This window comes from Caulobacter sp. P1_D6 (assembly GCF_056406095.1).
Genome location: NZ_JBFUAW010000023.1, coordinates 1 through 54,619, shown reverse-complemented (window position 1 = coordinate 54,619; position 54,619 = coordinate 1). Strand labels below are relative to the sequence as shown.

At 68.2% G+C, this 54,619-nt stretch carries 53 protein-coding genes and 2 tRNA genes; 32 read left to right on the top strand and 23 right to left on the bottom strand.

The annotated features are described in order from the left end of the window. The first annotated feature begins 186 nt into the window (after positions 1-186). The 18 genes from AC1DYP_RS14360 to AC1DYP_RS14275 all read left to right on the top strand — a co-directional run bounded on the left by AC1DYP_RS14360 (position 187) and on the right by AC1DYP_RS14275 (position 10,007). On the top strand, positions 187-420 hold the full coding sequence (locus AC1DYP_RS14360) for a hypothetical protein (protein ID WP_477046887.1): 234 nt from the start codon (positions 187-189) through the stop codon (positions 418-420). Further along, positions 417-611 carry a hypothetical protein gene (locus AC1DYP_RS14355; RefSeq protein WP_477046886.1) on the top strand — a complete coding sequence of 65 codons (195 nt, stop codon included), beginning with the start codon at positions 417-419 and terminating at the stop codon, positions 609-611. Before AC1DYP_RS14360 ends, AC1DYP_RS14355 begins: the two co-directional genes overlap by 4 nt. Further along, a complete protein-coding gene (locus AC1DYP_RS14350; RefSeq protein ID WP_477046885.1) occupies positions 608-889 on the top strand; it encodes a hypothetical protein in 282 nt (93 codons plus the stop codon). The genes AC1DYP_RS14355 and AC1DYP_RS14350 overlap by 4 nt, the downstream gene beginning before the upstream one ends. A 17-nt stretch (positions 890-906) precedes the next feature. Next, positions 907-1,077, top strand: coding sequence for a hypothetical protein (locus AC1DYP_RS14345; protein ID WP_477046884.1), 171 nt, complete (start codon positions 907-909; stop codon positions 1,075-1,077). Further along, complete coding sequence (locus AC1DYP_RS14340) at positions 1,074-1,292, top strand: hypothetical protein (RefSeq protein ID WP_477046883.1); 219 nt, start codon at positions 1,074-1,076, stop codon at positions 1,290-1,292. Before AC1DYP_RS14345 ends, AC1DYP_RS14340 begins: the two co-directional genes overlap by 4 nt. Further along, positions 1,289-2,038: a hypothetical protein gene (locus AC1DYP_RS14335; RefSeq protein ID WP_477046882.1), complete on the top strand. Its 750-nt coding sequence runs from the start codon at positions 1,289-1,291 to the stop codon at positions 2,036-2,038. Before AC1DYP_RS14340 ends, AC1DYP_RS14335 begins: the two co-directional genes overlap by 4 nt. After that, positions 2,035-2,847, top strand: a complete 813-nt coding sequence (locus AC1DYP_RS14330; RefSeq protein ID WP_477046881.1) for a hypothetical protein — start codon at positions 2,035-2,037, stop codon at positions 2,845-2,847. Before AC1DYP_RS14335 ends, AC1DYP_RS14330 begins: the two co-directional genes overlap by 4 nt. A gap of 2 nt (positions 2,848-2,849) precedes the next feature. After that, positions 2,850-3,179: a hypothetical protein gene (locus AC1DYP_RS14325; RefSeq protein WP_477046880.1), complete on the top strand. Its 330-nt coding sequence runs from the start codon at positions 2,850-2,852 to the stop codon at positions 3,177-3,179. Next, complete coding sequence (locus tag AC1DYP_RS14320; RefSeq protein ID WP_477046879.1) at positions 3,176-3,640, top strand: hypothetical protein; 465 nt, start codon at positions 3,176-3,178, stop codon at positions 3,638-3,640. Before AC1DYP_RS14325 ends, AC1DYP_RS14320 begins: the two co-directional genes overlap by 4 nt. Next, positions 3,640-3,915: a hypothetical protein gene (locus tag AC1DYP_RS14315; RefSeq protein ID WP_477046905.1), complete on the top strand. Its 276-nt coding sequence runs from the start codon at positions 3,640-3,642 to the stop codon at positions 3,913-3,915. Before AC1DYP_RS14320 ends, AC1DYP_RS14315 begins: the two co-directional genes overlap by 1 nt. Then, positions 3,861-5,015 carry a DNA cytosine methyltransferase gene (locus AC1DYP_RS14310; RefSeq protein WP_477046878.1) on the top strand — a complete coding sequence of 385 codons (1,155 nt, stop codon included), beginning with the start codon at positions 3,861-3,863 and terminating at the stop codon, positions 5,013-5,015. Before AC1DYP_RS14315 ends, AC1DYP_RS14310 begins: the two co-directional genes overlap by 55 nt. A gap of 80 nt (positions 5,016-5,095) precedes the next feature. Then, positions 5,096-5,782 carry a hypothetical protein gene (locus AC1DYP_RS14305; RefSeq protein WP_477046877.1) on the top strand — a complete coding sequence of 229 codons (687 nt, stop codon included), beginning with the start codon at positions 5,096-5,098 and terminating at the stop codon, positions 5,780-5,782. A gap of 356 nt (positions 5,783-6,138) precedes the next feature. Beyond that, positions 6,139-6,321 carry a hypothetical protein gene (locus tag AC1DYP_RS14300; protein ID WP_477046876.1) on the top strand — a complete coding sequence of 61 codons (183 nt, stop codon included), beginning with the start codon at positions 6,139-6,141 and terminating at the stop codon, positions 6,319-6,321. Further along, a complete protein-coding gene (locus AC1DYP_RS14295; RefSeq protein ID WP_477046875.1) occupies positions 6,308-7,372 on the top strand; it encodes a hypothetical protein in 1,065 nt (354 codons plus the stop codon). The genes AC1DYP_RS14300 and AC1DYP_RS14295 overlap by 14 nt, the downstream gene beginning before the upstream one ends. Then, positions 7,373-7,606: a hypothetical protein gene (locus AC1DYP_RS14290; RefSeq protein ID WP_477046874.1), complete on the top strand. Its 234-nt coding sequence runs from the start codon at positions 7,373-7,375 to the stop codon at positions 7,604-7,606. Positions 7,607-7,831: 225 nt separating this feature from the next. Then, positions 7,832-8,002: a hypothetical protein gene (locus AC1DYP_RS14285; RefSeq protein WP_477046873.1), complete on the top strand. Its 171-nt coding sequence runs from the start codon at positions 7,832-7,834 to the stop codon at positions 8,000-8,002. 4 nt (positions 8,003-8,006) lie between these two features. Next, positions 8,007-8,495 (top strand): hypothetical protein, encoded by a 489-nt coding sequence (locus AC1DYP_RS14280; protein WP_477046872.1) that lies wholly within the window; start codon positions 8,007-8,009, stop codon positions 8,493-8,495. 231 nt (positions 8,496-8,726) lie between these two features. Next, positions 8,727-10,007 (top strand): tyrosine-type recombinase/integrase, encoded by a 1,281-nt coding sequence (locus AC1DYP_RS14275; protein WP_477046871.1) that lies wholly within the window; start codon positions 8,727-8,729, stop codon positions 10,005-10,007. A gap of 65 nt (positions 10,008-10,072) precedes the next feature. Here the strand turns inward: AC1DYP_RS14275 and AC1DYP_RS14270 are convergent. The 4 genes from AC1DYP_RS14270 to clpX all read right to left on the bottom strand — a co-directional run bounded on the left by AC1DYP_RS14270 (position 10,073) and on the right by clpX (position 14,782). Then, positions 10,073-10,147: transfer RNA gene (locus AC1DYP_RS14270), tRNA-Val, on the bottom strand. A gap of 145 nt (positions 10,148-10,292) precedes the next feature. Then, positions 10,293-10,571 carry an HU family DNA-binding protein gene (locus AC1DYP_RS14265; RefSeq protein WP_028037652.1) on the bottom strand — a complete coding sequence of 93 codons (279 nt, stop codon included), beginning with the start codon at positions 10,569-10,571 and terminating at the stop codon, positions 10,293-10,295. Positions 10,572-10,718: 147 nt separating this feature from the next. Next, entirely contained in the window at positions 10,719-13,118 is a 2,400-nt protein-coding gene (lon, locus tag AC1DYP_RS14260; protein WP_477046870.1) for an endopeptidase La, read from the bottom strand. Positions 13,119-13,519: 401 nt separating this feature from the next. After that, positions 13,520-14,782 (bottom strand): ATP-dependent Clp protease ATP-binding subunit ClpX, encoded by a 1,263-nt coding sequence (gene clpX / locus AC1DYP_RS14255; protein ID WP_056750002.1) that lies wholly within the window; start codon positions 14,780-14,782, stop codon positions 13,520-13,522. Positions 14,783-15,163: 381 nt separating this feature from the next. Here clpX and AC1DYP_RS14250 point away from each other — a divergent pair, with 381 nt between their 5' ends. Continuing rightward, a complete protein-coding gene (locus AC1DYP_RS14250) occupies positions 15,164-15,835 on the top strand; it encodes an HAD-IB family hydrolase (RefSeq protein ID WP_477046869.1) in 672 nt (223 codons plus the stop codon). Here AC1DYP_RS14250 and AC1DYP_RS14245 read toward each other — a convergent pair whose 3' ends face one another. From AC1DYP_RS14245 to AC1DYP_RS14220, 6 genes are all read right to left on the bottom strand, one after another. Beyond that, the gene (locus AC1DYP_RS14245; RefSeq protein ID WP_477046868.1) at positions 15,836-16,837 is read right to left on the bottom strand and encodes an AAA family ATPase; all 1,002 of its coding nucleotides are present in this window, start codon (positions 16,835-16,837) and stop codon (positions 15,836-15,838) included. Beyond that, positions 16,834-17,415, bottom strand: a complete 582-nt coding sequence (gene pnuC, locus AC1DYP_RS14240; protein WP_477046867.1) for a nicotinamide riboside transporter PnuC — start codon at positions 17,413-17,415, stop codon at positions 16,834-16,836. The genes AC1DYP_RS14245 and pnuC overlap by 4 nt, the downstream gene beginning before the upstream one ends. A 70-nt stretch (positions 17,416-17,485) precedes the next feature. Next, positions 17,486-17,833, bottom strand: coding sequence for a hypothetical protein (locus AC1DYP_RS14235; protein WP_477046866.1), 348 nt, complete (start codon positions 17,831-17,833; stop codon positions 17,486-17,488). Positions 17,834-17,961: 128 nt separating this feature from the next. Continuing rightward, a complete protein-coding gene (locus tag AC1DYP_RS14230; protein ID WP_477034026.1) occupies positions 17,962-18,591 on the bottom strand; it encodes an ATP-dependent Clp protease proteolytic subunit in 630 nt (209 codons plus the stop codon). 177 nt (positions 18,592-18,768) lie between these two features. Further along, entirely contained in the window at positions 18,769-20,127 is a 1,359-nt protein-coding gene (gene tig, locus AC1DYP_RS14225) for a trigger factor (RefSeq protein ID WP_477046904.1), read from the bottom strand. A gap of 205 nt (positions 20,128-20,332) precedes the next feature. After that, positions 20,333-20,417: transfer RNA gene (locus AC1DYP_RS14220), tRNA-Leu, on the bottom strand. Positions 20,418-20,728: 311 nt separating this feature from the next. Here AC1DYP_RS14220 and AC1DYP_RS14215 point away from each other — a divergent pair. Beyond that, on the top strand, positions 20,729-20,905 hold the full coding sequence (locus AC1DYP_RS14215) for a hypothetical protein (RefSeq protein WP_477046865.1): 177 nt from the start codon (positions 20,729-20,731) through the stop codon (positions 20,903-20,905). Here the strand turns inward: AC1DYP_RS14215 and AC1DYP_RS14210 are convergent. From AC1DYP_RS14210 to AC1DYP_RS14200, 3 genes are all read right to left on the bottom strand, one after another. Beyond that, positions 20,902-22,353 carry an NAD(P)H-hydrate dehydratase gene (locus tag AC1DYP_RS14210; RefSeq protein WP_477046864.1) on the bottom strand — a complete coding sequence of 484 codons (1,452 nt, stop codon included), beginning with the start codon at positions 22,351-22,353 and terminating at the stop codon, positions 20,902-20,904. The genes AC1DYP_RS14215 and AC1DYP_RS14210 overlap by 4 nt on opposite strands. A gap of 15 nt (positions 22,354-22,368) precedes the next feature. Then, entirely contained in the window at positions 22,369-22,938 is a 570-nt protein-coding gene (locus tag AC1DYP_RS14205; protein ID WP_477046863.1) for a histidine phosphatase family protein, read from the bottom strand. 72 nt (positions 22,939-23,010) lie between these two features. Further along, a complete protein-coding gene (locus tag AC1DYP_RS14200; protein ID WP_477046862.1) occupies positions 23,011-23,232 on the bottom strand; it encodes a hypothetical protein in 222 nt (73 codons plus the stop codon). 211 nt (positions 23,233-23,443) lie between these two features. Between AC1DYP_RS14200 and AC1DYP_RS14195 the strand changes: the two genes are divergently transcribed. Then, positions 23,444-23,782 (top strand): P-II family nitrogen regulator, encoded by a 339-nt coding sequence (locus AC1DYP_RS14195; RefSeq protein WP_035089775.1) that lies wholly within the window; start codon positions 23,444-23,446, stop codon positions 23,780-23,782. A 39-nt stretch (positions 23,783-23,821) separates the two neighbouring features. Continuing rightward, the gene (gene glnA / locus AC1DYP_RS14190) at positions 23,822-25,231 is read left to right on the top strand and encodes a type I glutamate--ammonia ligase (RefSeq protein ID WP_477046861.1); all 1,410 of its coding nucleotides are present in this window, start codon (positions 23,822-23,824) and stop codon (positions 25,229-25,231) included. A gap of 57 nt (positions 25,232-25,288) precedes the next feature. Here glnA and AC1DYP_RS14185 read toward each other — a convergent pair whose 3' ends face one another. Both AC1DYP_RS14185 and AC1DYP_RS14180 read right to left on the bottom strand, forming a co-directional pair. After that, entirely contained in the window at positions 25,289-25,711 is a 423-nt protein-coding gene (locus AC1DYP_RS14185) for a putative quinol monooxygenase (protein WP_477034033.1), read from the bottom strand. Continuing rightward, a complete protein-coding gene (locus AC1DYP_RS14180; RefSeq protein WP_477046860.1) occupies positions 25,708-26,598 on the bottom strand; it encodes a LysR family transcriptional regulator in 891 nt (296 codons plus the stop codon). Before AC1DYP_RS14180 ends, AC1DYP_RS14185 begins: the two co-directional genes overlap by 4 nt. A 93-nt stretch (positions 26,599-26,691) precedes the next feature. Here AC1DYP_RS14180 and AC1DYP_RS14175 point away from each other — a divergent pair, with 93 nt between their 5' ends. Then, positions 26,692-27,426, top strand: a complete 735-nt coding sequence (locus tag AC1DYP_RS14175; protein WP_477046859.1) for a hypothetical protein — start codon at positions 26,692-26,694, stop codon at positions 27,424-27,426. On the opposite strand, the gene AC1DYP_RS14170 is transcribed toward AC1DYP_RS14175, so the two are convergent. Further along, positions 27,423-27,776: a Kazal-type serine protease inhibitor domain-containing protein gene (locus AC1DYP_RS14170; RefSeq protein WP_477046858.1), complete on the bottom strand. Its 354-nt coding sequence runs from the start codon at positions 27,774-27,776 to the stop codon at positions 27,423-27,425. The two genes, AC1DYP_RS14175 and AC1DYP_RS14170, sit on opposite strands and share 4 nt — an antisense overlap. 157 nt (positions 27,777-27,933) lie before the next feature. Here AC1DYP_RS14170 and parE point away from each other — a divergent pair, with 157 nt between their 5' ends. From parE to AC1DYP_RS14155, 3 genes are all read left to right on the top strand, one after another. Continuing rightward, on the top strand, positions 27,934-30,030 hold the full coding sequence (gene parE / locus AC1DYP_RS14165) for a DNA topoisomerase IV subunit B (RefSeq protein ID WP_477046857.1): 2,097 nt from the start codon (positions 27,934-27,936) through the stop codon (positions 30,028-30,030). A 327-nt stretch (positions 30,031-30,357) separates the two neighbouring features. Then, positions 30,358-30,795: a hypothetical protein gene (locus AC1DYP_RS14160; protein WP_477046856.1), complete on the top strand. Its 438-nt coding sequence runs from the start codon at positions 30,358-30,360 to the stop codon at positions 30,793-30,795. Between the two features lie 339 nt (positions 30,796-31,134). Further along, on the top strand, positions 31,135-33,459 hold the full coding sequence (locus tag AC1DYP_RS14155) for a DEAD/DEAH box helicase (RefSeq protein ID WP_477046855.1): 2,325 nt from the start codon (positions 31,135-31,137) through the stop codon (positions 33,457-33,459). Between the two features lie 149 nt (positions 33,460-33,608). On the opposite strand, the gene AC1DYP_RS14150 is transcribed toward AC1DYP_RS14155, so the two are convergent. The 3 genes from AC1DYP_RS14150 to AC1DYP_RS14140 all read right to left on the bottom strand — a co-directional run bounded on the left by AC1DYP_RS14150 (position 33,609) and on the right by AC1DYP_RS14140 (position 37,711). Further along, positions 33,609-34,799 (bottom strand): BaiN/RdsA family NAD(P)/FAD-dependent oxidoreductase, encoded by a 1,191-nt coding sequence (locus AC1DYP_RS14150; RefSeq protein WP_477046854.1) that lies wholly within the window; start codon positions 34,797-34,799, stop codon positions 33,609-33,611. Between the two features lie 184 nt (positions 34,800-34,983). Then, positions 34,984-36,813, bottom strand: a complete 1,830-nt coding sequence (locus AC1DYP_RS14145; RefSeq protein ID WP_477046853.1) for a methyl-accepting chemotaxis protein — start codon at positions 36,811-36,813, stop codon at positions 34,984-34,986. A 91-nt stretch (positions 36,814-36,904) separates the two neighbouring features. After that, complete coding sequence (locus AC1DYP_RS14140; RefSeq protein ID WP_477046852.1) at positions 36,905-37,711, bottom strand: alpha/beta hydrolase; 807 nt, start codon at positions 37,709-37,711, stop codon at positions 36,905-36,907. 121 nt (positions 37,712-37,832) lie between these two features. On the opposite strand from AC1DYP_RS14140, the gene AC1DYP_RS14135 reads away from it, so the two are divergent. Continuing rightward, on the top strand, positions 37,833-39,176 hold the full coding sequence (locus AC1DYP_RS14135; protein ID WP_477046851.1) for an Hsp70 family protein: 1,344 nt from the start codon (positions 37,833-37,835) through the stop codon (positions 39,174-39,176). 146 nt (positions 39,177-39,322) lie between these two features. Beyond that, on the top strand, positions 39,323-40,546 hold the full coding sequence (locus tag AC1DYP_RS14130; RefSeq protein ID WP_477046850.1) for a glycosyltransferase: 1,224 nt from the start codon (positions 39,323-39,325) through the stop codon (positions 40,544-40,546). On the opposite strand, the gene AC1DYP_RS14125 is transcribed toward AC1DYP_RS14130, so the two are convergent. The 4 genes from AC1DYP_RS14125 to AC1DYP_RS14110 all read right to left on the bottom strand — a co-directional run bounded on the left by AC1DYP_RS14125 (position 40,440) and on the right by AC1DYP_RS14110 (position 46,788). Further along, a complete protein-coding gene (locus tag AC1DYP_RS14125; RefSeq protein WP_477046849.1) occupies positions 40,440-41,348 on the bottom strand; it encodes a glucosamine inositolphosphorylceramide transferase family protein in 909 nt (302 codons plus the stop codon). The genes AC1DYP_RS14130 and AC1DYP_RS14125 overlap by 107 nt on opposite strands. 8 nt (positions 41,349-41,356) lie before the next feature. Next, a complete protein-coding gene (locus AC1DYP_RS14120) occupies positions 41,357-42,502 on the bottom strand; it encodes a heme-binding protein (protein ID WP_477046848.1) in 1,146 nt (381 codons plus the stop codon). Between the two features lie 110 nt (positions 42,503-42,612). Further along, positions 42,613-45,300 (bottom strand): pyruvate, phosphate dikinase, encoded by a 2,688-nt coding sequence (ppdK, locus tag AC1DYP_RS14115; protein ID WP_477046847.1) that lies wholly within the window; start codon positions 45,298-45,300, stop codon positions 42,613-42,615. Positions 45,301-45,600: 300 nt separating this feature from the next. Further along, positions 45,601-46,788 (bottom strand): carbohydrate porin, encoded by a 1,188-nt coding sequence (locus AC1DYP_RS14110; protein ID WP_477046846.1) that lies wholly within the window; start codon positions 46,786-46,788, stop codon positions 45,601-45,603. Positions 46,789-46,968: 180 nt separating this feature from the next. On the opposite strand from AC1DYP_RS14110, the gene AC1DYP_RS14105 reads away from it, so the two are divergent. The 4 genes from AC1DYP_RS14105 to AC1DYP_RS14090 all read left to right on the top strand — a co-directional run bounded on the left by AC1DYP_RS14105 (position 46,969) and on the right by AC1DYP_RS14090 (position 54,321). Next, positions 46,969-48,780: a methyl-accepting chemotaxis protein gene (locus AC1DYP_RS14105; protein ID WP_477046845.1), complete on the top strand. Its 1,812-nt coding sequence runs from the start codon at positions 46,969-46,971 to the stop codon at positions 48,778-48,780. A 65-nt stretch (positions 48,781-48,845) separates the two neighbouring features. Then, positions 48,846-50,513, top strand: coding sequence for a sensor histidine kinase (locus tag AC1DYP_RS14100; RefSeq protein ID WP_477034050.1), 1,668 nt, complete (start codon positions 48,846-48,848; stop codon positions 50,511-50,513). 88 nt (positions 50,514-50,601) lie between these two features. Continuing rightward, positions 50,602-52,260: a flavin-containing monooxygenase gene (locus AC1DYP_RS14095; RefSeq protein WP_477046844.1), complete on the top strand. Its 1,659-nt coding sequence runs from the start codon at positions 50,602-50,604 to the stop codon at positions 52,258-52,260. Positions 52,261-52,365: 105 nt separating this feature from the next. Continuing rightward, positions 52,366-54,321 carry an ATP-binding protein gene (locus tag AC1DYP_RS14090; RefSeq protein ID WP_477046843.1) on the top strand — a complete coding sequence of 652 codons (1,956 nt, stop codon included), beginning with the start codon at positions 52,366-52,368 and terminating at the stop codon, positions 54,319-54,321. Positions 54,322-54,619: the final 298 nt, after the last annotated feature.

Sequence of the window (54,619 nt, the reverse complement as noted above, 5' to 3'; positions counted from 1 at the left end):
TAGGCGCTCTCCGGTTGTGTCGGGAGCCGCCATCGGAAATGGCGGCCAGGGCGCGCACTACGTCTTGGCGAACGGGCTAGAGTTCACGCTGACCCGCGCGGAGTGCGAGCAAATCGGGATGCCCCGCTGGGCGACACCCCGCAAGCCCGCATCCAAGGCTCTTGGCCAAGATGGGGAGCGTGGGACGTGAGCACCGACGTCAAGAAGCGCGCAATCGCTCTGGTCGGTGTGATTGATGAGCGCGAACTGGCCCTACGGGTGATTGAGGCCATGGGCGGCTTCAAGCGTCCCGATGGCTACACCTACGAGCAGACCCGCGCGGTCACCCCGCCAGAGGTGCTGGAGGGTGCTCACCGGGTCGCGCGATCGGCCCTGGCCTACATCGCCGAATGCCTGGCGAACGGGGAGCGGCCTCAATGACCTCCGCCGAGATCGCCCGCGCCATCCGCCAGGCCTCGCTGGCCTTGCCGACCAATCACCCCGTGCAGGCCGCGCTCGACGCCGCACACGAGGTCCTTCTCTCAACGACTGCAGCCGTCCTCCAGATGGACGTCGTCAACAGCCTCGGCCCGCTCGCTGCAAGCGGCCCTGGCCGGGAGTCCGCCCGATGACCGACCTTCACACCGAACTTGCCGATCTGGCCCTCTCCCTCGCCAACGACGCCAAGGCCCTTCACGCCGCCAGCGCCAGTTTCGCGCCCCTCGCCAAGAAGGGTGACGCGGTCGAGATCGCCGCCGGTATGCCCGCCAAGCAACGCCGCTGGCGCGAGCTGATGCGTCAGGTGATCCGCCAGCAGGCCGACCAGAAGAAGGTCGAGGCCGCGCGCAACGCCCGCCTGGACGCCGAACGGCTGCGCCTGCTGCCGGCCGAAGACTTCATGGCCGCGTGAGCGAGGAAGATCAGACCGTGACCGCCCTCCTCTCCCTGGCAATCGACCTAGCCCCAACAGCAAAGGCTCTGACCGATTGGGGACGGGAGCACACGGCCCTGATCGACGCCCAGCCCGACGCCGTTTTCACCGCAATTCGCGCCCGCTTTGCCGATCGGCTGGCGGTGCTGAAGGAGACCAACCGATGAACGACCAAGTCACCCACTACCAAGGCTCGCGCGGCTCCATGGAGATCGCGACCATGCCGCACAGCTATCTGCTGAATGCCCACCGCAAGCTGGCCGACACCGACGACGGCTCGCGAGCCGCGGAAGTCGCCGCCATGGCCGCCCAGATCGCCATCAACAACGAGCAATACGCCGAAGCGGAAGCCGCCAAGGCCCAAGCGGAGCGCGTCGCATGAACGCCCTGGTCACCACGTCACCCAGCAACGCCGAGGTCTATCGCGCCTCGACGGACGCCGCCGGCCTTTGCCGCGAAATCGTCCTGAAGACCGCGCAACAGATCGGTGGACGCAAGTATGTCCGCGTCGAGGGCTGGCAGGCCATTGCCATCGCTCACGGCTGCACCGCGTCCGCCGACGAGGTCCACCGTGTCAACGACGAGGGCATGGGTGGGTTCAGCGCGGTCGGCATCATCCGCCGCATGTCGGACGGTGCGGAGATCGCCAGGGCCGAGGGCTTCATCGGCGACGACGAGGCTGTGTGGGCAAAGCGCCCCGTCTACGCTCGCCGCGCCATGGTGCAAACCCGAGCCATCAGCCGGGCTTGCCGATCTGCCTTCGCGCACGTGGTGGTGCTGATCGACGGCAACCTGTCCACAACGCCTGCCGAGGAGGTTCCGGAGGGCGGCTTCGACGACACGCCCAGCCAGCCCCGCAACATCACCCCCCGTCAGCCGCGCGAGCCTAAGCAGCCGGAGCGCCCGGCAATCCAGGTGACGGCAGAGTCCGCCATCATCATGTGCGAGACTGTCGAGGCTTGCGACGAATGGAAGGCCAAGAACACGGCTCTTCTCGACAGCATCCAGGAAGACGACGTCTACAACGCCATCGTCCGCTGCTGGAAGAACCGCCGGGCCTCACTTCTGCCGATGCACCCCAACGCCAAACCGGCCCGTGAAATGGCCGCCGAGGAGGCGTTCGCATGACCGCCCTCGCCCTGGACGAACGCCACGCGATCGGCGCCAACAATCCGCCGGAGGAGTCCAAGCCGGAGGTTTCGCCGTTCGACGCCCACAAGGCGAACATTGAGGACCTGTTCCTGGAGGCCAAGAACTGGATCGACGGCGCGGCCATCGAGACCCAGGAGCAGGCCGACAAGGTCCAAGAACTGCTGCGCAAGATGCAGGAGGCCGAGACCGCCGCCGACGCATCGCGCGCCCTGGAGAAGAAACCGCACGACGACGCCGCCAACGCTGTCCAGGCCAAGTACGCGCCCCTGATCGCCGACACCAAGGCGATGAAGGGCAAGACCAAGCTGGCCATTCCGGCGCTCAAGGCGGTGTCGGCCAAGTGGCTGGCCGCCCTTGAGACCAAGCGCCTAGCCGAGGTCGAGCGCCTTCGTGTCGAGGCCGAGGAAGCCGCCAACGCCGCCCGCGCGCTCGTCGAGGAGGCCCGCGAGACCGGCGACCTGGGCGCCGCGGAAGTTGCCGAGGACGCCATCCGTGAAGCCTCGCGCCTGGACCGTGTCGCCACGCGCACCGAGAACGCCCGCCCGCAATCCACCGGCTATGGCCGCGCGCTGAGCCTGCGCGACCGCTGGGTTATCAAGGGCTTCGTGCCGGTCGGCGAAGGTGATGACGCCATCAAGGGTGAAACCGCCCTGCTGCGCCACTACTACACGACCAACTTCCCGGCGATGGTTGAGGCGGCGCTAGTGCTGGCTCGCCAAGACATCCAAGCTGGCAAGCGCACTCTGCCCGGCCTCGTCATCGTCAACGAACCGACGGCGGCCTGACCATGATCCGCATCCCCGACGATCACGTCCAGCACTCCTTTGACCTTCTCAAGTCCGGCGCCCACGCCACGGCTCGCGCTGGGTACGAGTTCGCCGAGAAGCAACTGAAGGTCACGCTGGCGCGCGCCGAGTTGCGCGCCGAGGGCAAGACCGTCGGCGAGCGAGCCGCCGCCGCTCTCACCTCGCCCGAGTACGAGCGGGCCCTGGCCGACTACAAGCTGGTCGCCGAGAACTACTACCGCGAGCGCGACCGCCGTGAAGCCGCCGTGGCCGTCATCGACGCCTGGCGGACCCAGCAGAGTGATATGCGCGCGATGGGGAGGGTCGGATGACCTACCGCAACCCCGCCCTACTCAGCCTGGCCTCCAAGGCTCCCCACTGCATGCTCTGCGGCGCCCACAACGAGGGCCAGGTCGTCAGCGCCCACAGCAATCAGCAGCGCGACGGCAAGGGCGCAAGCCTCAAGGCCAGCGACGCCGCGATCGGTTTCGTCTGCTGGACCTGCCATGGCCGGATCGACCAGGGCAACGAGTCCCGCGAGATCCGCACCGAACTCTGGGAACGCGCGCACCGGGCGACCATGCGCTGGCTGATCGAAACCGGCCATCTGTTGGTTAGCGCGGTCCCGACGCCGCAGCCTGTCCTCGCCACCAAGCCCTCGCGGAAGATCGCCAAGGGCCGGCCGATCCACGGTCGCGACTTCGACAAGCCCGCTGTGCCGCGGAAGATCGCCCAGCGCGCCGACCCGTGGCCCAAGCGCTCGTTCTCCTCCCGTTCGAAGGTGGGTGTCTAATGGAAACCCTCCACCACTCCGGCCCCCTGACCATCACCATCCGCCTATCTGAATCCGACAAAGGCTGGAGGTATGGCCTGGACACCCGCACCAGAGACGGCTGCGGGATCAGCTCCGGGCGCGCAACGTCACGCCCGCACCTGACCAGGGCCTCGGCCATAGCGAGCGCGGTGAACTGGATCCGGATGGAGCACGGCCTGGTCATCCCCAGCGCCGACGCGTGGCTCGACGGGCTGGAGCCGGCGCAGGCGGACATGTTCGGGAGGGTGGCGTGAGCGCGCTCCGGGTCCTCGACCTGTTCAGCGGGATTGGCGGGTTCAGCCTCGGCCTGGAGGCCGCCGGCCTGGTCACGGTCGCCTTCTGCGAGGTCTCGACCGTCTGCCGCCACCTGCTCGCCCACCACTGGCCCGAGGTCCAACAGTATGACGACGTCCAAACCCTCACCGCCGAGCGACTGGCCTCAGATGGAATTGCTGTCGACGTCGTCTGCGGTGGCTTCCCCTGCCAAGACCTCAGCTATGCGGGCGCCGGGGCTGGGCTTGCGGGCGCTCGCTCGGGCCTCTTCTGGGAAATCGTCAGACTCGTTCGCGAGCTTATCGGAGCCGGCCGGCGACCCCGCTACCTCGTTCTGGAGAACGTCGCAGCGCTCCTTGGTCGAGGACTTGGAGAGGTTCTCGGGGCCCTGGCCTCGCTCGGGTATGATCTCTGGTGGGATTGCATTCCAGCTTTCGCCGTTGGCGCCCCTCACCGGCGCGACCGAGTGTGGATTGTTGCCTACCCCAGAGGCGAGCAACACCAAGGCTTCGGCGATGCGTTCCGGCGTGCGGTCGCCACGGAACTTTCTCGCGCCGCTGCCGAGCAAGGCGTTCCAGCTTGGAATGGTGGCGAAGCCGACGCATTCGATACCGACGCCGACGGCTTCGGACCACATCGAGCGGAAATCCACCTCGTCGGAAACACTGAACTTCGAGACGAACAAGAGCGTCTCGCTAGATCGCTGGGTCAAGATGTGGCCGACGCCGCACGGGTTCAGCGCGGACGGTCGAAGCAATGGACCAAGCGGCAACGAGTTGGGTCGGGCAGTAAACCGCTCACTTTGGCCGACACCGTCAGCGACGGACGGAAACAAGTGGTCGCAGCAATCTCTAGCCGAGCGGAAAGCCAAGAACCAACAGGTTCGGCTGCCGACCGCCGTATCTCCAGAGGGCGGTCAGGGTGGCTCGCTGAACCCGACGTGGGTCGAGTGGCTCATGGGGTTCCCGCTCGGGTGGACCGCCTGCATGGCCTCGGCAACGCGGTCGTCCCGCAAGTCCCGGAAGTCCTCGGCCGCGCCCTCGTGACGGCTGAGGCCGAGATGCTGCGAGCCGCCGCATGACCCCCTCGATCGAGGCTCCGCGCCTGGTGACCGGCTGTGCCGGCGAAAGGTCAGCGCGTGCTGCCCCCAAGGACCCCGCCATGACTGACCAACCCCTAGACCTCCCCACCCTGGAGAGCGCTGCGAAGGCGGCAATCGAGAAGTATCTCGAACAGCTCGACCTTTCGCGCGGTCTCGACAAGGAAGACATCCACGGCCTGCACATTGGCGACGAGCGCGAAGCCATGCTCAAGGCCAGCCACATCCGCGCCATCCTCTCCCGCCTCCAAGCGGCAGAGACCGAGGTGGACGACCTCAAGGGCGAGGTTCGCGACGACAACGCGGCGATCTCCATGCTGGCCAATGAGCGCCGGGATGCCCTGGCCCGCGCCACCACTGCCGAAGCCCTCGTTGGGGAGTTGGTGACGGCGTTGGAGCGTATCGAGCGCTGGTTCGGTGAGTTCCCAGCGACAGGGAAATACTGGCTCAACGACGAGGGCGCGGCCGGGATGGAGATGTCCTACGCCGCTTGCTACGGGTCCAACGGAGAGCGCGACTTCATGCGCGAACTCGCCCGCGTAGCCCTCTCCAAGGCTCGTCCTGATACCTCAAACCCCAAGGAAATCGTCATGAACACCGAACTCGCGGAAGCCTGCGTCCTGCTCAACGAACTGGGCGTTCCGTCCAACCGCGACGGCAGCGGCGACCCCGGCGATCTCGCCATGACGACCGCTGAACGCATCCGCTGGCTCGTCGCTCGTCCTGATACCGGGTCGAGGGAGGGCTGAGGGATGGCGACACCTTTCCCTTGCGCTGGAATGACCAGCTTCCGCGTCACTCGCGCCAACCACTGCGACGACGTCCTGACGGCTGTCGGAGCCTACGCGCACGTCGCGCGAGATGGATCGCTTCGGGTCCGCTCCGAAGACGGAACGCCCCTTGGTCGGTATCTGGCGGGCGACTGGACGTCTGTTTCGCCCTTAACCACCCTCTCGGTCGAGTTCGTCGCGCCAACCGAGGACAGGCCCTGCACCTGCCACCCAAGCGAGGCTCCTGTGCCGTGCGCCAAGCGATACGCTCTGAGCGAATGTCTCGCCGCCCCAACCCAACCCCCTACCGGGTCGGCTCTAGAGGGGGAAGGGTGATGGCTAATCACCTGCAATGCGACAACTGCGGCGGCGAGGTTGATTTCTTCGACCCGCAAGTTCGCGACCATCAAGACCAGACCGGCGAGCTGTTCTGCGAAAAATGCATCGAAGAAGGCGACGAGGCCGAGCGCGCTTACGAACGCCAAGACCACGAGGAGCCCTCTAATGGCCAAGCCTGAGAACGAACGGGAAGAGATCGCGCGGATTATCGATCACCGGTTGGCGGATAGCGCCTGGATCGACAGCTTTGGGGAACTCCCCGGCCTGGGTGACGAGACCTGCTTTGAGTATGTCAGGCGGATTGCCCTAGCCGAGGCCGACGCCATCCTTGCCAGGCAGACAGGAGAGCAAGACCAGGGTTCCTCTGGTGGGCTTGGCCGGTCGGGCAGCGGCTCGCGGGATGAACCTGCCGTGGATGCGACGGCTGCGCTCGCGACACGCCTGAAGCTGTGCGCCGACCGCATGAACCTCGTTTTGTCGGGGTCCTGGGACGAAGAGCAGGACTGCGATTGGGAGGCCAAGACCGGCAATCAGCGCCTTGACCGCCTGGACGATCTGTTGGGCGACTTGTTCGACATCGCTCGCGCGCCCGCATCGACAACGCCTGACACCGGCACTGAGAAAGTCGCCGCACAGGTAGAGGGTGAAGGTTCCCGGGAGGCCCCAACTTCCCGTTCGCAGACAGGAGAGCCTGAGCCTGTGGCGCTCCACGATCTGGCGGACGTGTTCGAGCGGCCGTTCACCGATCCCGATGACCCGCGTTTGCAATGCGCAAGGGTGCTGACCCACGCCGAAGCCGAGGCGATCCTTGAGTGTCGTGGCGACCTCGTTGCGGCACTATCCGTCCCGGCTGAAGCTCAGGCGCGGGTAGAGGAATGGACCTACCCGGAGCCGGAGCGCACGACGGCCGTGATCGCCGAGGCCTACGCCTACCTGAGTACGGTTCGCTCGGTAGACGGCGTCATGCCGGAGCCCGCGCTTCTGGTTCAGCGGCTCCAATCGCGGTTGGAGCGGATCGACAAATCCATCAAGCGCGCCGCCCTCCTATCCCCATCAACCCCCAAGCTCGCACGGGTGGAGTGGCTGGACTACACCGAGAGCCAAGTCATGGAATGGCTCGCCGACAAGTCGCGGCGGTACATGGGGCCGAACAACCGCTTCGGCCACGCGCTCACCGCCCTCACCGCCGCCCTTCACCCTACAGCCCCTGCCAAAGCTGGGAGCGAGTAGATGGTCGACGAGGAAAAGTGTGCCGAGTACGGCCTCGACCCGAAGGCCGTCGCGTCCATCGCGAACCGCATTTCCCGCGCGGCCAAGGAAGCCAAGCGTCTCGGCCTGACCATCTTCGGCGGCGCAGGTTCAGGGTCGTTGCGCTACGGCGGCACGGACCTTGGCGGCCACCATACCGAGGTCGCCACCCTGGACGGCTCGTTCGATGGAGGCGACGGTGGCGATAGCTGGTAGCGCGGGGAAGCTGACTAAGGCGACCATCCGCGACCTTCGCCAAGCGGCCGATAACCGTCTCGGGGTGCTGACGCCTCACCCATCTTGGGGAGGCCTTCAGCGCGCCTCGTGGCACGCCCGCATGAGCCGACATGTCGCCGATGGGATGTTCTCGTCCTACGTCCATGGCGGATACGAGATCACCGACGCAGGCCGCGCGGCCCTCGCCCAGCAGGAGGCGGAGACATGAGCGCCGAACAACTCGCCGACCTTCGCCACCTCGCGCAGATCTACCGCGCCCGCTCGGCCAGGCCGCTAACGCCGGATTGGTCGGCTGAACGCAAGCGGATGGACGCGCGCCACGCCGACACCCTTGAAGCGGCCATGGTCGCCCTCGCCCCCACCAAGGAGACCTGACCCCATGCTGAGCGAGAAGAACCGGGCCTTGGTCGAGCGTTTCGCCCAATCCTCCAGCACTACAGTAAGCGGCCTCTACGCGATCACCGACGCGGAGTTGGACATGCTGATGAACGCCGCCCGCCAGGACGAAGCCAAGGCCGCGAGCGTGGAGGTGATCCGAGACGGTGATGCTGTGTGCACGACGTGCCGCTGGAAGGGGGCGCATTCGCCACGCTGTCCGCTGAACGACGAAGCCTGGCCGATGATCGAAGTTCCGGCCCACCAAGACCCCAGAGAGCGGATAGCGGCGCTGGAGGCGAAGGCTGGTCTTTTCGACGCCATCATGGCCAACGTTCCTGACGCCTACAAAATCGACGGCCACCGCGTTTTGACAGGGCCAGAGGCCACGAAAAGGCCGATCGATGACGGGGCCGGTCACGACGCCGCGTGGACGATTACGTCAGCCCGAGACGCCTATCGAGCCCTCACCAAGTCCCAGCAGGAGGCGTGAGATGGGGGCTAGCATCCTCACGCGCGTCGGTGCTCGACCTCGTCCGGAGGACTGGGCCGACGACGATCCCATGCGGCTGGAAGAGGCCGCGGCGATCCTCGGCCAGGTGCTCCCGGTCACGCTGCCCATGCTACGCACGGAAATCCGCAAGGGCCGCCTGACGCCCGCCCAGGTCGCCGGCAAGTTCTTCGTCACCCCTGCCCAGGTTCGGGCGCTGTTTAGGCCCGCCACATGTCCCGCAAAGCCAAGGGCGCCCGCCTTTATCTCCGACAGGGCCGAGCCGACAGCCGCAGCGGCAAACAGCTCCCCGACGTCTGGGTCATCCGCGACGGCTCTACCGAGCGATCCACCGGTTTCCCTGGAGACCGCCTGCAGGACGCTGAGCGAGCGCTCGCGGACTACATCAACGCCAAGGCCGCGCAGGACCGGGCGATTGCCGCTTCGAACCCTTCCGACCCTGCGTGCGTAGACCTGGAGGACGTGCTGCGGGTCTACGCCATGGAGCGGGCGCCGGAGCTGTTCAGCGAGGCCAAGACCATGGCTGGGTTCATCCGCAAGCTGGGTGAGTGGTGGACCGGCAAGAAGATCGCCGATGTGCGCCGATCGACCTGCAAGGAATACATCGCCTGGCGCACGGCGCAACGGATCGGATCCGCTCGACTCGACGACAACCAGCGCATGGTCTCGGACCAGACCGCGCGGCGCGAGCTGGAGGTTCTATCGGCGGCTATTGGCTACTGGCACGGCGAGCATACCCTGACGGCGCGGCCGGAGGTGTGGCTGCCGCCGAAGCCCGAGAGCCAGCGAGACGCCCTCACGCGCCACCAGGCCGCCCGACTCCTCAAGGCCGCCATGGGTTTCAAGCGTCAGGCTGACGGCCCATGGCTGGCGCCGCACAAGACTACGCGCACCAATCGCCTACACCTTCGCCGGTTCCTGCTGATCGGCTTCTACACCGGGACGCGGTCGAAGGTGATCACGTCGCTGCTCTGGACCGAGTCGGCGGACCAGGCCTGGGTCGATCTCGACAAGGGGATGATCTACCGCAAGGGAAAGGCCGAAAAGGAGCGCGCCAACAAGCGCCGCCCTGTGGTCCGCATCCCTGCCCGGCTGCTGGCCCATATGCGCCGCTGGCGGGCCCTGGACCTGCGGCTCGAAAAGGCCATCCAGGACGCTGAGCGCGAGGACCGCGCCCGCCGTGGTGACAAGGCACCCTACGAGGAATTCCGAATCACGACCGTGATGCACTTCGCCGGCAATCCGATCGCAGGGCGGCCTAGGACTGGCTTTGCCGGGTGCGTGGCGGACGCTGGCTTGCCTGGCGTGATCACGCCTCACTGGCTGCGCCACACCGCCGCGACGTGGCTGATGGAGGGCGGGGCCGATAGTTGGGAAGCCGCCGCCTATCTTGGCATGAGCCCGAAGATGCTGGAGGACAACTATGGCCACCATCGGCCGGACTACCAAGCCAACGCACGCCGGGCTTCTGGCGGCCGGAGGCGAGAGGAATAACTGGGTTTCTGGGTAGCAATCTGGGTAGTAACAGTTGCCAGATTCCAGAAAACCCTTATGGTATATGGTGGGCGGTGAGGGGATCGAACCCCCGACCCTCTCGGTGTAAACGAGACGCTCTACCGCTGAGCTAACCGCCCCCAGGCCCTTTCGGGCAAGTCTGTTCGAGGCGGACGAAGCCAAGACGGACGAGGATGTGGGAGATACCCCGTCCGCCCGGAAAAGTCCTGCATAGAAAAGGCGGGACGCCTCGTGGCGGCCCGCCCTCGAAATCCGTTTACTGGATCAGCCGTTCAGCGTGGTCTTCAGACCTTCGCCGACCTGGAACCGGGCGGTCTTGGACGCCGGACGGTTCACGGTCTCGCCGGTGCGCGGGTTGCGCGCGGTGCCCGCGGCGCGAGCGACGGCCTTGAAGGTGCCAAAGCCGACCAGACGTACGTCCTCGCCCGATTTCAGCGAGCTGGTGACGGCGTCGATGAAAGCCTCGAGAGCGTCCTTAGCCTGGTTCTTGTTGATGCCCGCCTTTTCGGCGATCGCCGTGACGAGTTCGGCCTTTGTGGTCATGTTCTTCTCCCAGCATGAAAGCGGCGGCGCTGGCTACAGCTCACGCCGCTTCGCTCGACCGGGAGTATGCGGGGTTAAGACGGCTCGTCAAACGAAGGCGGCGCGGAAAATCTCCGCGCCGCCTAAGTTATCCACGATAAGTTACTGCTAGTGGGTCAGAACAGCGTCGCTGTCGCCGTCTTCAACCTTCGCAGTTGCAGCAATCGGCTCATCCTCTTCACTCCACTCGACGGGCGTCAGCGGGCCCGTGAGGGCGTGCTTGAGCACTTCGTCGACCGTCGAGACGGGGATGATTTCCAGACCGTCCTTCACGCTTTGCGGGACGTCGGCCAGATCCTTCTCGTTCTCCTGAGGGATCAGAACCGTCTTCACGCCGGAGCGCAGGGCGGCTAGCAACTTCTCCTTCAGGCCGCCGATCGCGGTGACCCGGCCACGCAGGGTGATCTCGCCGGTCATGGCGATTTCCTTGCGGATCGGGATGCCGGTCAGCACCGAGACCATAGCCACGGCCATGGCGGCGCCGGCCGACGGGCCGTCCTTGGGGGTCGCGCCGTCCGGCACGTGGATGTGCACGTCGGTCTTCTCGAACACCGGCGGCTTGACGCCGAAGTGCAGGGCCCGCGAGCGGACGTAGGACTGGGCCGCCGAGATCGACTCCTTCATCACTTCCTTGAGGTTGCCGGTGACCGTCATGCGGCCCTTGCCCGGCATCTTCACGGCTTCGATGGTCAGGATGTCGCCGCCGAACTCGGTCCAGGCCAGACCGGTGACGATGCCGACCTGGTCGATCTCGTCGGTCTCGCCGTAGCGGTACTTCTGGACGCCCGCGTACTTGGCCAGGCGCTCGTCGTCGATCGTGATCGAGGCGACTTTTTCACGGGCCAGATCGCGGACGGTCTTGCGGGCCAGGGCGCCCAGTTCCCGCTCCAGCGACCGCACGCCGGCTTCCCGGGTGTAGTAGCGGATCAGGTCGCGGATCGCCTTTTCGGGCACCACGAACTCGGTCGTCTTCAGGCCGTGGTCCTTCATCAGCTTGGGCAGCACGTGGCGCTTGGCGATCTCCAGCTTCTCGTCCTCGGTGTAGCCGGGGATGCGGATGATCTCCATGCGGTCCAGCAGCGGCTGGGGCATGTTGAGGCTGTTGGCCGTGGTGACGAACATCACCTGGCTCAGGTCGTAGTCGACTTCCAGATAGTGGTCGCCGAAGGTCGAGTTCTGGGCCGGGTCCAGCACTTCCAGCAGGGCCGAGGACGGGTCGCCGCGATAGTCGCTGCCCATCTTGTCGATCTCGTCCAGCAGGACGAAGGCGTTGGTGGTCTTCGCCTTCTTCATGGTCTGGATGATCTTGCCGGGCATCGAGCCGATATAGGTCCGACGGTGACCGCGGATCTCGGCCTCGTCGCGCACGCCGCCCAGCGAGATGCGGGCGAATTCGCGACCGGTCGCCTTGGCCAGCGAGCGGCCCAGCGAAGTCTTGCCGACGCCCGGAGGGCCGACCAGGCACAGGATCGGGCCCTTCAGGGAGCCGGTGCGCGCCTGCACGGCCAGGTACTCAAGGATGCGCTCCTTGACCTTCTCCAGGCCGTAGTGGTCCTCCTCGAGGATGCCTTCAGCCTCGACCAGGTCGATCTTCTTGGTCTTGGCCTTGCCCCACGGGATCGACAGCATCCAGTCCAGATAGTTCCGGACCACGGTGCTCTCGGCCGACATCGGGCTCATGTTGCGCAGCTTCTTCAGTTCGCCCTCGGCCTTGGCCCGGGCTTCCTTGGAAAGCTTGGTCTTCTTGATGCGCTTTTCGAGCTCGATCAGTTCGTCGCGCTGATCGTCGGGGTCGCCCAGCTCGCGCTGGATCGCCTTCATCTGCTCGTTCAGATAGTACTCGCGCTGGGTCTTCTCCATCTGGCGCTTCACGCGCGAGCGGATCTTCTTCTCGACCTGCAGCACCGAGATCTCGCCCTCCATCAGGGCGAAGACCTTCTCCAGGCGCTTCACGACGTCGAAGATTTCCAGCAGGTGCTGCTTGTCGCCGATCTTGACCGACAGGTGGGCCGAGATGCTGTCGGCCAGCTTGCCGGGCTCGGCGATCTGCGGGATCGAGGCCAGGGCCTCGGGCGGCACCTTCTTGTTCAGTTTGACGTAGTTCTCGAACTGCTCGACGACGGCGCGCGACAGCGCCTCGGCCTCGGGGCCGACGCCCTGGTCCTCGTTCACCTCGCCGACCTGGGCCTCGTAATAGGCCTCCTGGTCGGTGAAGCGCACGACGGCCGCGCGGCCCTTGCCCTCGACCAGCACCTTCACGGTGCCGTCGGGCAGCTTCAGCAGTTGCAGGACGGTGGCCAGCACGCCGACATCGTAGATGTCGGTCGGCGCCGGATCGTCGTCGGCCGAGTTCTTCTGGGTGACCAGAAGGATCTCCTTGCCGCCGCGCATCACCTCTTCGAGGGCGCGAACGGACTTGTCACGCCCGACGAACAACGGGACCACCATATGCGGGAACACAACGATATCCCGCAGGGGCAGCACAGGAAGCGTACGAATCTCAGACATGATGCTTTCTACTCCTGGCCGGCGCGTTGCACTCGCGCTCGGCCACGCGGGCCGCCGTCACCCAGACGATGCGCCTGAGTCGTGCGACCCGTCCGCTCGGGACTGAGCGGATGTTCGTTATTTATGTGGACCTTTTGCAACACGGTTCAAGCGCACTCGCCTGGTAGCGGCGACGGGTCGCGGCCGAGTGGCCAAGGTGCAATGTCCATGCCCCCTGCCCGGCTCCACCATGCACGATCCTTGCTGGCGCGCGGTCGGCGACGCCTAAGTCCTGCCGCGACCGAGGTTTCCACGGGCGGCGTTCGCGCCCAGCGTCACAACAGGATCCGGGCCGGTGTGATGAAAAGGGCGCGCCCGGCCAAGCCGGACGCGCCCAATTTCACAAGCCTAGCCGAAGAGGTTTAGGCCGAAGCGGCCCCGCCCTTCTTCTCGGCGTAGATCAGCAGCGGCTGGGCCCGGCCTTCGACGACCTCGGCGTTGACCACCACTTCCTCGACGCCCTCGTAGTTGGGCAGTTCGAACATGGTCTCCAGCAGGATGCCTTCCATGATCGAACGCAGGCCGCGCGCGCCGGTCTTGCGGGCGATGGCCTTCTTGGCGACGCCGTGCAGGGCGTCGTCGGTGAAGGTCAGGCCGATGTTCTCCATCTCGAACAGGCGCTGGTACTGTTTGACGAAGGCGTTCTTCGGCTCGGTCAGGATCTTCACCAGGGCGGCCTCGTCGAGGTCCTCCAGGGTGGCGATCACCGGCAGGCGGCCGATGAATTCCGGGATCAGGCCGAAGCGCTGCAGGTCGTCGGGCTCGACGCCGCGCAGGATCTCGCCCGTGCGACGCTCTTCCGGATCCGCCACCTTGGCGCCGAAGCCGATCGACTTGCCCTGGCCGCGCGCCGAGATGATGCGCTCCAGGCCCGCGAAGGCCCCGCCGCAGATGAACAGGATGTTCGTGGTGTCGACCTGCAGGAACTCCTGCTGCGGATGCTTGCGCCCGCCTTGCGGCGGCACGGAGGCGACGGTGCCTTCCATGATCTTCAGCAGGGCCTGCTGCACGCCTTCGCCCGACACGTCGCGGGTGATCGACGGGTTGTCGGACTTGCGGCTGATCTTGTCGATTTCGTCGATATAGACGATGCCGCGCTGGGCGCGCTCGACGTTGTAGTCGGCGGCTTGCAGCAGCTTGAGCACGATGTTCTCGACGTCTTCGCCCACATAACCGGCTTCGGTCAGGGTGGTGGCGTCGGCCATCGTGAACGGCACGTCGATGATTCGGGCCAGCGTCTGGGCCAGCAGGGTCTTACCCGTGCCGGTCGGACCGACCAGCAGGATGTTCGACTTGGCCAGCTCGACGTCGTTGTTCTTCGAGGCGTGGTTCAGGCGCTTGTAGTGATTGTGCACCGCGACCGCGAGCACCTTCTTGGCGTGATTTTGCCCAATCACGTAATCGTCCAGGACTTCGCAGATCTCGCGCGGCGTGGGCACGCCGTCCTTGGACTTCACGAAGGCGATCTTGTGCTCTTCACGGATGATATCCATGCAGAGTTCGACGCATTCATCGCAGATGAACACCGTCGGGCCGGCGATGAGCTTGCGCACCTCATGCTGGCTCTTTCCGCAGAAAGAACAGTAGAGGGTGCTCTTGGTGTCGCCGCTCGCGGCTTTCGTCATGGTCGCTTCTCACGCTAGGGCGGTCCAGGCCGAAGCCGAAACCACCGACTCCTTAGCGCCTATCCCGCCACCGAGGCAGCAGGATATCCGCCGGGAGTTGTCTAATCCTTGACATTCCCCGATCCGGACGCACGGCACAAGCCTTGGAGCCGATTTACAGCCCCCAAGTTCGTGGATGATGCGTACGGTTTCATGGAATTCTTCTCTAAGATGGCGTTCCAGACCCTCAACGCAAGCCGATGGTCGTTCGCTCCGTCGGGCGGCCCGGCGCGGGCGCCTCGAAATCCGCGAAGAGCTTAGCGGTAAAAGCGGAATCGTGATGCAAGACGGGCTCGGTTGCGGGGCGCGCGAGCGCGGAGACGAATGGCGAAACGTTCACTGATGGCCCGTTCCTCCCTGATGGCCAAGGGCCTGTCGGCTTCGACGCCGATGACGGGAGACCTGCACGAGGGCCCGCCCCTGGTCGCCTTCGATTTCGACGGCACCCTGACGGTTCGCGACAGCTTCACGGCCTTCCTGAAATGGCGGGTCAGCCCCGCGCGGCATTTCATGGGCATGGTGCGCCTGTTCCCCGCCGCCGTGGCCTATGTGTTCGATCGCAACCGCGGCAAGATCAAGGCGGCGGCCGTCCGCGAATTCCTGCGCGGCGTGCCCCTGGAGCAGCTGGAGCGCGAGGCCCGCGCCTTCGCCCAGTCCGAAGCCCCCAAGCTCTTCCGCCCCGACGCCCTGGCCGTCTGGCGGCGCTGGCGGGCCAAGGGCGCCAAGCTGGTGATCGTCACCGCCTCGCCCGACGTGGTGGTCGCGCCGTTCGCCCGCGGCCTGGGCGCCGACCTGTTGATCGGCTCGAAGCTGATGATCAGCGCCGACGACAAGGTGCTGGGCCCCCTGCTGGGCGCCAACTGCCGGGGCGCCGAGAAGGTGACCCGCCTGAAGGAAGTCTTCGGCGACGATTTGTCGCTGGCCGCCGCCTACGGCGACACCTCCGGCGACCGCGAGATGCTGGCCATCGCCCAGGAGAAGGGCTACCGCATCTTCCGGGGCAAGCCGGGCTGATCAGGCCGATGGCTCGAGACCCGGATAGGCCTGGGTGATCGCCCGCACGGCCTGAGCCTCGCGGTCCGCCCAATCGGCCCCCGAAACCGTCACGTAGCGAACGCCGCGCTTGCGCAGTTCGGCCTCGCAGGCCTCGAAGAAGCGACGGCGGTCGGCCTCTCGCGGAAAGTATCGCGAGCCGTCGTCGGCCCAAGGAACGCTCACGTCGCACAGCAGATAGAGGTCGGCATGGTCGTCGAAGGTTTCGAACCATGGGTCCAGACCGGTTTCCAGCATCGTGGCCCAAACGGCTGACAAGACCGGATCGGTGTCCTCGATCAGGATCCGCCGGGTCTGGCGCTTGGCCGCCGCCACGGCCGCCAGGTGCCCCTGGACGATCCGCTGGATGTCGAGCGCCTGGACGCTGGCGCCGAACGCCTCGGTGTAGATGCGGCCGTATTCTGGGACCACCACCGCGCCGAAGCGCTCGCCGAGCCGCCTCGCCAGGGTGCTCTTGCCGGTCGATTCCGGACCGAACAGACAGACCCGCCTGACGAAATAGGGCCGCACGGGCTGGGGCAGGAAGTCCCATTGGGCGAACGGATCGGCGCGCACCGCCGTGCCCGACACCGGTCTTGCCAGGCGGGCGCCGTCCACCGGCACGAAGCGCGCGCCAACCTCGGCGGCGAGGCGATGACCGTAGTCCTCCGACGCGAAAACCACGTCGACCTCGCCGGCGTAGCGCCGCACCACGTCGCGCCAGATGTCCCAGAACTCGGGATGGTCGGCCGGCTCCTGCGGCAGGTCCTCCTCGCACCACAGCACCCGGCAATCCGGAAACAGCTCCTTCATCCAGGTCCAGCGCAACGCGCCCGGGATGGGGTCGTCCGGCAGCGAGCAGACGAGGATGGTCAGCCGCTCGCAATAGGCGCGGGCGAAATCCGCCAGGAACACATGCCCCTGGTGCGGCGGCATGAACTTGCCCAGCAGGAAGCCCCGGGCGGGCTTGGCCAGGAAGCTCATCCGGCGCTCGCCGCGACGAGCGCCTGGCCCGATCTCGCGCGTCGCCAGGTCCAGGCGCCGTAGAAGACATTGACGAACAGCAGGCCGTAGAGCGCGGTCGTCCACCACAGCGCCTGGCCGGCATAGACGTAGATCGACAGCAGGTTGACCGCGCCCCACACCGCCCAGTGCTTGATCTGCTTCCGGTCCAGCAGGAACTGGGCCAGGACGCTGAGCGTGAAGATCGCCATGTCCAGATAGGGCGAGCTGGCGTTGGTCAGCCGCGCCAGCAGCCAGGAGATCGAGACGCTGGGGACGGCGGCGGCCAGCAGGACCAGCCCTACCCGCCCCCAGGACCAATCGCCGATCGGCGGCTCCCGGCCGCGATCTCCCCGCGTCCAGAACCACCAGCCATAGACCTGGATGGCGGTGAAATAGATCTGCAGTCCGGCGCTGGCGTAGAGCTTGGCGCTCCAGAACACCCAGAAGAACAGCGCTGTGGCGACCAGGCCGACCGGATAGAGCGCCTTCTTCAGGTGCACGGTAAGGAACACGCTCACCAAGGTCAGTATCGTCGCGCCGATCTCGAGCCAGCTCACCGGCGCCCCCGCTTCGGAAAGCCTGGAACCTACTCAAGCCAAAGCCTCGCCGCCAGCGCGTTGCGCTCGGCTAGCGCGGCTTCTGGCCGCTCTCGGCTTCGATCCGCGCCACGGTCTGGGCGTGCGACTTGCACATGTAGAAGCCCGGCTTGATCTTGCCGTAGCCCTTGGCGTTGGCGGCGTAGATCTTCCCGCCGGCTGTGGCCCGCCAGACGATCGGCTCCGACCGGCAATAGGCCTTGGCGGCCTTCAGCGTCGAAAAGGTCCGGGGCGCGAGCGTGGTCGGCAGGTTCTGGTAGGCCGAAGGGTTGGCGCACACCGACGGGTCGCACTGCGCGTGAGCCGCGATCGGCGTGGACAGCGCCGCGACGAAACTGGACACGGCGATCGCCGCGTGCCGGCTGGACCTGAAGGCCATGACTTGCATCCCCCGAGCGCGCAGTTCGCACGCGACCAAGCCAGAATACAAACCAAAGTTCTCCGAAATGAAAAAGCCGCCGACCTCGCGGCCGACGGCTTTTCCAGTTTCTCTCGAGCTAGAGGCGCTTAGGCCTTCTCGTCCGAGGCGTCGTCGCGGCTTTCGTTGATGTGGTCGATCAGACCCCAGGCCTTGGCTTCCTCGGCGCTCATGAAGTGGTCGCGGTCGAGGGTCTTTTCGACTTCCTCATAGGTGCGGCCGGTGTGCTTGACGTAGATCTCGTTCAAGCGGCGCTTGGTCTTGATGATGTCCTCGGCGTGGCGCTCGATGTCCGAGGCCTGGCCGCGGAAGCCGCCCGACGGCTGGTGGACCATGATGCGGGCGTTCGGCAGCGCGATGCGCTGACCGGGGGCGCCGGCTTGCAGCAGCAGCGAGCCCATCGAGGCCGCCATGCCCATGCACACCGTCGAGACCGGGCTCTTGATGTATTGCATGGTGTCGTAGATCGCCAGGCCGGCCGTCACCACGCCGCCCGGCGAGTTGATGTACATGGCGATTTCCTTCTTGGGGTTCTCGGACTCCAGGAAGAGCAGCTGGGCGCAGATCAGGCTGGCCATCCCGTCTTCGACGGGGCCGGTCAGGAAGATGATCCGCTCTTTCAACAGACGGGAGAAGATGTCGAACGCCCGCTCGCCGCGGCTGGTCTGTTCGACCACCATCGGCACGAGGTTCATCGCCGTCGCCATCGGATCATACATAGGGATCGCCCTTTTCATTGTGTCTGGGCGGCGCGAGCGAATCAGCCCCCGCGCGCCGTCGCCAACGCATATCGCGTGGCGCTTAACAGGTTGCAAGGAGCCGGGCCGAAGCGCGAGCCATGAAAAAGGGCGCGACCCTCGCGGACCGCGCCCTGATTTTGTTCGAGGAAGCCGGCCTTAGCCGCCGTAGCCTTCCGGAAGATCGTCTTCTTCCATCAGCTCTTCCTTAGAGACTTCCTTTTCCTCGATCTTGGCCTTGCCGAAGATCAGGTCGACGACCTTGTCTTCGTAGATCGGGGCGCGCAGGGCGGCCTGCAGGTCGGCGCGCTGGCGGTACATGTCGAACACCTGCTGGGCTTGCGCGCCGTACTGGCGGGCTTCGCGCATCATGGCGTCGGCCAGTTCCTGCTCGGTCACGGCCACGTCGTTCTTGCGGCCGATCTCGGCGAGCACCAGACCCAGGCGCACGCGGCGCTCGGCGATCTTCTTGTACTCGTCCTTCAGCTGGTCTTCGGTCTTGCCTTCGTCCTCGGGCGGCAGGCCGCCTTGGGTCTTGTCGGCCTGGACCTGTTGCCAGATGCCGGCGAACTCGGCGTCGACCATGCGCGGCGGCAGAGCGAAGTCGTGCTTGCTGTCCAGGATGTCCAGCAGGGCGCGCTTCAGCTTGAAGCGCGAGCTGTTGCTGTAGCGGCCTTCCAGGTTCGACTTCAGCAGGTCCTTCAGGGCGGCCAGGTCGGTCAGACCCAGGCGCTTGGCCAGCTCGTCGTCGGGCTCGGCGTCGACCGGGGCGCGCACTTCCTTGACGGTGGTGGCGAACTCGGCGTCCTTGCCGGCCAGGCTGGCGGCTTGGTAGTCGGCCGGGAACGCGACCTTCACGGTCACTTCGTCGCCCGGCTTGGCGCCGACCAGCTGGGCTTCGAAGCCCGGGATGAACTGGCCCGAACCCAGGGTCAGCTCGGCGTCGGTGGCGGTGCCGCCGTCGAAGGCCACGCCGTCGATGGTGCCGACGAAGTCGATCAGGAGTTGGTCCCCGTCCTTGGCCTTCAGGGACTTGCCCGTGCGCGGCTCATAGGTGCGGGCCTGCTTGGCCAGGTCGGCCAGGGCTTCGCCGACTTCGGCGTCCGAGACCTTGTAGACCGGCTTGATCAGCTCGATCGACGCGGGGTCGATCGGCTCGAAGTCCGGCATCACTTCCACGGCCAGTTCGAAGGCCAGGTCCTCGCCGCCGGCGAGCACCTTGTCCATGTCGGACGACGGCTTCAGGTCCGGCTGGCCGGCGGGGCGCAGCTTGTTGTCTTCCAGCACCTTCTGAGCGCCTTCGTTCAGCGTCGCCTCGATGACTTCGCCCATCAGGGCCTTGCCGTAGAGGCGGCGAACGTGCGCGGTCGGCACCTTGCCAGGGCGGAAGCCCTTGACGTTCATCTGGGGCGCGACCTCGGCGATCCGGGCTTCGAGACGCGTGGCGAGTTCACTCGCGGGCACCGTCACGCCATAAACGCGGCTGAGGCCTTCGCCCGACTTTTCAACGATCTGCATCGACATTCTTAGCTTCTCGGCTCTTCGGGCGTTCGCGCCCGTCGTCCGCCCCAGGGGTCAAAACATCAAAGCCGCCCACGTCACCGGGGCGGCGAAAGAGCGCCCTTATGTCACGCGTTTGGCGACCATCCAAGGGCATTGGCGCCCTCATGGGACGAAAGTCCCGATGAAGACGTGCGCCCCGCCGGGCGAGAGCCCGGCGAAGTGGTGCGGATGAGAGGACTCGAACCTCCACGCCTCTCGGCGCTAGAACCTAAATCTAGTGCGTCTACCAGTTTCGCCACATCCGCACGATGCGCGGACAGCGGGTTAGACACGCCCGGCCGGCTTGGCAAGTCGCCAGGCGATCCAGGCAGGTTTGCCGGGGGACCAACGCCCCGCTCGCGGCATGCGATTATTTCTTTCAACCCCAGGGAACAACTTCCCGCGCGGCCGGTTATGCAGATGTCCGCGGTTGTTCAACAACGCCCCGGATTTACACCGGCCCAGGCCATGCCCCCCCGACTGACGCCTGGGCCGGTGTTTCCCCTCCTGAAATCGACACGGAACAATCTGGCCTCGGACGGGTTTGCGTCTGAGTTCCGTTGCGTGAGCGTGCACCATGGAAACCATCGAAGTCGTCGAAGGCGATAAGGGCTGGACGGTCAGGCACCGCGCCCGGGTCCTGTTCATCGACACCGTCGAGGAACGAACCTTCCAGACGGCGCTGGCCATCAGCCACACCCTGTTCGACGAGGGCGTCCCGACCCAGGTCGTTCTGATCCGTCAAAGCAACTAGGCGCGGTCGCGCCACAGCTTTCCCAACACCGCCGGCGCAAGGTCCGGCAGATCCTCGGCGATCAGGCCCGGTCCATGGGCCGCCCCCGCTTCCGCGTGGATCCAGGCCGCCGCGCACGCCGCCTCGAAACTTTCCATGCCCTGGGCGATCAGGCCGGCGATGAACCCGGCCAGCACGTCGCCCGCGCCGGCCGTCGCCAGCCAGGGCGCGCCGTTCAGGCTGACCGCCGCCCGTCCGTCGGGCGAAGCGACCACCGTGTCCGACCCCTTCAGCAGCACCACCGCCCCCGCCCGTCGCGCGGCTTCCCGCGCCGCCGTGATCCGTTCGGGCGAAGCGGTCAGCAAGCCGGGGAAGATCCGCTCGAACTCGCCGGGATGCGGGGTCAGCACGTCGTCGCGGTCGAGCGCCGAAAACAGCGCGCCCGGATCTTCGGCGAAGCTGGTCAGGGCGTCGGCGTCGACCACAAGGGCCGCGCCGTTGCGAGCCAGGGCGAAGACATGACGCATCGTCGCCTCCCCCACCCCCGCCGCCGGTCCGATCACCACCGCGTCCGCCGTCGCCGCGCGGGTCTGCAGGTCGTACTCGCTTTCGAACGGCGCCAGCATCACCGCCTCCAGGTGGGCGGCGTTGACGGCCAGGGCGTTGGGCGGCGAGAGCACCGTCACCACGCCCGCGCCGATCCGCAACGCTCCCCGCGCCGCCAGCCGGACCGCCCCGGTGTTCCAGGCTTCACCGCTGACCGCCATCATCCGCCCCCGGGCGTGCTTGTGGGCGTCGACCGCCGGCCAGGGGAACCGCTGGGCCCACAGGCCGGGATCGTTCTCGAACAGACGCCCCTGCCCGGTCTCCTGCAAGCCGATGTCGGCGACCACCACCTCGCCGCAGGCCGCCCGCCCCTGGGCCAGCACGTGAGCGGGCTTGCGGCGATGGAAGGTGACCGTCAGCTCCGCCTTCAAGGCCCGCTCGCCGAGCGGCCGTCCTGTGTCGCCGACAATCCCGCTGGGCACGTCGACGGCGACGATCCGCGCCGCGCCCGGCATGACCCGCGCCAGGCGATCGGCCTCGCCTTCCAAGGGTCGCGACAGGCCCGCGCCGAACAGGCAGTCGATATAGAGCGACGCCGAGCCGGGCTGTGAAACCAGCGGTCCGGTCTCGCCCCTCCAGCGCCCGGCCGCCCACTGCGCCGCCTGGCTGACAGGCGGGGCCAGCGCCTCGACCCGCACGGGCCAGCCGCGACGCTTCAAATGCCGAGCGATGACATAGCCGTCGCCGCCGTTGTCGCCGGGACCGCACCAGACCACCATGGAACAACGCGCATAGCGTTCGCGAATGACGTCGGCCACGGCCTGGCCTGCCCGCTCCATCAGGATGGTGGTGGGAGCTCCCGCCTCGGCGGCCGCGCGGTCCGCCGCGGTCATCTCGGCGACGGTCATGATCTCGCGCGGCACGGCGGCTCCTCTTCTCTACAGGACCTGAGTGGAGGCCTCGCGTCCTTTGTCGACCAGGATCAGGTCGCCGTCGACCAGATCGAACACCGTCACCGAGACATGGTCGGGCCGGAACGCCGCCACCGCCTCGCCGCCCGTCGCCACCGACACCGTCGCGTTCAGGGCCACGAAATGGCTGAACACCGCCGCGCCAGGATGCGAGGCCACGCCCTCGGCGACCTGCCGAGTCCAGGCCGCGTAGTCGAGATCGCCCCGTATGTCGCTCCACCGTCCCTGGAAGGCCGCGCGCAACCAGCCGGGGCGCGCCTCGGCGTGGAGGGTTGCCGGCGTCGGGATCTCGCCGACCCGGGAATCGATCTCCACGCTCACGCCCAGGGCGTCGGCCAGCGGCTGAGCGGTCTCCCGGCAGCGCCGCAGGGGCGAGCTCACCACCCGGGACGGGCGCTCGTTCTCGGGCAAGGCCAGCAGAACGCCCGCCACGGCCCGCGCCTGTTCGGCGCCGACCTCGTCCAGCCCAGGATCCTGATCCGCGTCGCCCCAGGTCGAGGCAGGTCGGCCGTGACGGATCATGTGAATACGGCTCATCGACTTTCCCATCCCCGCAAGATCTTCCCAGCGTCGCCCGCGACGCCGGGTTTCGTTCTAACGCTTCCGGCGTCAGACCGGGCGCGCTTCGCCATCGGAACGTGCGAATGCGCAAAAACAAACCTCGACCTTATCGCCTCGCCCACTGCGGATTCCGCCGCAATCTTCAGCAGTTTTCGAATCGACGGCGCATTTTTGGCCATCCCGCCGAAACACCGCCAACGCGATCCAGTCGCGGAGGATGCGCCTTGCGTCCAGTTCTTCGCCGACAAAACCGCCGTTTTGGCGATCCATGGTCGACAATCGATGTCCACGGGACGGTTTGGCCGACCAAACACGCGCTGATCAGTTTTGATGCTTTACGTGCACAAATAATCATCAATGAGCGAAACTCGACGGAACTCGCCCCATAAAGCGCTTCACCGCGCTTGTGAGCCGACAGGCCGGCGTGCTCCGTGCCGCTCTGTCAGCGGCGCCCGCGCCGTTTGGGCGTGAAAGAAGTCTGATGAAAAAGATCGAAGCCGTCATCAAGCCGTTCAAGCTGGATGAGGTCAAAGAGGCGCTCCAGGACATGGGCGTGCAGGGCATGACCGTGCTGGAAGCCAAGGGCTATGGCCGCCAGAAGGGCCATACCGAGCTCTATCGCGGCGCCGAGTACGTCGTCGACTTTCTCCCCAAGATCAAAGTCGAAGTCGTGGTCGAAGACAGCCAGTTGGAACCCGCGCTCGAAGCCATCACCAACGCCGCCCGCACGGGCCGCATAGGCGACGGCAAGATTTTCGTGTCCGAGATCACGGAAGTCGTCCGCATCCGCACCGGAGAAACCGGCCCGTCCGCCGTCTAGGCCGCGCCGAAAACCGCTTAACGCTCAAAGGGGATAACGATGAGCACCGCCAAGCAAATCCTGGATCTGATCAAGGAAAAGGACGTCAAGTACGTCGACGTTCGTTTCACCGACGTGCGCGGCAAGCTGCAGCACGTCACCTTCGACATCGATCTGGTCGATGACGACTTCCTCAACGACGGCACTATGTTCGACGGCTCGTCGATCTCGGGCTGGAAGGCCATCAACGAGTCGGACATGAAGCTGCGTCCGGACCTGACGACCGCGATCATCGATCCGTTCTACCAGCAGACCACCCTGGCGCTGTTCTGCGACGTGGTGAACCCCGACACGGGCACCCCCTACAACCGCGACCCGCGCTCGATCGCCAAGAACGCCCTGGCCTACGTCAAGTCGTCGGGCATCGGCGACACCGTGTTCTTCGGCCCGGAAGCCGAGTTCTTCATCTTCGACGACGTTCGCTGGAACACCTCGTCGAACAACACCGGCTACTCGTTCGACTCCGTCGAACTGCCGGGCAACTCGGCCAAGGAATATCCGGAAGGCAACATGGGCCACCGCCCGGGTCCGAAGGGCGGCTACTTCCCGGTCAACCCGATCGACTCGGCTCAGGACCTGCGCGGCGAAATGCTGGCCGTCATGGGCGAGCTGGGCATGAAGCCGGAAAAGCACCACCACGAAGTGGCGCCCGCCCAGCACGAACTCGGCCTGAAGTTCGACACCATGGTCGTGATGGCCGACCGCATGCAGCTCTACAAGTACGTGATCCACAACGTGGCCCACGCCTACGGCAAGTCGGCCACCTTCATGGCCAAGCCGATGTTCGGCGACAACGGCTCGGGCATGCACGTGCACCAGTCGATCTGGCAGGACGGCAAGCCGCTGTTCGCCGGCGACAAGTACGCCGGCCTGTCGGACATGTGCCTGTGGTACATCGGCGGCATCATCAAGCACGCCAAGGCGATCAACGCGTTCTCGAACTCCACGACGAACTCGTACAAGCGCCTGGTGCCGGGCTACGAAGCCCCGGTGAAGCTGGCCTACTCGTCACGTAACCGCTCGGCCTCGATCCGCATCCCGCACGTCGACTCGCCGAAGGCCAAGCGCATCGAGGCTCGCTTCCCCGACCCGATGGGCAACCCGTACCTGACCTTCGTGGCCCTGCTGATGGCCGGCCTGGACGGCATCAACAACAAGATCGATCCGGGCGCGGCCGCCGACAAGAACCTGTACGACCTGCCGCCCCGCGAGCAGAAGAAGATCCCGGAAGTCTGCGGCTCGCTCCGCGAGGCTCTCGAGAACCTCGACAAGGACCGCGCCTTCCTGAAGGCCGGCGGTGTCATGGATGACGACTTCATCGACAGCTACATCGAGCTGAAGATGGAAGAGGTCATGCGCTTGACCCTGCACCCGCACCCGGTCGAATTCGACATGTACTACAAGTGCTAAGCTTAACCGCTTAGGACGAAGGACGAGGCCCGCGGAGCGATCCGCGGGCCTTTTTCTTTAGGCTTTGGCCAGACCCACGCCCCCGACCGGCGCCGTCTCGAAGCGGTGGCCGAAGCCGGCGATAATCGGGCGGGCCTTGGCGATGGCGGCCTGGACGGACGGCAGTTTCAGCGAGCCGGCGTGGCTGTCCTTGTCGGTCCAGACCTCGGTGATCCACAGGGCGTCGGCGTCGGCCGAGTCCTTGGCGACGATGTAGCTGAGGCAACCGGGCATGCCCTCGGTGCTCTCCGAAAGGATGGCGACCAGTTCGTCCCGCTTACCGGGCGCGGCCTTCATCTGGCCGATCAGTCCGTACATTCCCTTGTCCATTGGGGTCTTCTCCTCCTTGGCCTGGGTCAGCGACGGCGCGGCGACGGCCGCCAGGGCCAGCCCGCCCGCCAACAGCGCGCGCCGTTCGATATCGTCGATTGGATGCGTCATGGTTCCTCCCCCTCGCCAGTCTCGGCGAGCATGGACCGGATCGTGTCAGCATCCAGCGAAGCCAGCGCCGCGCCAAGCCCCAGCAGGTGCAGGGCGTTGAAGCACGGAGGCCGCCCGGCGGGGCGGACGATCCGCACCCGATCAATCCAGCAGGCAGAGCGGACCAGGTCGAGCGGCGCGATGATCGCCCCGCGCCCAGCGGCGCAGCTTTCCATCGCCTCCTCGATCTCGCCGGCGTGGTCCAGCCGCCGCAAGGCCTCCGGCTGGGCGCCGAACACCGTCTCGAACCAGTGCCCGAACACGAACTCGTATTCGTCGTAGGTGGCGAAGGCGGTGCGCGAGAGGGCGGCCAGGTCCTGCGGGACCTCCATCCCGACGGGGGCGGCCAGCACCAGTTCCTCGCGAGCGATCGGCGTCGACTGCACCGGCGCGGCGACGACCGGCCGGTAGGTGACGCCCAGGTCGACGGCCCCGGTCGACACGGCCTGCAGCACCGTCTCGTGCGAGCCGAACAGCAGCTCGATCGGGCGATCCGCCGGCAGTCCCGCATAGAGCCGAGGCGCCAGGCGATAGCGTCCGAAGGCCGAGACCACGGCCAGGCGCAGCGGCCGCAGGGCCGGGTCGGCGCGACTCAGCCGCTCGCGGGTGCGCTCCACCTCGTCCAAAGCCCGGCCGACGGCTTCGAACAGGGCCTGGCCGGCGGCGGTCAGGCGCAGGCCTCGCCCCACCCGCTCGAACAGCGGCCGGCCGATCTCGCGCTCGAAGGCCTTAAGGTCGTGATGGATGGCCGGCGGCGACTTGCCCAGGCGCGGGCTGGCCGCGGCGATGCCGCCCGCCGCCGCCACCGCGTGGAACATCGCCGCCCGCCGCAGATCGACATGTCGCATCGTTTCGCAATCCAGAACGGAGGGCCTATCCGTTCGAAATATTGCCGAACCGCGTTCGGCGCTAGGTCTGGTTTTTCTTCGAAGGAGGCGCCGATGACCTGGAGACACCTGACGCTGGCGGCGGCCCTGGCGGTCGGTCTGGCCGGCGGCCCAGCCCATGCCCAGACTGAACAGGCAGCCTTCCTGTTCACCTATGACGTCGATCGCGGCAAGGAGACCGCCTTCGAGGCCGGCTACGCCGCGCACCTGCAATGGCACGCCGCCCACGCCGACACCCTGCCCTGGTTCGGCTGGTACGTGACCAGCGGCCCGCGCACCGGCCTGTTCGTCGATGGGACGTTCGGGATCCCGTTCGCGGCGATGGACGCTCGCCCAGACCCCGCCGGCGACGGCGCCGACATGGAGGCCCGCGTCCTGCCCTACGCCAAGGCCCGCGCCTATTCGGCCCATGTGCTGTGGCCCGAGCCCAGCACGGTCCGCAGCCTGGAGACCCGTCAGCCCAGCCCGGCGCTCGACGTCTACAGCCTTCGCGTTTCGCCCGGCGACGTCGCGGCCTTCGAGACCGCCCTGCTCGCCTCGGCCAAAGCCGGCAAAGGCGGTCTGGCCTGGACCTGGTACCGCCTGACGGGCGGCGGCGAGCTTGGGAGCTACATGGTGCTGGTCCCGCGCCGGGCCTGGGCCGACCTGGCCGGCCGCCCCGCCGACCTTGCGGGCCTGATGGCGGCGGCTTATGGCGCGAACCCGGACCAGGCCCGCGCGGCGGCCCTGGTCAAAAGCGCCGAAGTCGAGACCTGGTCCTATCAGCCCAAGCTCAGCCGCCTGCCCTAGGCCTTGCACTCGCCCTGGGTCGCGACGCTGGCCCCCGCCGCGGCGGCGGTGCAGGCGCTGGCGTAGGTCTTGCCGTCGCAGCCGCAGACCGGGGCGTAGATCATCGTGCACATCTGCGGCGCCTTGCGGCAGGTCCCAGCGACATCGGCCACATGACACTGACCAGCCGGCGTCTGGCAGACCAGGCCCGAGGCGCACTGGAAGCCCGCGAACCCGCCGCACATGCCGCCCTCGGCCACCGGGGTGCGGGCGCTGGTCGGCGGCGGCGCTGCTGGTCCGGACGGCGCGGCGGCGGTGCAGCTCAGCAGCGTCAACGAAGCCAGGAGGATCGTCAGGGGGCGCCAGGTCATCGACGGTCTCCACGTTCAGGGGCAGGTGCGGCCCGCATCCTGGCATGCACCGCCCGAGGCGGGCAAATCCGCCGCCGGTCCAGCTTTCCACCCCTTTTCTTCCCGAGCCGCGCGGCCCATACGGGGCGCTCCCGCCGAATCGACGCATGTTCCCGTAATGTCCGCTAAAGACGATCCCAACTTCTCGCTGTTCGGCGACGACGCCCTGTCGCCGCCGCCCGCTTCGCCGTTCCCCGCCCGCGAGCCGCATCCCGAGCCCGCGCCGCGTCCGGCCGCCCCGCCGCCTCCGACGGCCGCGCCCAGCGCGCCGCCGCCCTCGTCCGGCGGCTACGACGCCAGCTCGATCGAGGTGCTCGAGGGCCTCGAACCCGTCCGCATGCGTCCCGGCATGTACATCGGCGGCACCGACGAGCGGGCCCTGCACCACCTGTTCGCCGAAGTGCTGGACAATTCGATGGACGAAGCCGTGGCCGGCTTCGCCAAGACCATCGAGGTCAAGCTCGACGCCGACGGCTATCTGTCGGTGCGCGACGACGGTCGCGGCATGCCCGTCGACGAGCACCCCAAGCACCCGGGCAAGTCGGCCCTGGAAGTGATCATGACCGTCCTGCACGCGGGCGGTAAGTTCAGCGGCAAGGCCTACGAGACCTCGGGCGGCCTGCACGGGGTCGGCGCCAGCGTCGTCAACGCCCTGTCCGAACTGGTCGAGGTCACCGTCTGGCGCGACGGCTTCGAGCACCGCCAGAGCTTCGCCCGCGGCAAGCCGCTGGGCCCGGTCGAGCAGATCCAGCCGTCCAAGAAGAAGGGCACCCAGGTGCGCTTCAAGCCCGACGACCAGATCTTCGGCGAGGGCTGCGGCTTCAAGCCGGCGCGCCTGTACCGGATGGCCCGCTCCAAGGCCTATCTGTTCCGCGGCGTGCAGATCAAATGGTCCTGCGATCCGTCGCGAATCCACGACCAGACCCCGCCCGAGGCCACCTTCCACTTCCCCAACGGCCTGGCCGACTTCCTGGCCGAGCGCACCAAGGGGCTGGAGCTGGTCACGCCCGACAGCTTCTCGGGCCGCATCGAGCGCCAGGGCGAGGCCGGCGCCGTCGAGTGGGCCATCGCCTGGACCCCGCGCGGCTTCGGCGAGCACGACGGCTTCATGCAGTCCTACTGCAACACCGTGCCGACCCCCGAGGGCGGCACTCACGAAAGCGGCCTGCGCGCCGCCCTGACCCGGGGCCTCAAGGCCTATGCGGAACTGAAGAACGAGAAGCGCGCGGCGATCATCACCGCCGACGACGTCATCGCCCAGGCCGGCGCCCTGATCTCGGTGTTCATCAAGAACCCGGAATTCCAGGGCCAGACCAAGGAAAAGCTATCGTCGAGCGAGGCCCAGCGTTTCGTCGAGAACGCCCTGCGCGACCCGTTCGACCACTGGCTGACCGGCAGCCCCAAGGCCGCCCAGGCCCTGCTGGAGTTCGTGATCGAGCGGGCCGAGGAACGCCTCAAGCGCCGCAAGGACAAGGAAGTCCAGCGCGCCTCGGCGACCCGCAAGCTGCGCCTGCCGGGCAAGCTGGCCGACTGCGCGGCCGGGGCCGTGGACGGCGCGGAACTGTTCATCGTCGAAGGCGACTCGGCCGGCGGCTCGGCCAAGCAGGCCCGCAACCGCAAGAACCAGGCGATCCTGCCCCTGCGCGGCAAGATCCTCAACGTCGCCTCGGCCACGGGCGAGAAGTTCAGCGCCAACAAGGAACTGTCGGACCTGATGCTGGCCCTCGGGGCCCAGGGCGGCAATCGGTACAAGGAAGAGGATCTGCGCTACGAGCGGATCATCATCATGACCGACGCCGACGTCGACGGCGCCCACATCGCCAGCCTGCTGATCACCTTCTTCTACCGCACCATGCCGGACCTGATCCGCCAGGGTCACCTGTTCCTGGCCCTGCCGCCGCTGTACCGCCTCAGCCACGGCGGCAAGAGCGCCTATGCCCGCGACGACGAGCACAAAGACGAGCTGCTGGCCACGATGTTCAAGGGCAAGAAGCCCGAGATCGGCCGCTTCAAGGGCCTGGGCGAGATGATGGCCTCCCAGTTGAAGGAGACCACCATGGACCCGTCGGTGCGCACCCTGGCCAAGATCACCCTTCCCCGATCCGAGGAAGCCGTCGAGGCCCTGGTCGAGACCCTGATGGGGCGCAAGCCCGAGCTGCGCTTCCGGTTCATCCAGGAGAACGCCGAGTTCGCGGCGGACGACCTGGATCTGTAGGGTTCTTTTCCGAGAGGTCGTCGCGGCGATCACTTGCCCCCTACGGACCGCTTCGCGGTCGTCTTCCCCCACAGGGGGAAGAGGAGATCGTGCGGGGGTCCTCCGCCCCCTATGGGGGCGGGCAGACCGCGAAGCGGTCAGGTGGGGGCAAGTGGGGGTGATCCCACGTCAAAGGCCATGAAGCGCCCAGACACTCTTGAATCCACCCTCCCCCTCCGGGAGAGGGTGAAAGACGGCCTGCCCCCTCCAGCTCACGGCAGGTTGACTCTGAAGTTTACTCGCGTAATTTTCTCTTATTATTACGAATGTAAATCAACGGAGAAACCGATGCGCCTGAACCTCAAGATCACCGCCCTGACCGCCCTGCCCCTGCTCCTCGCCAGCCCCGCCCTGGCCTCGGCGGGAGCCGCCGCTCCTGCCCGCCACCTCAGCATCGGCGACATCTTCGGCGACGCCGCGGCGCCGGTGCAGTTCGTCATCCTGCTCCTGCTGGCCACCATCGTCGCCGCGCCGGTCCTGCTGGCCTTCGGTCGCGCGTCGAAGCTGGGCGTGCTGGCCAAAGGCGTGCCGTTGCTGGCGGTCGCCGCCTGCCTGTTCACCCTGCTGGCCGGGGCGGTAGGGATCGCCAACAGCCCGGTCGTCCCGTCCCTGACTGTGCTGGCCCCGGGCCTGGCCGAAAGCCTGCTGCTGCTGATCCTGGGCGCCCTGGCCACCTTCTCGGCCGTGGTCTGCCGCGAACTGGCCAAGCCGCGCGGCCTCGCCTGAGGATCCGTCGGGGACGCGTACTCACGGCAAGGCCCAGGCCGTCCTGGCGAGCGCCTCGGAGTGAGTACGCGTCCCCCTCGTTCGCACCGCGCCCCGCGCGACCATTTCGCCGCACCGCAGCATTCTTTCCCCGGCACCCTTGCTTTCCAGACGGTTTTAGCCTCCTTAGGCCGCCCATCAGACCGTGTTTCACCGCGCCTCATCGGCATCCCGGCGAAAAAGGTCTATTCTCTGAAGATATTGACCAAGAACACGGTCCGTTTGGGGGTCGTATTTGGTCGTGGTGCGGGCCGCGTGCGTTTGTGTGTGCGCCGTCCGCTTGAAACGAACTGGACCCGCATGCCCTTCCCCGCCTCCCACCCCGCTCTTGAGCGGGCTCTTGCCGCTCAAGGTTACCTCGAGCCCACCCCCGTCCAGGCCGCCGTGCTGGAAGCCGACGCCGAAGGCCGCGACCTGCTGGTCAGCGCCCAGACCGGCTCGGGCAAGACCGTCGCTTTCGGTCTCGCAGCCGCCCCCACCCTGATCGGCGACGCCGAGAAGCTGGGCAAGGCCGGCGCCCCGATGTGCCTGGTGATCGCCCCGACCCGCGAACTGGCCATCCAGGTCAATCGCGAGCTGACCTGGCTCTACGCCGAGGCCGGCGCCGTGGTCGTCAACTGCGTGGGCGGCATGGACGCCCGTCGCGAGCAGCGCGCCCTGAACTTCGGCGCCCACATCGTGGTCGGCACCCCGGGCCGCCTGCGCGACCACATCGAGCGCGGCCACCTGGACCTGTCGGAGCTGAAGGTCGCCGTCCTCGACGAGGCCGACGAGATGCTCGACATGGGCTTCCGCGAGGACCTGGAATTCATCCTCGACGCCGCCCCGGCCGAACGCCGCACCCTGCTGTTCTCGGCCACCCTGGCCCGCGAGATCGTGCAGTTGGCCAAGAGCTACCAGAACGACGCCCTGCGCATCGACACCCTGGGCCGCAACGAGCCGCACCGCGACATCGAATATCGCGCCGTCCGCGTCGCGCCCAACGAGACCGAGCACGCGATCGTCAACCTTCTGCGCTATTTCGAAAGCCCCGGCGCCCTGGTGTTCTGCAACACCCGCGAAAGCGTCCGCGCCCTGCACAGCAAGCTGCGCGAGCGCGGCTTCGCCGTGGTCGGCCTGTCGGGCGAGCTGAGCCAACGTGAACGCGCCGACGCCCTGCAGGCGCTGCGCGACGGCCACGCCCGCGTCTGCGTCGCCACCGACGTCGCCGCCCGCGGCCTGGACCTGCCCGACCTGGGCCTGGTCATCCACGCCGAGCTGCCGGTCAACAAGGCCACCCTGCTGCACCGTTCGGGCCGCACCGGCCGGGCCGGCAAGAAGGGCGTCAGCGCCCTGGTCGTCCCCTACACCCGTCGTCGCAAGGCCGAGCAGTTGCTGATGGCCGCCGGCGTCGAAGGCAATTGGGGCGGCGCCCCGACCGCCGACGAGATCCGCATCAAGGACACCGAGCGCCTGCTCGACGATCCGATCTTCAACGAGGCCGTGGTCGAGGAAGACACCGCCCTGGCCGAGGCCATGCTGGCCAAGCGCACGCCGCTGGAGATCGCCGCCGCCCTGATCCGCACCCGCCGCGCCAAGCTGCCGGCCCCGGAAGAGATCTACGACGACCCGCGCCACGGCGCTGACCCAGGCCCGCGCGTGCGCGGGGAGCGTTCCAATGACGCCGGCGACCGCTTCGCCGACCGAGGTCAGCGCGACTTCGGCGCCCGCGACTTCGGCGACCGCCCCGAGCGCGAGCCGCGCGCCGACATGAGCAATTCGGCCTGGTTCCGCCTCAACACCGGCCGTCGCAACAACGCCGACCCCAAGTGGCTGATCCCGCTGATCTGCCGCCTGGGCCACATCACCAAGAAGGACATCGGCTCGATCCGGATCTTCGACTACGACACCAAGTTCGAGATCTCGGCCGAGGCGGAAGTGAAGTTCGGGGCGGCGGTCCAGGCCACCGTGCGCGACGACGTGACCATCACCCCGACCACGGCCCCGGCCGCCCGGGACGCCTCGGGTCCGCGCAAAGAATATGCGCCCCGTCCGCCGCGTGACGACAACGACGCCCCGCGCCGCGAGTTCACCCCGCGTCCGCCCCGCGACAACGACCGTGGTCCCCGCGCCAACGCCCCGGGCTCGCGCGACAGCAGCCCGCGTCCGTCCAGCTACGGCGCCGACGGCGTCAGCAACGCCAAGCCCTATGCCCGCGGCGAAGAGCCCAAGCGCGACTACAAGCCGCGCGACCGCGACGAGGGCCCGAAGCGCGACTTCAAGCCGCGCCCGGCCCGCGACGACGCCCCGCGCGACTTCAAGCCCCGCGCCCCGCGTGACGAGGCTCCCAAGGCCTATTCGCCGCTGAACGAAGGCCCGGCCCCGCGCCGCGCGCCGCGTGAAGCTCGCGAGAGCGTGCCCTACGATCCGGAAGCCAAGCCGGCCAAGGCGCCTTATGTCGCCCGTCCTCGCGACGGCGCGCCGGGCGGCAAGCCCTATGCCGGCAAGAGCGATGGCCCCGCCAAGCCGTTCAAGGGCCCCAAGCCCTTCAAGGCCAAGGGTTCGTTCGGTGACAAGCCGGCGTTCGGCGCCAAGCCCGCCTTCGGCAAGAAGCCGGCCGGCAAGGCGCCGTTCAAGAAGAAGTAGTTTGACGTGGAGGGGGTGATCACTTGCCCCCTCCGCGCCTTCGGCGCTCCTCCCCCAAAGGGGGAAGAGGCGCGCCGTGCGAAAATCCTCCGCCCCCTATGGGGGCGGACAGACCGCGAAGCGGTCAGGTGGGGGCAAGTCCGCCGGTTCTAAACCGCCTGCCCCGCGCACCACCCAGACGCCCAGGCCCACTGGAAGTTATACCCGCCTAGCCAGCCGGTGACGTCCACCACCTCGCCGATGAAGTACAGCCCCGGCGCCGCCTTGGCCTCCATGGTCCGCGAGTCCAGGCCATCGGTGTCGACCCCGCCCAAGGTCACTTCCGCCGTCCGGTAGCCTTCCGAGCCCACCGGCTTGAAGGTCCAGGCGTTGACCGTGGCGGCCACGCCGCGCAGCAGCACGTCCGAGCAGTCGGCCATGTTGCCGTAGGCCCCGGCGTCCTCGGCGATCAGCTGAGCCAGGCGCTTGGGCAGCATCTCGCCCAGCACGGTCGACAGCGCCCGCTTCGGCGTGGCGGTCCGCGCGGTGCGCAGAACCTGGAAGACGTCGACGCCCGGCGCCATGTTCACGCTGATCTCGCCGCCCTCGCGCCAATAGGACGAGATCTGCAGGATCGACGGACCCGACAGGCCGCGATGGGTGAACAGCATCGCCTCGGCGAACTTCGTCTTGCCGCTGGAGACCACCGCGTCCAGGGCCACGCCCGACAGCGGGGCCAGGCGCTCCAGGGTCTTCACCTCGAAGGTCAGGGGCACCAGGGCCGGACGGGTCTCGACGATGGCCAGGCCGAACTGCTGGGCGATCTCGTAGCCCAGGCCCGTGGCCCCCATCTTGGGGATCGACTTGCCCCCGGTGGCGACCACGACCGAGCGGCAGGACACCGGGCCGTGGGCGAAGCTGACACGCCAGCCGCCCTCTTGTTTAGTGTCGTCCTTGGCCACGCCCTTGACCTCGGTCTCCAGGCGCAGCTTGACGCCGACCTTGTCCATCTCGGTCAGCAGCATCTCGATGACCTGCTTGGCCGAGCCGTCGCAGAACAGCTGGCCCAGGGTCTTCTCGTGGAAGGCGATGCCGTACTTCTGGACCAGGGCGATGAAGTCGGCCGGTCGATAGCGGCGCAGGGCCGAGACGCAGAACTTCGGATTGGCCGACAGGAAGTTGGCCGGCGCCGTGTTGACGTTGGTGAAGTTGCAGCGCCCGCCGCCGCTGATGCGGATCTTCTCGCCGGGAGCCTTGGCGTGGTCGACGATCAGCACCGAGCGGCCGCGCTTTCCCGCCTCGATGGCGCACATCATGCCGGCCGCGCCGGCGCCCAGCACCACGACGTCGAAGTCTTCCAAGGCTCAAGCCCTCTCTATTGAGGGGCGTATCGACAGGAGGGCGGCCGGGAAGTCAATGCGGCGACGATCACCCCGCCGTCGGCTCGTTCAGCACGAACACCCCGATGCCGATCAGCAGCAGGACCAGACCGCACCAGATCGACACCGCGAGCCACCGCGTCCTGGCCAGGCGGCGAGCCATGGCCTAGCCGGCCCGGCGCATCGGCGCGGAGCTCGACGCCGCGTGGCCGCCGCTGACCTGGAAGCGGCTCATCATCTGAACCAGGCCGCCGATCTCGGTCTTGAGCGAATGGCTGACGGCCGTCGCTTGCTCGATCATGGCGGCGTTCTGTTGCACGCCCTGATCCATCTGGTTGACGGCGGCGTTGACCTCGTTGAGGCCCGTGGCCTGCTCGCCGGCCGATGCGGCCAGCTCCTTCACCAGGGCGTCGATCTCGCCCACCTTGAACACGATGCCTTCCAGGGCCTCGCCGGTCTGGCCGACCAGCTTGACGCCCTGGCCGACCTGGCCGGCCGAGGTCGAGATCAGCGTCTTGATCTCTTTCGCCGCTTCGGCGGAGCGTTGAGCCAGGGCCCGCACTTCCTGCGCCACGACCGCGAAGCCGCGTCCGGCGTCGCCAGCACGGGCCGCTTCGACCCCGGCGTTCAGCGCCAGCAGGTTGGTCTGGAAGGCGATCTCGTCGATCACCCCGATGATCTGGCCGATCTGCTGCGAGGACTGCTCGATGCCGGTCATAGCCGCGACGGCGCCGCGCACGACCTCGCCCGAACGCTCGGCGTCCTCGCGGGTCGAGCCGACCACGCGGGCGGCGTCGTTGGCCCCCTGCGAGGCGCGGCGGACGGTGGCGGTGATCTCGTCCAGGGCGGCGGCGGTCTCTTCGAGGCTGGCGGCCTGCTGCTCGCTGCGGCGGGCGGTGTTGTCGGCGGCGGCGGTGATCTCGTCGGAGCTGCGGCCGATCCCGCCGACGGCGGCCAGGACCTGGCCCATGGCCTGGTCGAGGTGATCCATGGCGCCGTTGAAGTCTGTGCGCAGTTGGCCGTAGCCCTGCGGGAACTGGTCGACGAGGCGAACGGTCAGGTCGCCTTCCGACAGGCGGGCCAGGCCCTGGGCGATCCGCTCCATGACGAAGGCCTGATCCTGGGCCGCGCCCTGGCTGGCCGCCTCGTTGCGCAGGCGCTCGGCCTCGCTGGAGGCGCTGATCCGTTGCTGCTCGGCCTCGGAGGTGCGCAGCGCCACGGCGTTGTCCTTGAACACCTGGACGGCGCGAGCCATCAGCCCGACCTCGTCCTTGCGGCCCGTGGCGGCGACGGTCACGTCCAGCTCGCCCAGGGCCAGGGTGGTCATGGTCTTGGACAGCGAGGCCACCGGACGCGAGATCTTGGTCGCGCCGATCCACAGCGCGAAGCCCATGCCGCCGATCGCGGCGACCAGGCCCAGCAGCATGGTGGTCAGGGCGCCCTGATTGGCCTTCTTGTTGGCGCCGGCCACCAGGGCGTCGGTTTCGACATGGTAGCCGTCGCCCCAGGCCTTGGCGTCCTTGGACAGGCTCTCGATCGCCGGATCGAGCGCGGAGAGCCGTGCGATGGCACCGGTGTCATCATTGGCCAGGCCGAGGTCGGCGGCGGCGCGGCCGTCGGCGTAGAGGGCGTCGATGCGCTGGCGGAAACCGTCAGCGGTCGGGCCGATGGCCGGGTCGGCCTTGACCATCTTGTCCAGGCTGTCCTTGCCCTCGGCATAGACCTTGTCGAGTTCCTTGGAGGCCGACTGGGCCGCTTCCGAGGTCCCTTCGTAGGTCACCGCGCGGTGGGCGGCGTGGCCCATCATGCTCAGGCGACGGCTGAAGCGGGCGGACTGGACCTCGGCCGGCGAGCGATGCTCGACCAGGATGCGCGTGGCGTCCTGCAGGCTCTTTTCCTGCCAGACCCCCATGCCCGTGCAGCCGAGAACGGCGACGGCCAGGATTGCGGCGGGCAACAGGACCTTGGTCGAGATCTTAAGGTCGTCGAGACCCATGGCTTCCCCCGTCGGGCCTTGAACGCTGAAAACAAGCGCGGCCAGTGTCGTGATTTGGGGGAATTCTCCGCCTGACCGCGTGAAAGACGGGTTAACGCGGGGGAAACAGCCAGGGCAGGCCGGCCTTGGCGGAAGGGTCGTAGATCGTGGCGTGATGCTGGTCGGGCATGGGGTCGTAGCGCCAGACCAACCCCTTGTGCGGCATGGCTTTCAGCGCCGCGACGACCCGGTCCACGCCCGCCTGCATCGTCGTGCCTTCGTCGCCGATCGACAGGTAAAGCCGGCGCCCGCCGAACTTCCCCTTGGCCAGCAAGGAAGACGCCTCGCGCGACAGGCTCTGGTCGTCCCACCACAGGCTGGGGCTGGCGGCCAGATAGGCGTCGAAGGCCTGGGGCTCGCGCAGGAAGGTCTCGACCACGAATAGACCGGCCAGGGACTCGCCGATCAAGCCGTTGCGGCCGCTGGTGCGGTAGCGGCCCTCCACCCACGGCTGGAGTTCGTCGACCAGGAAGCGGCGATACGCCGCGGAGCCGCCCGACTGCGGCAGCAGCTTGAGGTCGTCGGCGAAGGTCGCCGGATGGGTCAGGTCGTGCTTGCGGTCGACGCCCTCGATCCCGACGACGATCATCGGCGCCAGGGTCCCGGCGGCGGCCAGTTGGGCGACGAAGTCGGTGATCTTGGGGAAGTCCTCCTGAACCGTGCCGCCGTCGAGCAGGTACAGCACCGAAAACCGCTGTTTCGACGCCGCATAGCCCGGCGGCAGGGCGATATTGACCCGGCGCTGGCCGCCCAACACGCGGCTGTCGACCATGAAGGTCCCGTCCGGCGTGACGGCGCGAGACACGGAAGGAACCAGGGCGGCGGCGCCGGCGGCGGCGAGGAATCGTCTGCGATGCATGCCCAAGGCTTAGCCATGAAACGGCGATCGCCAAGGGCCGTTCGCAGAAAGCGCCCCCGCGCGCTTGACGTCAGCGCCTGGGGGGTTAGGAACCCTGCCCTCCTCCCGCCCAGGCGCTCCCATGACGTCCGTTCCCCAAGCGACGATCGGCATCGATTTCGGCACGACCAACACCGTGGTCTCGATGACCCGCGGCGACGGTCCCGCCACGCTGGTGAAGTTCCCGACGGCCGACGGCGACATCTTCGCGTTCCGCTCGGCCCTAAGCTTCCACGCGATCATGGGCGTGGGCGGCCGCGCCAACGAACTGGTGACCGAGGCCGGACCCTGGGCGATCGAGGCCTATGTCGAGGATCCCCTGGAGACCCGCTTCATCCAGTCGTTCAAGACCTTCGCCGCCAGCGCCGCCTTCACCGAGACCAAGATCCTCAACAAGCGCTACCTGTTCGAGGACCTGCTGTCGGACTTCCTGCTGAAGCTGAAGAGCCACGGCGGCGCGGCCATGGAGACCCTCCCGACGCGGGTGATCGTCGGCCGGCCCGTGACCTTCGCCGGCGGCAATCCCAACGAGGCCCTGGCCTTGGCGCGCTACGAAGCCGGCTTCAAGCGCCTGGGCTTCACCGACATCCGCTACGCCTACGAGCCGGTCGGGGCGGCGTTCTTCTTCGCCCGACAGCTGAAGCAGGACGCCACCGTGCTGGTCGCCGACTTCGGCGGCGGCACCAGCGACTTCTCGATCGTGCGGTTCGAGCGCGCCCCTTCCGAAAACGGCGACGGCAAGCTGCGCTCCACCGCCCTGGCCCGGTCGGGCGTGGGCCTGGCCGGCGACGCCTTCGACTACCGGATCATCGACCAGCTGGTCTCGCCGGAGCTGGGCAAGGGCAGCCTCTACCGCGCCTTCGACAACCGCCTGCCGATCCCCCAGCGCTACTACACCGCCTTCGCCCGCTGGGATCAGCTGGCCCTGCTGCGGGCCTCGAAGGACATGCGCGACATCCGCGCCCTGGAGCGCACGGCCATGGAGCCGGAGAAGATCCGTCGGCTGATCGAGGTGCTGGACGACAACCACGGCTACGCCCTCTACCGCGCGGTCTCGGCGCTGAAGGAGGCGCTGTCGAGCCAGGACGAGGCGACGTTCCGCTTCGAGGCCGGCTCGGTGCTGATCGAGAAGACCGTCAAGCGCACCGACTTCGAGGGCTGGATCGCCCCGGAGCTGAAGGCCATCGAGACCGCCGTCGACCAGGCGCTGGAGCGCTCGGGCCTGGGTCCCGAGGGTGTCGACCGAGTGTTCCTGACCGGCGGGAGCTCGTTCGTTCCGGCCGTGCGCGAGATCTTCGTGCGCCGCTTCGGGACCGGCAAGATCGAGAGCGGCGGCGAGTTCGAATCCATCGCCTCGGGCCTGGCCCTGATCGGCCGCGAAGACGACCTGGACCTTTGGAGCGAGCGGGCCGTTCCGGCCGCCTGACAGCCAGGTTTTGAAATATTGCGAGCCCGCAACAAATGTTTCCGGTCCCACCCCGCCGGCGACGTCTAGCTCTGTAGTGGAGCTTGGAAGTCCGCGGTTCGCCCGCGCCCGACGCGCCATCACGTCGAGGTCGGGGGACCTTCCAAATGGGCGACAACGCGCGCACGATCGCGATCGTGCTGCATGACCTGCCGTTGGGCGGTTCGGAACGGATCGCGGTGCGGTTGGCCAACCGCTGGGCGGCGCTGGGACGACGGGTTGTCCTGTTCTGCGGGACGCGTGAAGGGCCGCTGGCCGACCTGATCCAGGCCGACGTCCAGGTGGTCGAGGCCGATCCGCCCATTCCGCGCGGACGCGGCTCGCGCAAGGCCCTCGGCCGGGCCACGGCGGCCTTCGTGGCGCAGCGTAGGCCCGACATCCTGTTCGTGCCCGGCAACTATCACTGGCCGATCCTGCCGGCCGTGGACGCCCTGCCCGCCGACCAGCGGCCCGGCGTCGTCGCCCAGATCGGCACGCCGCTCTACCGGCACGGCCGCAGCGCCCTGGCCCAGATCCCGTACAATCTGAAGACCCGCCGGCAGCTGCGCCGCATCGACCGGGCGATCTCGCTGTCCGACAGCATGACCGACGACGCCAACCGCGCCCTGGGCCGCCGCGTCACCCAGTGCATCCGCCTGCCGGCCCTGGACGACGACGATCACGCCTTCGTCCCGCCGGCCGAGGGCAAGGTCATCCTGGCGGCCGGCCGGCTGGTCAAGGAGAAGGGCTTCGACGTCGCCCTGCGCGCCTTCGCCCGGCTGGACGACAAGGACGCCAGCCTGGTGATCGTCGGCGAAGGCGAGCGGCGGGCCGAGCTGGAGGCCCTGGCCGTCGAACTGGGCGTGGCCGAGCGCGTGCGTCTGCCCGGCTATGTCCCCGACATCCGGCCGTGGCTGGAGACCGCCCGGGCCTTCCTGCTGACCTCGTTCTACGAGGGCTATGCGGCGGTGATCGTCGAAGCGCTGGGGGCCGGACGGCCCGTGGTCAGCACCGATTGCACGCCGGCCGCGCGGGAGTTGCTGGGTGTTCCCTTCAATGGCCGCGTGGCCCCGATCGGCTGCGCCGAGGGTCTGGCCGAGAGCCTGCGCCAGGTGCTGGAAGCCCCCGCGCCCGATCCTCGCGCCCTGGCCCGCTCGGTCGACGCCTACCGGCTCGGGCCGATCGCCGAGACCTATCTGGACGTGTTCGACGCCGTGGTCGCCAAGCGAACCAGCGCGGCGAAGACTAAGCGGTTCGCGCCGTTCCCGGGACGCGCTTTCGCCATTCCCGGCGCACGTCCAGGGCCAGCGAGCGCGGCGAGACTTCGAAGCGCTTGGCGTCGATCAGCGTGACCGGCCCCGCGGCCGACAGGGTGTGCAGCCCGTCGGTCAAGCGGCCGAAGCTGGGCGGCGCCGTGATCGGTTCGTCAGCTTCGGCTTCAAAGCGGTCCGGCGTCAGGGTGGTGACCCGCAGCGCGCGGATCGCGCCGCCATAGGTCTTCCGGCAGTCCTGCATCGGCAGCACGATCGCGCCGTCGACCACGACGGGCGTGCCGCCCGGCCGTGAGCTGGAGGGATCGAAGCGCACCGGATTGCCGGCGTGCGGCGTCCAGGGGCCGGTGATCCTGTCCGCCCAGGCCACGTGCAGGGCGCTGACCTTGTCGGTCTTGGTCGTGGCCGGGGTGTAGAACAGCCACCACCGCCCGTCGTGGAGCACCGGCGTGGCGTCGATGGCCACCTGGTCCAGTTCGATCGTCTGCACCGGCGTCCACTTCGTCGGGAAGTGCTCGGCGCGGTACAGGGTCAGCCGCCCCGACTTGTGCGCCTCGGGCAGCATGTAGGCCTGGCCGTCCTCTTCGATGATGAAGGGGTAGGACAGGTGCCAGGGCTCCTTGAGCGCGGGCTCGCGGCTCAGCAAGTTCAGGTCGGCGTCGAAGGTCAGCACCTCGATGGCGCCCACCCGGTCGCGATAATCGTAGATCTCGGCGAACACGTAGAGCCGGCCGTCGCGCCAGACGCCCATCGGGTCGGCCAGGAAGCACAGCGGCCCCGGGTCCGGGATCCAGGTCACCGGATGCCGAGCCAGGGCGCCGGGCTCCAGCAGGTCCGCCATCGGCGCGCGGACCAGACCGATGCGCCACATGTCCTTCACCACGCCCACGCCTAGCGCACCTTGTCGGAGAACTTGGCCAAGGCCGCGCGGGCGCAGGCGTCGGCGGTCTCGTGGGTGGTGTCCGCCACGGCCAGGCCGCCCACCAGCTTGCCGTCGATGTGCAGGGGCAGAGACCCGGCGTGCGGGTTCAGGCGCTCGGGTTCGGCCTTGATCAGGGCGGCGAAGGCCGGGTCGGTCTTCTCGCGCGGCTCCATCTCGCTGCCGGGCGCGTCGAACTGGACGGCGGTGGCGGCCTTGCGCGGCGCGGCGACCGGCGGCTTGGGGCTGCCGGGCGCGCGCAGCACGACCAGCGGATTGCCCTTGTCGTCGACCACGGCGACGCTGATCGGCGCGCCCTTGGCCGCGCAGGCGTCGACGGCGGCGCGGGCCAGGTCGATGGACAGCGGCAGGTCGAGCGCGGGCGGCTCGGCGGCGAAGGCGTCGATCGGGGCCACCGTCATCAGGCCGGCCAGGGTCACCGCCAGCGCCGTCACGGCCGCCTTCACCGGGCGAACCACGGCCACCAGCCAGCCGCCGCCCCATGGGGTGTTGACCACCGCCTCGTCGAGAATCTGGCCCAGGGCCTTGAGCCGATGCCACAGCCGCAGGGGCTTGAGCGCCAGCCACATGGTCAGGCCCACCCCGCCGTCGGGCTTCAGGTTCGGCGCGTAGTGGGCGACCAGGTCCTCGACCTCGCCCAGATGCTCGATGCATTCGGAGAACACGACCACGTCGAAGGTCTCGTCGCTGCGGAACGTCCGTCCGTCGCCGAGCAGCAGGTCCACCTGCCCCGACGCGCGCTCGGCCGCCAGGCGCCGCAGGCCCTGCTCAACGGCGGGGGCCGAGAAGTCGACGCCGACATAGCGGGCGGGCGCGTGGGCGCGGAAGGCCTCGAACAGCACGCCCTCCCCGGCCCCGATCTCGAGCACCCGGGGATTGGGCCAGCGGTCGGCGATCATGGCGGCCAGCAGGCGATGGTGGTGGCGCTGGTCCGAGCGGGCCAGGCGGTCATAGACGCCCTCGCGATACTCGCGGTCCCACGTCTCGACGGAAGCCGGGACGATCGGCTTGTGGCGCTTGCGCATGAACAGCTCGCCGACCCAGGGCCGATCCAGCGAGACCAGTTCGACAAACCGCCGCCAACGCAGATAGGCCATGCATTCCCCCGGATATCCTCGATACCCGGATAGGCGCCCCGCCCCTAAGTGTCCAGCATCTCTAGGCTGTCATCGCCGGACGGACGAGGTCCGCCCGGCGATCGACATAATCAACCCTTGTTGGCCAGCGCCGCCTGAGCCGCCGCCAGGCGGGCGATCGGCACGCGGTAGGGCGAGCAGGACACGTAGTCCAGGCCCACCGTCTCGCAGAAGCTGATCGAGGCGGGGTCGCCGCCGTGCTCGCCGCAGATGCCCAGCTTGACGTCCGGACGGGCCGCGCGGCCGCGCTCGGCGGCGATGCGGATCAGGTCGCCGACGCCTTCCTGGTCGAGGCTGACGAAGGGGTCCTTGTCGAAGATGCCCTTGTCGATATAGGCGCCCAGGAACTTGCCGGCGTCGTCGCGGCTGATGCCGAACGTCGTCTGGGTCAGGTCGTTGGTGCCGAAGCTGAAGAACTCGGCGTTGGCGGCCAGGTCGCCGGCCCGCAGGGCGGCGCGCGGCAGCTCGATCATGGTTCCGACCGTGTACTGAAGATCAACGCCCTGCTCTTCCAGCACGGCCTTGGCGGTGCGGTCGGTCAGGTCGCGCAGGTACTTCATCTCCTCGCCCTTGGCGACCAGCGGGTGCATGATCTCGGGGATCGGCGCGGCCTTGCCGGACTTGGCGATGTCGCAGGCGGCCTCGACGATGGCCCGGACCTGCATCTCGTAGATCTCGGGATAAGACACGCCCAGGCGGCAACCGCGGTGGCCGAGCATGGGGTTGGTCTCGTGCAGTTCCTTGGCCCGCTGCATCAGCTTCTGGGCGTCCAGGCCGGTGGCCTTGGCCACGGCCACGACGTCTTCTTCCGTATGCGGCAGGAATTCGTGCAGCGGCGGGTCGAGCAGGCGGATGGTGACCGGCAGGCCTTCCATGATCGTGAACAGCTCGACGAAGTCGGCCTTCTGGAAGGGCGCGATCTTGGCCAGGGCCGTGCGGCGACCGGCTTCGTCGTCGGCCAGGATCATCTCGCGCACGGCGGCGATCCGGGTGTCGTCGAAGAACATGTGCTCGGTGCGGCACAGGCCGATGCCTTCCGCGCCGAACTGGCGGGCGGTCTTGGCGTCCAGCGGGGTCTCGGCGTTGGCGCGGACCTTCATGCGGCGCGCCGCGTCGGCCCACTCCATCAGGGTGGCGAAGTCGCCGGTCAGCTCGGGCTCGATCATCTTGGGCGAGCCGACCAGGATCTCCCCGGTCGAACCGTCGATGGTGATGATCTCGCCGGCCTTGTAGTCGCGGCCGCGAACCCGGAAGAGCGATTCCTTCGGGAAGATCGACACGTCGCCGGCGCCGCTGACGCAGGCCCGGCCCATGCCGCGCGCCACGACGGCCGCGTGGCTGGTCATGCCGCCGCGGGCGGTGATGATGCCCCGCGCGGCATGCATGCCGTGGATGTCTTCCGGAGAGGTCTCTTCGCGCACCAGGATCACAGACTCGCCGGCGGCGGCGGCCTTTTCGGCGGCGTCGCTGTCGAAGACGATCTTGCCGGTGGCCGCGCCGGGCGACGCCGGCAGGCCCTTGGCGATCAGTTCGCGATGGGCGGTCGGATCGATGGTCGGGTGCAGCAACTGGTCAAGCGAAGCGGGCTCGACGCGGCCGATGGCTTCCTCGCGGCTGATCACGCCCTCGGCGGCCATGTCGACGGCGATCTTCAGGGCGGCCTTGGCCGTGCGCTTACCGCTGCGGGTCTGCAGCATGTAGAGCTTGCCCTGCTCGACCGTGAACTCGATGTCCTGCATGTCGCGGTAGTGGCGCTCCAGCGTCTCGACTACGGTCTTGAACTGCTGGAAGACCTCCGGCATCGCCTCTTCCATCGAGGGGGCGGTGTCGCCCATCTCCTCGCGGGCGGCCTTGGTCAGGGACTGCGGCGTGCGGATGCCCGCCACCACGTCCTCGCCCTGGGCGTTGATCAGGAACTCGCCGTAAAGGCGGCCGTCGCCGTTCGACGGGTTGCGGGTGAAGGCCACGCCGGTCGCCGAGGTCTCGCCCATGTTGCCGAACACCATCGACTGGATGTTGACGGCGGTGCCCCAGGCCTCGGGGATGTCGTGCATGCGGCGATAGAACTTGGCCCGGTCGTTCATCCAGCTGGCGAACACCGCGCCGATCGCGCCCCACAGCTGCTCTTGAGCATCTTGCGGGAAGGGCTTGCCTAGGGCGTCGCGCACGGCGGCCTTGTAGTCCTTGATCACCGCGGCCCAGTCGTCGGCGGTCAGGGCCGTGTCGACGGTGACGTCCAGGCGATCCTTGTGGTCGTCCAGGATCTCCTCGAACATGTGGTGCTCCAGGTCGAGCACGACGTTCGAGTACATCTGGATGAAGCGGCGATAGCTGTCATAGGCGAAGCGGCGGTCGCCGGAGAGGATCGCCAGGCCTTCGACGGTCTCGTCGTTGAGGCCCAGGTTCAGGACGGTGTCCATCATGCCCGGCATCGAGGCCCGGGCGCCCGAGCGCACCGAAACCAGCAGCGGGTTCTTCACGTCGCCGAAGCTCTTGCCGGTCAGTTGCTCCACCGTGGCCAGGCCGGCGTTGAGCTGATCGGTCAGCTCGGCCGGGTACTGCTTGCCGTTGGCGTAGTAGTGGACGCAGGCCTCGGTGGTCACCGTGAAGCCCGGCGGCACCGGCAGGCCCAGGGACGACATCTCGGCGAGATTGGCCCCCTTGCCCCCCAGCAAGTTCTTCATCTTGGCGTCGCCGTCGGCGCCGCCTCCCCCGAACGAATAGACCCACTGCGTCTTGGTCAGCGTATCAACCGGCATTTCTGGTTCACCCTGCGATAAGTGAAAAAGCCGGCAGCCCTCTATTGGAGCTGTCCTGGCCTGGGACAACGAGCGTTAACGCCCATCCCGCACTGCAATATCCGGGGGTTCAGTAGCACCTTGTCAAAGAAGCCGTCCACCGGCGGTTTGCGGTTCGCAGTCTAAAGCGAAATTTCGGCAAATTCTTCCAATGACAACGTTGTCCTGATCGAGATTTGCGCGAATACCGATATGGCGAAGATCAACCCGAGTCTCGAGATCGGACGTTCGCGAACGTCGAAGCCAGTCTCGACGGCCGATCTAGAACAGACTGACGGTCATCCGCAGGGCCATCACGACCACCGTCCGCGCATCCTGGTCGCCGCCGGCCCGGCGGATCACCTGCAGGTCGGGCTGCAGGGCGACGCGGGGCGCGACCTTGTCCGAATAGGTGATCTCGACGCTGGATTCGGCGTCGGCCGGCGACAGCCCCTCGTCGAAGGTGTTGGCGCGCTGCTTGGACGACAGGACGCCCTGCTCCACCCCGATCGAGAACGCGCTGTCGGGACGCGAGGCGAAGACCCGCTCGACCAGAACGCCGGCCTGCCAGCCCGAACTGAAGGGCGTGGTGTCGCCGTCCGAGAAGCCCAGGCGGGCGAAGCCGCGCACCGACCGCCCCGCCTCGCCGCCGTCGACGAACGGATATTCGGCCAGCACGTAGCCGCCCCGCGCCTTGCTGAGCGCCGGATCGCCGTTGGCGTCCAGGGCGCGCAGGTCCGGCTGGCGCTCGGTGTAGAACCAGCCGCCGGCCGCCAGGCGCCAGTTGTCGCCGAACCCGGCCTCGGCGATCATCAGGGCGCCGTTGTCGAAATCGGTCGACGGCCCGTCCGGATCGCCCACCGTGCCGGCATGGGCGTTGAGCGCCGCGGCCTGGAGATAGGCGCCCTGCCCGCCCTCGATCCGGGCGCGAACCGCCAGGGCGGTGGATGGGAAGATCGACGGGCCGTTGGGGCCGGTCGAGGCGAACTCCGAGCCGATGCCGAACGGCGGCGCCAGCAACAGGCCCGAGGCCTCGGTGGAATAGAACTCGCTGTTGAGGTCGTAGAGCCCCGCCAGAACCGAGCCGCGATCGCCGGCGAAGCGGGACTGGACCCAGAGCTCGTACAGGCGGGCCCGGGGTCGTCCGACCTCGATGTTGTCGACGCCCTGCAGGGTGCCGGCCAGGTCGTTGGGCGCGCCGCCGCTGTTGTTGAGCAGGTAGCCGTGCACGGTGGCCCCGCGCCAGCCGACCAGCTTTTCCAGGTCGCCCTCGACGATCACGTCGAGATTGTCCAGGGCGCGGCCGGCGTGGGCGGTCCCGCCCCGCACCGTGCCGGCGACGTCGGCCGTATAGGTGACCTCGTGGGTCCAGGCGCCTTGCCCGGCTTCGGTTTGGGCCAGCGCGGCCGGTCCCGTGGCGACGCCAATTGCGAACGCCGCGCAGGAACAGATTGATCTAATCGAAGTCATGGTCTTGCCCCGTCAACATCGGGACAAATACCGGCGCGGCTTGAAGCACCCCTTAAAGTTCTCGAGGCGCGGCCTTTTGCCTCACTTGGGCGTTTTACAGCCCTGAGCACGGACAGCGAAGGCGTCGTTAACCCCATTGCACGAAGGTGAGCGCACCAAAACGGGACGCAGGGGCCGGCAATGCTTCGGACGATCAACCACAAGGTGATGGGCGCGGGCGCGGCCGTCATGGTGCTGTGCACGGCCAGCGCGGGCGCGGGCCTGTGGTCGACCACGCGGCTGGACGGCGCGCTGCGCGACGCCAACGTCTCGGCCGCCGTGCTGCGCAACCACATGGAAGCCGACATGATGCACGACGCCCTGCGCGCCGACGTGCTGTCCAGCCAGTTGGCCGGCGACGCCGGGTCGGGCATCGCGATCGACGACGTCCGCAAGGACCTAACCACCCACGTGGGCAACTTCCGCGAGGCGATCACCGCCAACGACGCGCTGGCCACCGATCCGGCCAGCCGCGCCGCCCTGGCCGAGCTCAAGGCGCCGCTCGACACCTATATCAAGTCCGCCGGCCAGATGGTCGACCTGGCCGCGAGCGACCACGCCCAGGCCGTCGCCGCCATGCCCGGCTTCATGAAGCAGTTCACGACGCTGGAAGGCGCGATGAGCAACGCGTCGGACCGGATCGAGACCGCATCGACCGCCGCCGCCGCCCGCGCCAAGAGCGTGGCCCTGTTTTCCGAGATCCTGATGACCGCCGCCGTGGTGGCGGGCGTGATCTTCGCCGGCATCCTGATCATGATCTCGCGCGCCGCCATCGTGCGGCCCGTGCTGAACCTGGCCGGCGACATGCGCCGCCTGGCGGCCGGCCAGAACGACATCACCGTCTCGGGGGCCGGTCGCGCCGACGAGATCGGCGAGATGGCCAAGAGCGTCGAGGTGTTCCGCCAGTCGGGCATCGAGCGCGCCCGGCTCGAAGCCGAGGCCGCTGGCTTCCAGCAGGAGCTGGACCGCAAGCTGCGCGACATGGAAGCCGCCTTCGAAGTGGCCGGCCGCGAACAGAAGGCCGTCGTCGACGTGATGGCCAAGGGCCTGGCCAGCCTGGCCGGCGGTGACCTGTCCACCCGCATCGCCGCCCAGGTGGCCAGCGACTACATCGCCCTGAAGAACGACTTCAACGCCGCCGCCGCAGGGCTGGAAGACGCCATCCGCACGATCTCCGCTGTCGCCGGCCAAATTGGTTCGGGCACCCAGGAAATCGCCTCGGCCTCCAACGACCTGTCGCGCCGCACCGAGCAGCAGGCGGCAAGCCTGGAGGAGACCGCCGCCGCCCTGGACGAGATCGCCGCCACCGTGCGCCAGACCGCCGACGGCGCCACCCGCGCCACCGCCGAGGTGGCCTCGGCCCGGACCGACGCCGAGCGCTCGGGCCAGGTGGTCGGCCAGGCCGTCTCGGCCATGGGCGCCATCGAGGACTCCTCGCGCCAGATCACCCAGATCATCGGCGTGATCGACGAGATCGCCTTCCAGACCAATCTGCTGGCCCTCAATGCGGGCGTGGAAGCCGCCCGGGCCGGCGACGCGGGGCGCGGCTTCGCCGTCGTGGCCCAGGAAGTCCGGGCCCTGGCCCAACGCTCGGCCGAGGCGGCCAAGGAGATCAAGACCCTGATCTCGACCTCCTCGCAGCAGGTCGACGCGGGCGTGAACCTGGTCGGCCAGACCGGCGAGGCGCTGAACCGCATCGTCGGCCGGGTGGCCGCGATCGACGACCTGGTCCGCCAGATCAGCTCGTCCAGCCAGGAGCAGGCTTCGGGCCTGGCCGAGGTCAACACCGCCGTCAACCACATGGACCAGGTGGTGCAGCAGAACGCCGCCATGGTCGAACAGGCCACCGCCGCCACCCATTCCCTGAAGGGCGAGACGGCCCAGCTGGTCTCGCTGGTCGGCCGCTTCAAGATCGGCGGCGAGGAACAGCCGGCCCTGCGCCGGGCGGGCTGAAGCGTCGCTGCGGCCAAGAGCCGCGCCGACCGCCGCGCCGCCCGAGAATGGGGTAGGATTGTGGCATGGCGTGGCTAAATCCCTCCTCCGTGACGCGCGGCCTGAGGTCCCTGCACTGGATCGTGGGCGCGACGATCGTCCTGGTGGCCGTCTCGGTCCTGGGCAGCATCGCGCTGATGCTGTTCGCCGCCCGCTCGCTGGACCGCATGGAGAGCCAGGACGAGCGTGCGCTGGTCCAGCGGACGATCCAGCGCGACCTCAGCCGCATGGCCCGCGAACTGACCTCGGCGACGGTCTGGGACGACGCCGCCAAGGCCATGGGCCCACCGCTCGACCCGGCCTGGGCCGACGTCAATTTCGGCGAATATTATCACGAGTACTTCCAGCACGACCTGACCTACGTGGTTCGTGACGGCCAGGTGGTCTACGGCTCGCTGGCCGGGGCGCGGGTGTCCGCCGGCGCCCTCGGCGCCTTGCCGCAGGACGCCGCGCCGCTGGTCGCCCGGGTCGCCGCCCAGGCGCGGGCCGCGCACCGCGACAAGCGCTTCAGCCTGGAGGGCTCGACCACCGGCGAAGGCCTGGTGCGGTCCGGCGACGAAATCTACCTGGTGGTGGCCGCCGACGCGATCGCCGAAACCGCCCAGCTCGCCGCGCTCCAGCAACGGACCCCGCCCTCGGTGGTGGTCACCGCGCGCCGGGTCAGTACGGCCTATACCCGCGGCCTGCAGAAAGATTTGGGGATCGAGGGCCTGGCCTTGATCGCCGAAAGCCGGTCCAGCGATTCCAGCGTGCCGCTGCACGATATCCAAGGTCGGCCCGTCGGCGCGCTCAGCTGGCCGGCGCGCGATCCAGGCATGTCGCTCCTCCGGGCCGGCGCGCCCTGGATCGCCCTGGTCTTCACCGCGCTGCTCGCCGCCGCCCTGGTCCTGTTCCTGCGCGTCACCGACACTCTGACCAAGCTCGCCGCCAGCCGCCAGGCCCTGATCGCGGCCAAGGAGGAGGCCGAGGCGGCCAACGCCGCCAAGACCCAGTTCCTGGCCAATATGAGCCACGAGATCCGCACGCCGCTGAACGGCGTGCTGGGCATGACGCAGGTCATGCAGGCGGACCAACTTCCGGACCGCCAGCGTGGCCGCCTCGACGTGATCCACCATTCCGGCCAGGCGCTGCTGGCCCTGCTGAACGACATCCTGGACATGGCGCGGCTGGAGCGCGGCGGGGTCCGCCTGCGGGCCGAGCCCTTCGACCTGCCGGTCCTGGTGGACTCGACCTGCGCCCTGTTCTCGGGCGCGGCCGCCAACAAGGGCATCGACCTGACCTGCGGCGTGGCGCCCGGCTGCGAGGGGGTCTGGATCGGCGATCCGATCCGCCTGCGCCAGGTGCTGGGCAACCTGGTGGCCAACGCCGTGAAGTTCACCCGCCAGGGCTCGGTGCGGATCGAGGTGACGCCGTCGAAGACCGGCCTGCGGTTCGAGGTGCGCGACACCGGCGTCGGCATCGCGCCGGAGCATCGCCCGCAGCTGTTCAAGATCTTCTCGCAGGTCGACAGCTCCCTGACCCGCGCCCACGAGGGTTCGGGCCTGGGCCTGGCGATCAGCCGCGACGTCGTCGCCCTGATGGGCGGCTCGATCGGCGTCGACAGCGCCCCCGACGCGGGCTCGACCTTCTATTTCGACGTCCCCCTGCGCCGCGCCCGCCCTGATCGGCCGACGCTGCGGGTGGTCAACGCCTAAGACAGGGATGGACTGCCCCTAGGGCAGTTCCGTAGCCTTGAACTCACCGGTCGTCCGCAGGACGAGAACAAGAACCGGGGAGGAAACCATGGCGCCAGCAACGACCCGTCCGGGGACGAGCGCGGCCGCTCGCGAGCCCGTTCGCACGACCCCCGCAATCACCAAGAATGGCGCGCCCTTGGACGCCGTGGTGGTCGGGGCCGGCTTCGGCGGGCTCTACATGGTCCACCGGCTGCGCGAGGCCGGACTGAGCGTCCAGGGGATCGAGGCGGCCGGCGACGTCGGCGGCACCTGGTGGTGGAACCGCTATCCCGGCGCCCGCTGCGACATCCCCAGCCTGCTTTATTCCTACACCTTCTCCGACGACCTGCAGGCCGAATGGCGCTGGAGCGAGAAGTACGCCACCCAGCCCGAGATCCTGGCCTACGCCCAGCACGTGGCCGACCGCTTCGACCTTCGCCCCGCCTTCCTGTTCGAGACCCGCGTGACCTCGGCGGTCTTCGACGAGGCCGCCAGCCTCTGGCGGGTGACGACCGACCGGGGCGACGAGATCGCCGCCCGGTTCTGCGTGATGGCCACCGGCTGCCTGTCGGCTCCGCGCGACTTCGACCTGCCGGGCGCGGAAACCTTCGAGGGCGAGACCTACGTCACGGGCCTGTGGCCGCACCAGCCGATCGACTTCAGCGGCAAGCGGGTGGCGGTGATCGGCGCCGGCTCGTCGGCGGTGCAGTCGACGCCGCTGATCGCCGAGCAGGCCGACCGGGTCCATGTCTTCCAGCGCACGCCCAACTACAGCCTGCCGGCCCTGAACGCCCCGCTGACCGACGAGGAGGTGGCCGGGTTCCGCGCCAACTTCCCGGCCTATGTGGAGTTGCTGCGCAGCGGCCAGCCGCCCCTGCCCATCCCGCCCGCCGACTATGTGCCGTCCGACGAGGAGCTGAACGCCCTGGTCGCCCAGCTGTGGAACGGCTGGGGCCTGATCTCGGCCGTGCAGATCCCCAACATCGTGCGCGACGAGCGCTGCAACCAGGCGGCCGGCGACTTCGTCCGCGCCAGGATCGCGCAGACCGTCAAGGACCCGGCCGTGGCGGAGAAGCTGACGCCGCGCAGCTTTCCGATCATGACCAAGCGGGCCTGCGTCGACACCGGCTGGTACGAGACCTTCAACCGCGACAACGTCGAGCTGGTCGACCTGCGCGAAACGCCGATCACGGCGATCATCCCCACGGGCGTGCGCACCACCGAGCGGGACTATCCGGTCGACGTGATCGTCAGCGCCATGGGCTTCGACGCCATGACCGGCGCCCTGTTGCGCATGGACATCCGCGGCCGCGACGGCCTGAGCCTGAAGGACGCCTGGGCCGAAGGCCCCAAGACCTATCTGGGCCTGGCGGTGGCGGGCTTCCCCAACCTGTTCACCGTCACCGGTCCCGGCAGCCCGTCGGTGCTGACCAACGTGCTGACCGCCTGCGAGCAGCACGTCGACTGGATCATGGACGCCATCGCCCACGTGCGGAGCACCAACGCCGCGACGCTGGAAGCCACGGCCGACGCCCAGGAGGACTGGGTCGCCCACGTCAACGACGAAGCCGACAAGACCCTCTTTCCCCGCGCGGCCTCCTGGTACATGGGCGCCAACATCCCCGGAAAGCCCCGGGTGTTCATGCCCTATGTCGGCGAGGGCTATAAGCTGCGCTGCGACGCCGTGGCCGCGCGGGGCTACACGGGGTTCGCCCTGAAATCCTGATCGGCGACCAGGCCGGACATATTGTCGCAGAACGACGATTTTCTCAGTCTGGAAAGACACTTGGGTCCTAGCTGACCATCCATATTCGTGCACGAGCCGCCCACGATGATCGACGATCCGGCCGCGCCCTCGGCCCTCCACACCCTGATGCGCGAAGCCTTCGACACGGCTTCCGAGGGCCTGGCCGTGTTCGACGCGGCGGATCGGTGCGTGGCCTGGAACCAACGCTACGCCGAGCTCTGGTCGCGATGGGGCGTCCAGGTCGTCGAGGGCATGACGTTCGAGGCCCTGCTTCGGGCCGGGCTGGCCGCCGGTCGCTATCCGGACGCGGGCGCCCGCCCGGAGGCCTGGCTGGCCGAGCAGATCCATCGCCGCGCGACCCTGGAGCAGATGCGCGACGAGCGCGTGGAGCACGGCGAGCGCCTGCGCTTCGCCACGCGCCGCACGCCGTCGGGCGGGCGGATCACCAGTTGCATCAGCCTCGAGCCCGCCGGTTCGTCGGAACGCTCGACGCCGCCCCAGACCTTTCTGGACACCGTGATCGAGAACGTCCCGGCCATGCTGTTCGTCAAGGACGGCGCGACCGGCAAGTTCCTGCTCGTCAACCGGACCGCCGAAGAGGTTCTGGGCGTGCCCCGCGAGGCGCTGCTGGGCCGCTCGGACCACGATTTCTTTCCCGCCGACCAGGCCGACTTCTTCGTCGCCAAGGACCGGGAGGTGATCGAGAGCGGCGAACTGCGGACGATCCCCGAGGAGCCGCTCGACACCCCGCACAACGGCCGGCGCTGGCTGCAGACCCGCAAGATCGCCATTTCCGGCGAGGACGGGCGCCGCCATCTGCTGGCGATCTGCGAAGACATCACCGAGCGCAAGCTGAGCGCGGCCGCCCTGGACGCGGCCCTACACCGGGCCGAGGCGGCCAGCGTCGCCAAGAGCGAGTTCCTGGCCAATATGAGCCACGAGATCCGCACGCCGCTGAACGGGGTGATCGGCATGGCCGAGGTGCTGAACCGCACCCCCCTCACCCCGCGCCAGCGCGAGATGATGTCGGTGATCCTCGGCTCGGGCCGGACCCTGAACCTGTTGCTCAGCGACATCCTCGACCTGTCGAAGATCGAGGCCGGCGCGCTGGAGCTGGTCGAGGAGCCGATGAACCTGCGCGAGGCGGTGACGGCCGCCGCGGCGGTGTTCGAGGCGGTGGCCCGCGACAAGGACCTCGGTTTCCAGTTGGACTTCGCCGACGGCTTCCACGACCAGGTGGTGGGCGACGCCCTGCGCATCCGCCAGATCGTCGCGAACCTGACCAGCAACGCCGTCAAGTTCACCAGCGCCGGCCGCGTCCACGTCCACGCCGCGACCGCCGCCGCGCCCGGCGGCGGCGTGGCGCTGAGCGTCTCGGTGCAGGACAGCGGCGAAGGCTTCGATCCGGCCAGCAGCGACCAGTTGTTCGAGCGCTTCCAGCAGGCCGACGGCTCGGTGACCCGCCAGGCCGGCGGCTCGGGCCTGGGCCTGCCGATCGCCCGGCGCCTGGCGCGGCTGATGGACGGCGACATCGCCTGCGCGGCCCGACCCGGACACGGCGCCACCTTCACCTTCCAGGCGATCCTGGGCGCATGCGAAGGCGACGGACCCTGCCCGTGCAAGGCGAAGCCGGAACCGGCCGCGGCCCAGCCGGAGATCGAGCGTCGCCTGCGGATCCTGCTGGCCGAGGATCATCCGACCAACCAGCAGGTCGTCGACCTGATGCTGGGCGACGCCGCGGACCTGACCATCGCCCCCGACGGCCAGGCGGCCCTGGCCGCCTTCGCCGCCCAGCCGTTCGACCTGATCCTGATGGACACCCAGATGCCGGTGATGGACGGCCTGGCCGCGACGGCCGCCATCCGCGCCCGCGAGCGCGACCAGGGCCTGGCGCGCACGCCGATCATCTCCCTGACCGCCAACGCCATGCCCCACCAGGTCCAGGCCTGCCTGGCGGCCGGCGCCGACCTGCACCTGGCCAAGCCCATCAGCATCCACGGCCTGTTCGGAGCGATCAACGCGGCGCTGGAGCTGGGCTAGAGCGCGCGTCCTCCGCCCCCTGKGGGGGCGGACAGGCGGCGAAGCCGCCAGGTGGGGGCAAGTGTTAGCGGGCACGGCGCTGCAAGCTCACGCCTTCGGCTGTGAGAGGGAATGGAAAGGGTCGCGGAGCGCCGGACATCGTCCGGAGGTCTTTGAATGAATACCGTTTCGACGAAGCCGATCGCTCCGCGCCATCGTTATCCGCCAGCATCCGGTGGGCAGCCCTGTTGAGGCTTAGCCGGACCCGGTCTCGATCCCTTTCGGGAGAAACCGGCCGCCGAGGGCGCGGGCCAATGGG

Excerpts from the sequence above, each read along its gene's own strand:
- clpX (WP_056750002.1), bottom strand. The coding sequence starts at position 14,782 with ATGACGAAAGCCGCGAGCGGCGACACCAAGAGCACCCTCTACTGTTCT.
- AC1DYP_RS14265 (WP_028037652.1), bottom strand. The coding sequence starts at position 10,571 with ATGACCACAAAGGCCGAACTCGTCACGGCGATCGCCGAAAAGGCGGGC.
- AC1DYP_RS14105 (WP_477046845.1), top strand. The coding sequence starts at position 46,969 with ATGCTTCGGACGATCAACCACAAGGTGATGGGCGCGGGCGCGGCCGTC.
- parE (WP_477046857.1), top strand. The coding sequence starts at position 27,934 with ATGTCCGCTAAAGACGATCCCAACTTCTCGCTGTTCGGCGACGACGCC.
- AC1DYP_RS14235 (WP_477046866.1), bottom strand. The coding sequence starts at position 17,833 with ATGGCCTTCAGGTCCAGCCGGCACGCGGCGATCGCCGTGTCCAGTTTC.
- AC1DYP_RS14340 (WP_477046883.1), top strand. The coding sequence starts at position 1,074 with ATGAACGACCAAGTCACCCACTACCAAGGCTCGCGCGGCTCCATGGAG.
- AC1DYP_RS14170 (WP_477046858.1), bottom strand. The coding sequence starts at position 27,776 with ATGACCTGGCGCCCCCTGACGATCCTCCTGGCTTCGTTGACGCTGCTG.
- AC1DYP_RS14335 (WP_477046882.1), top strand. The coding sequence starts at position 1,289 with ATGAACGCCCTGGTCACCACGTCACCCAGCAACGCCGAGGTCTATCGC.
- AC1DYP_RS14350 (WP_477046885.1), top strand. The coding sequence starts at position 608 with ATGACCGACCTTCACACCGAACTTGCCGATCTGGCCCTCTCCCTCGCC.
- AC1DYP_RS14305 (WP_477046877.1), top strand. The coding sequence starts at position 5,096 with ATGACTGACCAACCCCTAGACCTCCCCACCCTGGAGAGCGCTGCGAAG.
- AC1DYP_RS14185 (WP_477034033.1), bottom strand. The coding sequence starts at position 25,711 with ATGACGCATCCAATCGACGATATCGAACGGCGCGCGCTGTTGGCGGGC.
- AC1DYP_RS14090 (WP_477046843.1), top strand. The coding sequence starts at position 52,366 with ATGATCGACGATCCGGCCGCGCCCTCGGCCCTCCACACCCTGATGCGC.
- AC1DYP_RS14355 (WP_477046886.1), top strand. The coding sequence starts at position 417 with ATGACCTCCGCCGAGATCGCCCGCGCCATCCGCCAGGCCTCGCTGGCC.
- AC1DYP_RS14315 (WP_477046905.1), top strand. The coding sequence starts at position 3,640 with ATGGAAACCCTCCACCACTCCGGCCCCCTGACCATCACCATCCGCCTA.
- AC1DYP_RS14205 (WP_477046863.1), bottom strand. The coding sequence starts at position 22,938 with ATGAGCCGTATTCACATGATCCGTCACGGCCGACCTGCCTCGACCTGG.
- AC1DYP_RS14175 (WP_477046859.1), top strand. The coding sequence starts at position 26,692 with ATGACCTGGAGACACCTGACGCTGGCGGCGGCCCTGGCGGTCGGTCTG.
- AC1DYP_RS14180 (WP_477046860.1), bottom strand. The coding sequence starts at position 26,598 with ATGCGACATGTCGATCTGCGGCGGGCGGCGATGTTCCACGCGGTGGCG.
- AC1DYP_RS14275 (WP_477046871.1), top strand. The coding sequence starts at position 8,727 with ATGTCCCGCAAAGCCAAGGGCGCCCGCCTTTATCTCCGACAGGGCCGA.
- AC1DYP_RS14195 (WP_035089775.1), top strand. The coding sequence starts at position 23,444 with ATGAAAAAGATCGAAGCCGTCATCAAGCCGTTCAAGCTGGATGAGGTC.
- AC1DYP_RS14250 (WP_477046869.1), top strand. The coding sequence starts at position 15,164 with ATGGCCCGTTCCTCCCTGATGGCCAAGGGCCTGTCGGCTTCGACGCCG.
- AC1DYP_RS14120 (WP_477046848.1), bottom strand. The coding sequence starts at position 42,502 with ATGGCCTATCTGCGTTGGCGGCGGTTTGTCGAACTGGTCTCGCTGGAT.
- AC1DYP_RS14325 (WP_477046880.1), top strand. The coding sequence starts at position 2,850 with ATGATCCGCATCCCCGACGATCACGTCCAGCACTCCTTTGACCTTCTC.
- AC1DYP_RS14245 (WP_477046868.1), bottom strand. The coding sequence starts at position 16,837 with ATGAGCTTCCTGGCCAAGCCCGCCCGGGGCTTCCTGCTGGGCAAGTTC.
- AC1DYP_RS14300 (WP_477046876.1), top strand. The coding sequence starts at position 6,139 with ATGGCTAATCACCTGCAATGCGACAACTGCGGCGGCGAGGTTGATTTC.
- tig (WP_477046904.1), bottom strand. The coding sequence starts at position 20,127 with ATGCAGATCGTTGAAAAGTCGGGCGAAGGCCTCAGCCGCGTTTATGGC.
- AC1DYP_RS14100 (WP_477034050.1), top strand. The coding sequence starts at position 48,846 with ATGGCGTGGCTAAATCCCTCCTCCGTGACGCGCGGCCTGAGGTCCCTG.
- AC1DYP_RS14285 (WP_477046873.1), top strand. The coding sequence starts at position 7,832 with ATGAGCGCCGAACAACTCGCCGACCTTCGCCACCTCGCGCAGATCTAC.
- lon (WP_477046870.1), bottom strand. The coding sequence starts at position 13,118 with ATGTCTGAGATTCGTACGCTTCCTGTGCTGCCCCTGCGGGATATCGTT.
- AC1DYP_RS14155 (WP_477046855.1), top strand. The coding sequence starts at position 31,135 with ATGCCCTTCCCCGCCTCCCACCCCGCTCTTGAGCGGGCTCTTGCCGCT.
- AC1DYP_RS14290 (WP_477046874.1), top strand. The coding sequence starts at position 7,373 with ATGGTCGACGAGGAAAAGTGTGCCGAGTACGGCCTCGACCCGAAGGCC.
- AC1DYP_RS14140 (WP_477046852.1), bottom strand. The coding sequence starts at position 37,711 with ATGCATCGCAGACGATTCCTCGCCGCCGCCGGCGCCGCCGCCCTGGTT.
- AC1DYP_RS14200 (WP_477046862.1), bottom strand. The coding sequence starts at position 23,232 with ATGGATCGCCAAAACGGCGGTTTTGTCGGCGAAGAACTGGACGCAAGG.
- AC1DYP_RS14130 (WP_477046850.1), top strand. The coding sequence starts at position 39,323 with ATGGGCGACAACGCGCGCACGATCGCGATCGTGCTGCATGACCTGCCG.
- AC1DYP_RS14330 (WP_477046881.1), top strand. The coding sequence starts at position 2,035 with ATGACCGCCCTCGCCCTGGACGAACGCCACGCGATCGGCGCCAACAAT.
- AC1DYP_RS14145 (WP_477046853.1), bottom strand. The coding sequence starts at position 36,813 with ATGGGTCTCGACGACCTTAAGATCTCGACCAAGGTCCTGTTGCCCGCC.
- AC1DYP_RS14110 (WP_477046846.1), bottom strand. The coding sequence starts at position 46,788 with ATGACTTCGATTAGATCAATCTGTTCCTGCGCGGCGTTCGCAATTGGC.
- AC1DYP_RS14320 (WP_477046879.1), top strand. The coding sequence starts at position 3,176 with ATGACCTACCGCAACCCCGCCCTACTCAGCCTGGCCTCCAAGGCTCCC.
- AC1DYP_RS14215 (WP_477046865.1), top strand. The coding sequence starts at position 20,729 with ATGGAAACCATCGAAGTCGTCGAAGGCGATAAGGGCTGGACGGTCAGG.
- AC1DYP_RS14160 (WP_477046856.1), top strand. The coding sequence starts at position 30,358 with ATGCGCCTGAACCTCAAGATCACCGCCCTGACCGCCCTGCCCCTGCTC.
- glnA (WP_477046861.1), top strand. The coding sequence starts at position 23,822 with ATGAGCACCGCCAAGCAAATCCTGGATCTGATCAAGGAAAAGGACGTC.
- AC1DYP_RS14295 (WP_477046875.1), top strand. The coding sequence starts at position 6,308 with ATGGCCAAGCCTGAGAACGAACGGGAAGAGATCGCGCGGATTATCGAT.
- AC1DYP_RS14280 (WP_477046872.1), top strand. The coding sequence starts at position 8,007 with ATGCTGAGCGAGAAGAACCGGGCCTTGGTCGAGCGTTTCGCCCAATCC.
- AC1DYP_RS14135 (WP_477046851.1), top strand. The coding sequence starts at position 37,833 with ATGACGTCCGTTCCCCAAGCGACGATCGGCATCGATTTCGGCACGACC.
- AC1DYP_RS14095 (WP_477046844.1), top strand. The coding sequence starts at position 50,602 with ATGGCGCCAGCAACGACCCGTCCGGGGACGAGCGCGGCCGCTCGCGAG.
- ppdK (WP_477046847.1), bottom strand. The coding sequence starts at position 45,300 with ATGCCGGTTGATACGCTGACCAAGACGCAGTGGGTCTATTCGTTCGGG.
- AC1DYP_RS14230 (WP_477034026.1), bottom strand. The coding sequence starts at position 18,591 with ATGTATGATCCGATGGCGACGGCGATGAACCTCGTGCCGATGGTGGTC.